Annotated in this window: 56 protein-coding genes and 1 other RNA gene (1 of these 57 running past the window's edge); 36 read left to right on the top strand and 21 right to left on the bottom strand. The window is 57.0% G+C overall.

The genetic code is table 11. The features are described from left to right. A protein-coding gene (gene rng / locus ACTG39_RS01410) for a ribonuclease G (protein WP_439105732.1) crosses the window boundary here: on the top strand, positions 1 to 439 show its final stretch. 1019 nt of this gene lie to the left of the window's left edge; 439 of the gene's 1458 nt are visible here — the last part of the coding sequence; the start codon falls outside the window, past its left edge; the stop codon is at positions 437 to 439. A gap of 27 nt (positions 440 to 466) precedes the next feature. Beyond that, a complete protein-coding gene (locus ACTG39_RS01405; RefSeq protein WP_439105731.1) occupies positions 467 to 4399 on the top strand; it encodes a YhdP family phospholipid transporter in 3933 nt (1310 codons plus the stop codon). Here the strand turns inward: ACTG39_RS01405 and yjgA are convergent. The 13 genes from yjgA to ACTG39_RS01340 form a co-directional block, all read right to left on the bottom strand. Next, a complete protein-coding gene (gene yjgA, locus ACTG39_RS01400; protein ID WP_439105730.1) occupies positions 4350 to 4904 on the bottom strand; it encodes a ribosome biogenesis factor YjgA in 555 nt (184 codons plus the stop codon). The two genes, ACTG39_RS01405 and yjgA, sit on opposite strands and share 50 nt — an antisense overlap. Beyond that, complete coding sequence (gene mgtE / locus ACTG39_RS01395; protein ID WP_439105729.1) at positions 4897 to 6249, bottom strand: magnesium transporter; 1353 nt, start codon at positions 6247 to 6249, stop codon at positions 4897 to 4899. Before mgtE ends, yjgA begins: the two co-directional genes overlap by 8 nt. Next, complete coding sequence (locus ACTG39_RS01390) at positions 6246 to 6515, bottom strand: HPr family phosphocarrier protein (protein WP_439105728.1); 270 nt, start codon at positions 6513 to 6515, stop codon at positions 6246 to 6248. Before ACTG39_RS01390 ends, mgtE begins: the two co-directional genes overlap by 4 nt. An 8-nt stretch (positions 6516 to 6523) precedes the next feature. Continuing rightward, positions 6524 to 7378 carry an RNase adapter RapZ gene (gene rapZ / locus ACTG39_RS01385; protein ID WP_439105727.1) on the bottom strand — a complete coding sequence of 285 codons (855 nt, stop codon included), beginning with the start codon at positions 7376 to 7378 and terminating at the stop codon, positions 6524 to 6526. After that, a complete protein-coding gene (locus ACTG39_RS01380; RefSeq protein WP_439105726.1) occupies positions 7378 to 7869 on the bottom strand; it encodes a PTS sugar transporter subunit IIA in 492 nt (163 codons plus the stop codon). The genes rapZ and ACTG39_RS01380 overlap by 1 nt, the downstream gene beginning before the upstream one ends. 34 nt (positions 7870 to 7903) lie before the next feature. Continuing rightward, positions 7904 to 8191 carry a ribosome hibernation-promoting factor, HPF/YfiA family gene (gene hpf, locus ACTG39_RS01375; RefSeq protein WP_439105725.1) on the bottom strand — a complete coding sequence of 96 codons (288 nt, stop codon included), beginning with the start codon at positions 8189 to 8191 and terminating at the stop codon, positions 7904 to 7906. Between the two features lie 79 nt (positions 8192 to 8270). Then, on the bottom strand, positions 8271 to 9755 hold the full coding sequence (locus ACTG39_RS01370; RefSeq protein ID WP_439105724.1) for an RNA polymerase factor sigma-54: 1485 nt from the start codon (positions 9753 to 9755) through the stop codon (positions 8271 to 8273). Between the two features lie 286 nt (positions 9756 to 10041). Beyond that, positions 10042 to 10767, bottom strand: a complete 726-nt coding sequence (gene lptB, locus ACTG39_RS01365; protein WP_439105723.1) for an LPS export ABC transporter ATP-binding protein — start codon at positions 10765 to 10767, stop codon at positions 10042 to 10044. Then, positions 10745 to 11398 (bottom strand): lipopolysaccharide transport periplasmic protein LptA, encoded by a 654-nt coding sequence (gene lptA, locus ACTG39_RS01360; RefSeq protein ID WP_439105722.1) that lies wholly within the window; start codon positions 11396 to 11398, stop codon positions 10745 to 10747. Before lptA ends, lptB begins: the two co-directional genes overlap by 23 nt. Beyond that, positions 11382 to 11972: an LPS export ABC transporter periplasmic protein LptC gene (lptC, locus tag ACTG39_RS01355; protein ID WP_439105721.1), complete on the bottom strand. Its 591-nt coding sequence runs from the start codon at positions 11970 to 11972 to the stop codon at positions 11382 to 11384. The genes lptA and lptC overlap by 17 nt, the downstream gene beginning before the upstream one ends. After that, the gene (locus ACTG39_RS01350; protein ID WP_439105720.1) at positions 11969 to 12484 is read right to left on the bottom strand and encodes a KdsC family phosphatase; all 516 of its coding nucleotides are present in this window, start codon (positions 12482 to 12484) and stop codon (positions 11969 to 11971) included. The genes lptC and ACTG39_RS01350 overlap by 4 nt, the downstream gene beginning before the upstream one ends. After that, complete coding sequence (locus ACTG39_RS01345) at positions 12481 to 13455, bottom strand: KpsF/GutQ family sugar-phosphate isomerase (RefSeq protein WP_439105719.1); 975 nt, start codon at positions 13453 to 13455, stop codon at positions 12481 to 12483. Before ACTG39_RS01345 ends, ACTG39_RS01350 begins: the two co-directional genes overlap by 4 nt. A gap of 6 nt (positions 13456 to 13461) precedes the next feature. Further along, positions 13462 to 14436, bottom strand: a complete 975-nt coding sequence (locus ACTG39_RS01340) for a calcium/sodium antiporter (RefSeq protein ID WP_439105718.1) — start codon at positions 14434 to 14436, stop codon at positions 13462 to 13464. A 222-nt stretch (positions 14437 to 14658) separates the two neighbouring features. On the opposite strand from ACTG39_RS01340, the gene ACTG39_RS01335 reads away from it, so the two are divergent. The 5 genes from ACTG39_RS01335 (at position 14659) to hisD (ending at position 18973) form a co-directional block, all read left to right on the top strand. Next, positions 14659 to 15360 (top strand): MlaC/ttg2D family ABC transporter substrate-binding protein, encoded by a 702-nt coding sequence (locus ACTG39_RS01335; RefSeq protein WP_439105717.1) that lies wholly within the window; start codon positions 14659 to 14661, stop codon positions 15358 to 15360. A 128-nt stretch (positions 15361 to 15488) separates the two neighbouring features. Next, on the top strand, positions 15489 to 15731 hold the full coding sequence (locus ACTG39_RS01330; RefSeq protein WP_439105716.1) for a BolA family protein: 243 nt from the start codon (positions 15489 to 15491) through the stop codon (positions 15729 to 15731). Positions 15732 to 15745: 14 nt separating this feature from the next. Further along, positions 15746 to 17008: a UDP-N-acetylglucosamine 1-carboxyvinyltransferase gene (gene murA, locus ACTG39_RS01325; protein WP_439105715.1), complete on the top strand. Its 1263-nt coding sequence runs from the start codon at positions 15746 to 15748 to the stop codon at positions 17006 to 17008. A 22-nt stretch (positions 17009 to 17030) separates the two neighbouring features. After that, positions 17031 to 17681 carry an ATP phosphoribosyltransferase gene (gene hisG / locus ACTG39_RS01320; RefSeq protein WP_439105714.1) on the top strand — a complete coding sequence of 217 codons (651 nt, stop codon included), beginning with the start codon at positions 17031 to 17033 and terminating at the stop codon, positions 17679 to 17681. Continuing rightward, positions 17681 to 18973: a histidinol dehydrogenase gene (gene hisD / locus ACTG39_RS01315; protein ID WP_439105819.1), complete on the top strand. Its 1293-nt coding sequence runs from the start codon at positions 17681 to 17683 to the stop codon at positions 18971 to 18973. Before hisG ends, hisD begins: the two co-directional genes overlap by 1 nt. A 64-nt stretch (positions 18974 to 19037) precedes the next feature. On the opposite strand, the gene ACTG39_RS01310 is transcribed toward hisD, so the two are convergent. Beyond that, on the bottom strand, positions 19038 to 20135 hold the full coding sequence (locus ACTG39_RS01310; RefSeq protein ID WP_439105713.1) for a trypsin-like peptidase domain-containing protein: 1098 nt from the start codon (positions 20133 to 20135) through the stop codon (positions 19038 to 19040). 75 nt (positions 20136 to 20210) lie between these two features. On the opposite strand from ACTG39_RS01310, the gene ACTG39_RS01305 reads away from it, so the two are divergent. Then, complete coding sequence (locus tag ACTG39_RS01305; protein WP_439105712.1) at positions 20211 to 20972, top strand: Nif3-like dinuclear metal center hexameric protein; 762 nt, start codon at positions 20211 to 20213, stop codon at positions 20970 to 20972. Between the two features lie 21 nt (positions 20973 to 20993). On the opposite strand, the gene ACTG39_RS01300 is transcribed toward ACTG39_RS01305, so the two are convergent. Beyond that, the gene (locus ACTG39_RS01300) at positions 20994 to 21470 is read right to left on the bottom strand and encodes a YhcB family protein (protein ID WP_439105711.1); all 477 of its coding nucleotides are present in this window, start codon (positions 21468 to 21470) and stop codon (positions 20994 to 20996) included. A 159-nt stretch (positions 21471 to 21629) separates the two neighbouring features. Between ACTG39_RS01300 and zapE the strand changes: the two genes are divergently transcribed. The 7 genes from zapE (at position 21630) to ACTG39_RS01265 (ending at position 27842) form a co-directional block, all read left to right on the top strand. Continuing rightward, entirely contained in the window at positions 21630 to 22727 is a 1098-nt protein-coding gene (gene zapE / locus ACTG39_RS01295) for a cell division protein ZapE (RefSeq protein ID WP_439105710.1), read from the top strand. Positions 22728 to 22868: 141 nt separating this feature from the next. Then, entirely contained in the window at positions 22869 to 23297 is a 429-nt protein-coding gene (gene rplM / locus ACTG39_RS01290) for a 50S ribosomal protein L13 (protein ID WP_407349603.1), read from the top strand. An 8-nt stretch (positions 23298 to 23305) separates the two neighbouring features. Further along, positions 23306 to 23698, top strand: coding sequence for a 30S ribosomal protein S9 (rpsI, locus tag ACTG39_RS01285; protein ID WP_439105709.1), 393 nt, complete (start codon positions 23306 to 23308; stop codon positions 23696 to 23698). A 315-nt stretch (positions 23699 to 24013) separates the two neighbouring features. Beyond that, the gene (gene petA, locus ACTG39_RS01280) at positions 24014 to 24637 is read left to right on the top strand and encodes a ubiquinol-cytochrome c reductase iron-sulfur subunit (protein WP_439105708.1); all 624 of its coding nucleotides are present in this window, start codon (positions 24014 to 24016) and stop codon (positions 24635 to 24637) included. Continuing rightward, positions 24637 to 26667 (top strand): ubiquinol-cytochrome c reductase, encoded by a 2031-nt coding sequence (locus ACTG39_RS01275; RefSeq protein WP_439105707.1) that lies wholly within the window; start codon positions 24637 to 24639, stop codon positions 26665 to 26667. The genes petA and ACTG39_RS01275 overlap by 1 nt, the downstream gene beginning before the upstream one ends. A 156-nt stretch (positions 26668 to 26823) precedes the next feature. Then, positions 26824 to 27429 carry a glutathione S-transferase N-terminal domain-containing protein gene (locus ACTG39_RS01270; protein WP_439105706.1) on the top strand — a complete coding sequence of 202 codons (606 nt, stop codon included), beginning with the start codon at positions 26824 to 26826 and terminating at the stop codon, positions 27427 to 27429. A 17-nt stretch (positions 27430 to 27446) separates the two neighbouring features. Next, complete coding sequence (locus tag ACTG39_RS01265) at positions 27447 to 27842, top strand: ClpXP protease specificity-enhancing factor (RefSeq protein WP_439105705.1); 396 nt, start codon at positions 27447 to 27449, stop codon at positions 27840 to 27842. A 52-nt stretch (positions 27843 to 27894) separates the two neighbouring features. Here ACTG39_RS01265 and ACTG39_RS01260 read toward each other — a convergent pair whose 3' ends face one another. The 4 genes from ACTG39_RS01260 to ACTG39_RS01245 form a co-directional block, all read right to left on the bottom strand. After that, entirely contained in the window at positions 27895 to 28485 is a 591-nt protein-coding gene (locus ACTG39_RS01260; protein WP_439105704.1) for a BON domain-containing protein, read from the bottom strand. 7 nt (positions 28486 to 28492) lie between these two features. Further along, entirely contained in the window at positions 28493 to 29035 is a 543-nt protein-coding gene (locus ACTG39_RS01255; protein WP_439105703.1) for a phosphoheptose isomerase, read from the bottom strand. Between the two features lie 103 nt (positions 29036 to 29138). Next, a complete protein-coding gene (locus ACTG39_RS01250; protein ID WP_439105702.1) occupies positions 29139 to 29495 on the bottom strand; it encodes a YraN family protein in 357 nt (118 codons plus the stop codon). Between the two features lie 69 nt (positions 29496 to 29564). Beyond that, positions 29565 to 31421: a penicillin-binding protein activator gene (locus ACTG39_RS01245; protein ID WP_439105701.1), complete on the bottom strand. Its 1857-nt coding sequence runs from the start codon at positions 31419 to 31421 to the stop codon at positions 29565 to 29567. A gap of 69 nt (positions 31422 to 31490) precedes the next feature. Here ACTG39_RS01245 and rsmI point away from each other — a divergent pair, with 69 nt between their 5' ends. From rsmI to mutT, 21 genes are all read left to right on the top strand, one after another. After that, positions 31491 to 32330, top strand: coding sequence for a 16S rRNA (cytidine(1402)-2'-O)-methyltransferase (gene rsmI / locus ACTG39_RS01240; protein WP_439105700.1), 840 nt, complete (start codon positions 31491 to 31493; stop codon positions 32328 to 32330). 62 nt (positions 32331 to 32392) lie between these two features. Beyond that, positions 32393 to 32751: RNase P RNA component class A (gene rnpB, locus ACTG39_RS01235), an RNA gene on the top strand. A 364-nt stretch (positions 32752 to 33115) separates the two neighbouring features. Beyond that, positions 33116 to 33571, top strand: coding sequence for a division/cell wall cluster transcriptional repressor MraZ (gene mraZ, locus ACTG39_RS01230; protein ID WP_439105699.1), 456 nt, complete (start codon positions 33116 to 33118; stop codon positions 33569 to 33571). Further along, positions 33572 to 34498, top strand: coding sequence for a 16S rRNA (cytosine(1402)-N(4))-methyltransferase RsmH (gene rsmH, locus ACTG39_RS01225; protein ID WP_439105698.1), 927 nt, complete (start codon positions 33572 to 33574; stop codon positions 34496 to 34498). Further along, complete coding sequence (gene ftsL / locus ACTG39_RS01220; protein ID WP_439105697.1) at positions 34495 to 34773, top strand: cell division protein FtsL; 279 nt, start codon at positions 34495 to 34497, stop codon at positions 34771 to 34773. The genes rsmH and ftsL overlap by 4 nt, the downstream gene beginning before the upstream one ends. Beyond that, on the top strand, positions 34770 to 36500 hold the full coding sequence (locus tag ACTG39_RS01215; protein ID WP_439105696.1) for a peptidoglycan D,D-transpeptidase FtsI family protein: 1731 nt from the start codon (positions 34770 to 34772) through the stop codon (positions 36498 to 36500). Before ftsL ends, ACTG39_RS01215 begins: the two co-directional genes overlap by 4 nt. Continuing rightward, entirely contained in the window at positions 36497 to 37972 is a 1476-nt protein-coding gene (locus ACTG39_RS01210; protein ID WP_439105695.1) for a UDP-N-acetylmuramoyl-L-alanyl-D-glutamate--2,6-diaminopimelate ligase, read from the top strand. Before ACTG39_RS01215 ends, ACTG39_RS01210 begins: the two co-directional genes overlap by 4 nt. Beyond that, positions 37969 to 39345 (top strand): UDP-N-acetylmuramoyl-tripeptide--D-alanyl-D-alanine ligase, encoded by a 1377-nt coding sequence (locus ACTG39_RS01205; RefSeq protein WP_439105694.1) that lies wholly within the window; start codon positions 37969 to 37971, stop codon positions 39343 to 39345. The genes ACTG39_RS01210 and ACTG39_RS01205 overlap by 4 nt, the downstream gene beginning before the upstream one ends. Next, entirely contained in the window at positions 39339 to 40421 is a 1083-nt protein-coding gene (gene mraY, locus ACTG39_RS01200; protein ID WP_439105693.1) for a phospho-N-acetylmuramoyl-pentapeptide-transferase, read from the top strand. The genes ACTG39_RS01205 and mraY overlap by 7 nt, the downstream gene beginning before the upstream one ends. A 20-nt stretch (positions 40422 to 40441) precedes the next feature. Then, positions 40442 to 41791 (top strand): UDP-N-acetylmuramoyl-L-alanine--D-glutamate ligase, encoded by a 1350-nt coding sequence (gene murD, locus ACTG39_RS01195; protein WP_439105692.1) that lies wholly within the window; start codon positions 40442 to 40444, stop codon positions 41789 to 41791. Next, on the top strand, positions 41788 to 42942 hold the full coding sequence (gene ftsW / locus ACTG39_RS01190) for a putative lipid II flippase FtsW (protein ID WP_439105691.1): 1155 nt from the start codon (positions 41788 to 41790) through the stop codon (positions 42940 to 42942). The genes murD and ftsW overlap by 4 nt, the downstream gene beginning before the upstream one ends. After that, on the top strand, positions 42939 to 44012 hold the full coding sequence (murG, locus tag ACTG39_RS01185; protein ID WP_439105690.1) for an undecaprenyldiphospho-muramoylpentapeptide beta-N-acetylglucosaminyltransferase: 1074 nt from the start codon (positions 42939 to 42941) through the stop codon (positions 44010 to 44012). The genes ftsW and murG overlap by 4 nt, the downstream gene beginning before the upstream one ends. Before the next feature lie 29 nt (positions 44013 to 44041). Continuing rightward, on the top strand, positions 44042 to 45433 hold the full coding sequence (murC, locus tag ACTG39_RS01180) for a UDP-N-acetylmuramate--L-alanine ligase (RefSeq protein ID WP_439105689.1): 1392 nt from the start codon (positions 44042 to 44044) through the stop codon (positions 45431 to 45433). Further along, entirely contained in the window at positions 45430 to 46377 is a 948-nt protein-coding gene (locus ACTG39_RS01175) for a D-alanine--D-alanine ligase (protein WP_439105688.1), read from the top strand. Before murC ends, ACTG39_RS01175 begins: the two co-directional genes overlap by 4 nt. Then, entirely contained in the window at positions 46377 to 47183 is an 807-nt protein-coding gene (locus tag ACTG39_RS01170; RefSeq protein WP_439105687.1) for a cell division protein FtsQ/DivIB, read from the top strand. The genes ACTG39_RS01175 and ACTG39_RS01170 overlap by 1 nt, the downstream gene beginning before the upstream one ends. A gap of 7 nt (positions 47184 to 47190) precedes the next feature. Further along, on the top strand, positions 47191 to 48423 hold the full coding sequence (ftsA, locus tag ACTG39_RS01165) for a cell division protein FtsA (RefSeq protein ID WP_439105686.1): 1233 nt from the start codon (positions 47191 to 47193) through the stop codon (positions 48421 to 48423). A 60-nt stretch (positions 48424 to 48483) separates the two neighbouring features. Next, entirely contained in the window at positions 48484 to 49665 is a 1182-nt protein-coding gene (gene ftsZ, locus ACTG39_RS01160) for a cell division protein FtsZ (protein ID WP_439105685.1), read from the top strand. 92 nt (positions 49666 to 49757) lie between these two features. After that, positions 49758 to 50678 (top strand): UDP-3-O-acyl-N-acetylglucosamine deacetylase, encoded by a 921-nt coding sequence (gene lpxC, locus ACTG39_RS01155; protein ID WP_439105684.1) that lies wholly within the window; start codon positions 49758 to 49760, stop codon positions 50676 to 50678. 284 nt (positions 50679 to 50962) lie between these two features. Beyond that, on the top strand, positions 50963 to 53686 hold the full coding sequence (gene secA / locus ACTG39_RS01150; RefSeq protein ID WP_439105683.1) for a preprotein translocase subunit SecA: 2724 nt from the start codon (positions 50963 to 50965) through the stop codon (positions 53684 to 53686). A gap of 18 nt (positions 53687 to 53704) precedes the next feature. Then, a complete protein-coding gene (gene argJ, locus ACTG39_RS01145; protein WP_439105682.1) occupies positions 53705 to 54943 on the top strand; it encodes a bifunctional glutamate N-acetyltransferase/amino-acid acetyltransferase ArgJ in 1239 nt (412 codons plus the stop codon). Next, positions 54924 to 55391, top strand: a complete 468-nt coding sequence (gene mutT, locus ACTG39_RS01140; protein ID WP_439105681.1) for an 8-oxo-dGTP diphosphatase MutT — start codon at positions 54924 to 54926, stop codon at positions 55389 to 55391. The genes argJ and mutT overlap by 20 nt, the downstream gene beginning before the upstream one ends. Before the next feature lie 40 nt (positions 55392 to 55431). Here mutT and coaE read toward each other — a convergent pair whose 3' ends face one another. Together coaE and ACTG39_RS01130 are read right to left on the bottom strand one after the other, a co-directional pair. Continuing rightward, positions 55432 to 56040 (bottom strand): dephospho-CoA kinase, encoded by a 609-nt coding sequence (gene coaE / locus ACTG39_RS01135; RefSeq protein ID WP_439105680.1) that lies wholly within the window; start codon positions 56038 to 56040, stop codon positions 55432 to 55434. Then, a partial coding sequence (locus ACTG39_RS01130; protein ID WP_439105679.1) for a prepilin peptidase occupies positions 56037 to 56834 on the bottom strand: 798 nt, incomplete at its 5' end. The genes ACTG39_RS01130 and coaE, both read right to left, overlap by 4 nt.

Here is a 56834-nt window from a genome sequence, read left to right as displayed (position 1 = left end):
GATCGTTGATTTTATTGACATGCAGGACGCAGAGCATCGTCGGCAAGTACATCGGGCTTTGGAAAAAGCCATGGCGAGAGATCTGGCCAGGAACAAGATCACGGGGGTTTCCGAGTTAGGCCTCATCGAGATGACGCGTAAAAGGACTCGCGAGAGCCTGGAACGCACGCTATGCGAAGACTGTCCAAGTTGTGAGGGCAGGGGCGTTCTCAAGTCCGCCGAGACCGTATGCTATGAAATACTGCGGGAAATTATGCGTGACGCGAGAGCCTACGAAACGGGAGGTCTCATAGTGCTGGCTGCTTACACCGTGGTAGAGCGACTGCAGGAAGAAGAGTCCGCGCATGTGGGAGATCTTGAGTCGTTTATTGGACGCAGTATCAGCTTTCGCGCAGAGCCTGATTACACACAGGAGCAATTCGATATTGTATTGCTCTAGCCCCCACATTTTCTGGGTGCGACAGCTATGAGCGATCGCCAAACGACCCAGAGCCCGCACCATGCAGAGGAGAGCCTATCGCTACGAGGCTTCCATGCTCTGGCGCCCTGGGCATGGCGGTTGTTGGTGGTCATTGTCGTGTTGTTGGCGATGTATGTGGCGGCGGGTCGTTTCCTGATGCAACAGATGCCGGTGCTTCGCGATCCCGTGCTTGAGCAGATCAACCGCCAACTCCCCTTTACTGTTTCCGTTGCCAGTTTAAGTGGTAGCTGGGAAGCGTTTAGCCCCGAACTGGCTTTTACGGAGCTGCGAATCACGCAAAGCGATGCGCAGTCGCCGCCTATCGCAATTGGGCGAGGGTCTTTTCGTATTGATGTGCCCGGGAGTCTGCGAGCGGGGAGTCTGCAGTTATCCCGGATGGAGGTGGCGGGTCTCGCGCTGGATGCGCGTTTGAGCGAAGACGGCGTCATCGAAATAGTGGGTTTTTCCGCTGGGGGCGGTGGTGCGCTCAAAGAGTGGCTTGAGGGCTTTCTACCCAATGTTGAACGGGTAGCGCTTTCAGAGAATGCCCTGCGTCTCGATACACCCAATGGGAGTATCGGTTTGGCGGTTGATCTCCTGTTGGAGCGTGATGGCAACGACCGGCGTCTCCATGGCACGGTCGAGGGTGACAGTATCGTATTGGCGGTTAATGCCGAGGGCGTTGGTAATCCCTTGCGGCCACTTTCCTGGACTGGCGATATTTTTGTGGATGCCAAGAGCAGCGATCTTGCTGCATTGAGCAATCTTTGGAGCAGTCTGGATCTGCCGTTTCGCCTGGCGGGGTCGGCCAGCGCACAGTTTTGGTTAACGCGCGCCGGCGGTGACTCCACTGCGACGATGCGATGGGACGGCACTGCTTTACGCCTGGACGAGCTCGATAACGCCTGGTCGCTGCCCCTTGATGCGCTTTCTTTCGAAGCAGCCCTGGAGCAGCGTGCCAGACACTGGAGCCTGCTCACCGAGGATTTTCGTATTGAGCGTGAGGGACAGGCGCTGAACCTGAATCGCGCTCAGTTTGATTGGTGGGGACAAGCCTTGCGCATTCGCGCGAGTGATTTGGGGCTGGCTGCGCTTCCGACACTTTTATCGGCCGCGCCGGGGCTTCCTCAGGGTTTTCGCGACGTGCTGCCTACTTTGGCACCGACGGGAAGATTGAGCGTGTTGGAGCTGCGTTTGGACGACATCTCTGACCCGGCAAACAGCTGGCAGCTCCGCAGCGCGGTGGAGGATTTGAGTGTTAAGAGCTGGCGCAATACGCCGGCCTTGACCGGTGTCACGGGTTATCTCGAACTGTCCCCGGGCTTCGGTCAGCTGAAGCTGGATGCCCAGGACTTTAGTATGCATTTCCCGTCGGTGTATCAGGAGCCGCTGGAGTATGCGGATGCCCTGGGCGATATTTATCTTGATTGGGGCAGCGATTGGCTTCGTATAGACAGCGGCCTGATGCGGCTGGTTGGTGATGAAGGCAGCGCGAGCGGCTTGTTCGCCGTAGACATTCCCTTTAGTGAGCGGGTAACCGGTGTTGAGCTGGAGCTCCTCATTGGGCTTAAGGACTCTCAGGTACAGGAACGGGGCAAATATCTACCGTTTACCTTACCCGGACCGCTTTTGGGCTGGCTGGATCGAAGTATCGTTGCCGGCAAGGTTGAGCGAGCCGGTTTTATCTGGCGTGGCAGCACCCGTCAACGCAACTTACCGCACAAGACGGTGCAGCTGTTTTTGGATACCAGTGACGCGACGCTCACCTACGACCCTGCCTGGCCGACACTCACCGACGTTACCGCAACGATATGGGTGGATGATGGTCGAACCTGGGGCCGCGCGCCTACCGCACGCAGTTCTGGCGCAGAGCTCACCGAGCTGATGATCAGGGTGCTGCCCGAGGCACCAGGTGCTCTGCTGGATGTCGCTGGTCACCTTAGGGGCCCCGCCAGTGCCGCGGCCTTGTTGCTGCGCGACTCGCCGCTGCGCGACATCACCAATGAGGTGTTCGCAGATTGGGAGTTCAGCGGTTCTATAGAGGGAGACTTGGCGCTGACTTTACCCATCGGGAAGGAATCGAAAGTCCCCGATGTGGACGTTTCTCTACTACTGGACAACGCGTCCGCGACGATAGATCAGCTGCGGCTCACAGTGGATCAAGTTGGGGGCCAGTTCCGCTACCGAACGCAGCAAGGCTTCATGGGTAGCGAACTTCAGGGAGAAGCGCTAGGCGGCACCATGATCCTCACAGCGCGCGCAGACAGCGAAAGTGGTATGGACTTATCTCTCGCCGGCGAGCTTGATGCCGGGGCTATTGCACCCTGGTTGTCACAGCCCTTGCTGGGTTTTGCAACGGGAAAGACAGATTTTTCGGGCGAGCTGTTACTGAGCGAGAAGGGCAACCCACGCTTTAATCTCAGCTCTGAATTATTGGGGGTGACCTTCGATGCACCACGCCCCTTTGGCAAGAGCCCGGATCAGCCACTCCCCTTGACCCTTGCTATACCTCTCAAGCCGGACCCCACCATGACTTTGGATGTGGGCGAGCGTCTGAACATGCAGTTAGCCCTTGCGGATAGCACTTTTGCTACGCTCGCTGCGAGTGTCGGGGGCAGTGAAGCGGATTTGCGGGCTTGTGAACAGCGACTCTGCCTGACCGGGACGGTGTCGTCTCTGGACGTTACAGAGTGGAGCGATTTTTATCGACGTTACAGTGACGCCAAAAGCGAGTCGCAGAACGCAGGCAGCGGGGCGCCTGACGCCGATGTTGTGACAGTGGAGGCTCCCTTACCCGAAGGAGCATTCGCGGATTCCGAAGAACTACTGACCTACCAGATTGATTCTTTGGATATCGGTGAGCTCAGTCTTGCCTCGCGCGGTTTTGGGCGAGCGCGGGTTGATCTCTGGGGCGCGGAAAACTTATGGCAGGGAGCCATTGAGTCTAACTCGATTCAGGGCAGCCTCACGCGGCAAGAAGGGGAGTTGTTTTTGCTCCTGGAACGCCTTGACCTATCGCGCTTTGGCGAAGGAGAGCCGGTGACTCTGGAACAGCTGCGGACGACTACACCAAGCATGCGGGTCGACGTTCTGGAGTTGCGAAACGGAGAAAGAGTACTGGGCGGCGTGGGTTTCAATCTGGATACCAGTCAAGCTGATGGGGCGCTATACGCCACGGGTATAGAGGGTGAGCTCTGGGGTTTGCAGCTCGATGTCCCGGAGCCGGGCATGCTCCGGTGGTACGAGGAGGGCGACAGCGAGGTGACAGCGCTGGAGATCGATGCGGCTTATAGCGATCTGGGGGCAGTGATGGCCGCGGCGGGGTTTGCCCCTACGCTTGAGAGCGAAGCGGGAGAAATGTCTTTGCGGCTGCGTTGGCCGGGTCCACCCACAGCATATGACGTTGTGAATGCCGAAGGTTCGGCTCGGTTGTCGGTCCGCAATGGCCGTCTTCTCGAGTCCGGTCCGGGTGCCCTATCAATGATTAGCTTTCTCAACTTCGCCGAAATACTCAGAGGGCTCAGCCTTAGTCACATGTTTGAGACGGGGATCCCCTTTGTGACGGCGAGCACGGAACTGTATTTACAAGGAGGGCTGTTGGAGGTGGCGGATCTGCAAATTGATGGCGCGGCCAGCGCCTTCGCTTTTACCGGTATAAGCGATTTGAATCTTGGAAGTATTAGTGGAGAACTGCTCGTTACTCTGCCGGTTGCCAATAATTTGCCGTGGGTTGCGGCCCTTGCAGCAGGCCCCGCAGTGGCCGCGGGCGTGTTTGTTGTCAGTAAAGTGTTTGAAAAGCAGGTGAACCGTATGTCCTCGGCGGTCTACCAGGTGTCCGGTCCTATGGAAACACCCGAGGTCAAGTTCAGCCGTCTCTTTGACGACAAGCTTACGCCGACGAGTGAAGATCCCGAAGATAGCGAAACAGACGCCGGCTAGCTGCCGGAGGCTTGTCCGCAGAGGCTTCTCTTTGGGCGTCGCGAATCAACTGCCGCAGCTGCTGTCGGTCCGCATCCGGGAACTTGCTGATGAGGACTCCCAGGGCAGCATCACCATCGCGAATCAAGCTGTCCCGGAGCGACTCAATGTCCTGAAAAGCGCGAGTCTCGTCCTTGCGAGATTGGTACAGCGCATCCAGCGCCTTTTGCAGCGGCTCGGGATCTATACGACGCATAAGTTTGCCGATGTACTGCCGGTGTCGACGCAGGGCGCTGTGGTGCTTGATGCGAGTACTTTCTGCAATGGCCGCGAGGAGATCCTCATCGTCAATGGGGATCTTCGCTAGTTCCTTTGGACTGAGCGCGCAGAGTGCTTCGCCGAGCGCCTGCCTGGCAGTCATTTCCCGCTTGCGCGCGGACTTGCTGGGACCTTCTTCAAACTCCAGTTCGGGGTCCAGGTCGAGATCCTCAGTGGGCTTCTTTTTTCCGCGCTGAGGTTTAGGCATAGAACACCGTGGCCAGGCCAAGGAAGGACATGAAGCCCACCACATCCGTCACGGTGGTGAGTACAACCCCTCCCGCGAGTGCTGGGTCGATTTTCATGCGTTGCAGCGTTAGAGGTAACACAGCTCCCGTAACGCCGGCAGTCACAAGGTTAATGATGATGGCCAGGGCAATGGCCAAGCCTAAGGTTGTGTCGTTAAACCAGAGTGACGCAGCCACAGCAACGACGAGCGCCCATAAAACCCCATTGAGCGCCGATGAGGCGAGTTCACGGCTGATGAGCCAACGTGCGTTGCTGCGATTGATTTGCCCTACGGCCAGGGCACGCACAAGCACTGTCAGCGTTTGCGTGCCGGCAATGCCGCCCATGGATGCGACAATGGGCATGAGTACGGCGAGGGCGACCACCTGTTCAATAGTGCCCTGAAAGAGATTGATCACTGAAGCGGCGATAAAGGCGGTCAACAGGTTGATGCCCAGCCACACAGCGCGGCGACGGGCCGTTTTCACAGCGGGCGCAAAGGTGTCGTCGTCCTCGTCCAGTCCGGCCATGGACATCAGCGAGTGATCACCATCCTCGCGGATAACATCTACAACATCGTCAATGGTGATTCGACCCACCACATAGCCTTCGCCATCGACAACCGGTGCGGATACCCAGTCATTGCGCTCAAACAGTCGCGCGACCTCATTGTCCGGCATGTCAGTGTGAATGGGCTTGCGCCTTGTGAGCATCAGTTCGCGCACGGAGCAGCTCGGGTCTGAAACAAGAAGCGTTCGGATAGGGAGCAGACCCACGAAGCGATCGTCGCGACTAACGACAATCAAGGTATCAGTCATCTCGGGTATTTCTTCGTGTCGCCGAAGGAAACGCAGTACCACGTCCAGGGTGACATCCGCTCGGATCGTGATGGTGTCCGTGTTCATGAGGCCACCCGCGGTGTCCTCATCGTGGACCATTACCTGTTCAAGACGCGATCTGTCCTGCTCGTCCATCTCGTCCAGAACTTGCTGGGTGAAAGCTTCAGGTAGCTGCTGAAGAATATCTGCGACGTCATCGTCGTCCAGCTCTTCGGTAATCTGCGCAACCTGGTCTGGACCCATGGTCTGAAGAAAATCGAGCATGAGCTCTTCGCCAAGCTCGTTAAGTACCTCGGCCTCCTGCGACCCCTCCAGAAGCTGCCAGAGCACATGTCGAAAACGGGGTGGGGATGACTCGAGAATATGCGCGACTTCACCGGGCTCCATGACCCGGATAAGGCGGCGTACATCGACCAGAGTGCCGCTCTCAAGAGCTCGGGAAACGCTATCCCTTGAGCGTTCTTGGTCTTCTTGAAGCGTATTCATTCGCCTTCGCCAAAGTAGTCATTGACGAGCTCGTGAATGGCTTCGCTGGCCTCCTTTTCATCGTTCCCCTCGGCCCTGAGCATCAAGGTGCTCCCCTGACCTGCAGCGAGCATCATCACCGACATAATGCTTTTGCCATCAACCCACTGATCGTCTTTGCCGACTTCAATCTTGCTGCCAAAGCGACTCGCACAGCTTACAAACTTGGATGCGGCACGGGCATGCAAACCAAGTTTGTTGATGATGTTGAGTTCGCTTTCGATCACATCGCCACCTACTGAAGCTCTCGGTGGCGGAGCTGAAGCTGGGTGAGCTGGCCTTGAAAATGCGTGTAGAGGCGATAGGCCATGTACACGGAGCGGTGTTGTCCGCCGGTGCACCCCAGTGCAACGGTAAGGTAGCTTCGACTGCTCTTCTGATAGGCGGGCACCCAGCGCTCGATAAAGCCGGCGATATCATCAAAAAGTTGTTGAGTAATCTCATGGTCTTCGAGGTACTCAATGACTTCCTGATCGACACCGGTTTTCAGTCGCAGCTCCGGAGACCAGTGAGGATTTGGCAGCAGGCGTAGGTCAAAGATAAGGTCAGCATCGCCGGGTACGCCGCGCTTAAAGCCAAAGGACTGAAAGAGAATAGCCATGTCTTCAGCTTCTGAGCCTACGAGTCTCTGGCGGATAGCGTCGCGCAACTCGTAGATGGTCATGGTGCGGGTGTCCAGAGTCACCGTCGCCTGAGCCGCTAAAGGCTCCAAAAGTTCACTTTCGTAACGAATCGCTTCGGCCAGAGGCAGGCTCTCACTGGTTAGTGGGTGGCGCCGGCGAGTCTCGCTGAACCGTTTAATCAGCGTGGCTTCATCAGCGTCCAGGTACAGGATTCGGTGTTGTACCTCCGCGGGAAGTGACTGTAGGGTTGCGCTGAAGTCCTGCAGATCACGAAAAGCATTACGCGCGTCGATGCATACGGCTATGCCACGGAAGTGTTCGGGCAGGCCCGGGCCCGTATCACGGACTAATGCGGGGAGCAGGGATGCGGGAAGATTATCAATAGCGTAGTAGCCCTCATCCTCAAGCTGATGAAGGGCGGTGCTCTTGCCGGAACCGGAGCGGCCACTGATGATAATCAGGTCCACTAAGGTGTGCCCGCGGTCCAGTTGGTGGTGACATCGAACAAGGCTTCGTTGCTCCTGCAGTTTCTCAGGGCTTCACAAAACGCCGGTTGCGAAAAGAGTCGAGCAAGATCCGCCAGCAGGTTCAGATGCTCCTGGGTGGCTTCACTGGGGACTACCAGTGCAAACAGCAAATCCACATCCTCATCATCTGGCGCATCGAAGTCTGCACTGCTGGATAGAGTAAGCAGCACGCCGCAGGGAGACTCGCAGTCCTTGAGACGACAATGGGGTATCGCTATGCCGTTCCCCAGAGCGGTACTGCCAAGCTTTTCCCGCGCGAGCATGCCCGACACCAGCTCGTCCGGATGAAATTCGTCTCTATCGCTGCCAAGAACATCGGCAACTAACTCAAAGAGACGTTTTTTTCCGCCCCCGGGTACCTGGCAAAGACAACGCGCGGGCGTCAGCAAAGCGCTGACGCTGTTGGCGGCGTGGGTTGTTTCCTGACTCATGTTTCCTATCGCTTGCATTACCGACTTCAGTGACTCAATGGGCTCGGTGTTTTTCCTTGTGCTTGATCAACTGACGATCAAGCTTGTCCACCAGGGCGTCGATAGCTGCATACATATCCTCGGAGTCAGCCGCGGCAAAAAGGTCTTTTCCGGCGATATGCACGGTGGCTTCTGCCTTCTGTACCATTTTTTCTACGATGAGGGTCACCTCAGACTTGCTAATTTGACTGTAGTGTCGCTGTAAACGCTCGAACTTTGCCTCTACATACTCCCGCAGGGCGTCGGTGACTTCGACGTGGTGTCCGCTGATTACAATTTGCATGCGCTTCTCCTTGTTTTTAGTGTTAGCTACGTCCTTGTCAATCGGTTCTGGTGTCTAAGAGCTTAGATAGCTGGCTTGTTTAAACCAGCCGCTTGCGCTCGTTAGACGGCGGGATGGTGAGGCTATCCCGATACTTCGCAATTGTTCGTCGGGCCACCTGAATACCCTGATCTTCCAAGAGATCCGCCAGTTTGCTGTCGGACAGGGGTTTGCGGGGATTCTCGGCGGCAACAAGTTTCCTGATCAAGGCGCGAATAGCCGTGGATGAGCAGGCGCCTCCGCTGGTGGTGGCTACATGGCTCGAGAAAAAGTACTTCAGCTCGAATATTCCCCGGGGCGTGTGCATATATTTTCGTGTTGTGACACGAGAAATGGTCGATTCATGCATTTCAACGGCCTCCGCAATGTCATGGAGCACCAGCGGTTTCATCGCCTCCTCTCCGTATTCGAGGAAGTTGCGCTGGCGCCTGACTATCTCTGTAGACACCTTCAACATGGTTTCGTTGCGACTCTGGAGACTTTTTAGGAACCACTTGGCTTCCTGGAGGTTGTCCCGCAGGTAACTGTTATCGGCGCTATTGTCCGCGCGTTTGATCATTCCCGCGTAATGGTCATTGATGCGCAGGCGCGGTGATGTATCGGGATTTAGTTCCACCACCCAGCGTCCCTCTTTGCGGCTTACAAAAACGTCGGGCACGATGTATTCGGTATCGTCGTCGCCAAATTGTTTTCCGGGCAGTGGATCAAGGGACTGAACCAGTTTGAGAGCGCCGCGAAGATCATCCTCGGACAGCTTCATGCGGCGCATGATCTGCGCGTAGTCACCGCTGCTGAGTTGATTGATGTGGCGGTTAATCAGAATTCTTGCCTGATCAAGCCAGGGAGTGTCGCGGTCCAACTGCTTGAGCTGAAGTTGCAGGCACTCCTGCAAATCTCTGGCGAACACGCCTACGGGCTCAAACTGCTGGAGGGCGTGCAATACCGCAGTGATCTCCTCGCTCTCTATTTCCAGCTCGGGTGGAAACAGCTCGAGCATTTCTTCAAGACTGCTGTTTAAGCGCCCGTTGGCGTCGGTGGCATCGATGATAGCCAGGGCGACGATGCGGTCACTATCCGACATGCGCGTCAGGTTCAGCTGCCAGCGCAAATGATCCTGCAGGCTTTCACTGCTGCGATTGCGGCTATCAAAGTCAAAGTCTTCGCCGCCACCCCCGTCTGATGGGGGTGGAGCACTGGACGGTAAAATATCTTCCCATTGGGTATCTACCGGGAGGTCTTCAGGCATTGCTGGTTCAAAGTCGCCGTCGGCCGAGGCCTCGTCAACGTTGGCGCTGCGCTCGGGGTTGTCCAGCGGACCTTCCTGATTGCCTGCATCGTCGTCATTGGGCTGATCTGGCGTGCCGCCCTGGTCTTCTTCGACCTCGAGCATGGGGTTTTCTTGCAGCGCCTGCTCAATTTCCTGCTGCAGATCCAGCGTGCTGAGCTGCAAAAGGCGTATAGCCTGTTGCAGCTGCGGCGTCATCGTCAGCTGTTGCCCAAGCTTGAGGTGTAATCCCTGCTTCATCGCGCGGTTATTCCAAGCTGTTGCGCTGCGCACTCGCGATCTTATGCCGCTAAATTCCTGCGCTGTTTTAACGCGCTATCGCCTTTGTCGGGCGGGCGCGTCTCCCCAAGTCGCGGAGCAATACAATGTCGCCCCACACCCTCAGTGTAGGCGGGTGATTGGGGTCACGCAACGCCTTGGCGCGCTTATTGCATTGTGTTAGTCAGAGGGATGATGGGAAAGGGCGCCGCGAGTAGGGGCGTTGGCAGGAGCGTCCCCAAGAGAATGCCCAAGAGCAAGACGTTGCTTACAGGCGGAAGTTTTCTCCAAGATAGGTCTTGCGAACCTTGGCATTGTCCAATACTTCCTCCGGACTGCCCTGGGCGATGATATGACCTTCGCCTACGATATACGCCGTTTCACAGATATCCAGCGTTTCTCGCACGTTGTGATCTGTGATGAGGACGCCGATGCCTCGGGTTTGCAGGTGTCGAATAATATTCTTGATATCACCCACGGATATGGGGTCAACACCGGCAAAGGGCTCGTCGAGCAAAATGAACTTTGGCTCCATGGCCAGAGCGCGAGCAATTTCCACCCGCCGTCGCTCACCGCCCGAAAGGGCCTGTCCCAGGCTTTCTTTCAGATGCCCAACGTTGAACTCCTCGAGGAGTTCATCCCTGCGTTGATGGCGCTGAGTGCGGCTTAGATCTTTGCGGGTTTCAAGAATGGCCAACAGGTTATCTCCGACGGTCATACGTCGAAAAATCGACGCTTCCTGCGGCAGATAGCCGATTCCTCGTCGGGCACGCTCGTGCATGGGCAGCGCGGTGATACTCTGGCTATCGATGAGTATGTCTCCAGCATCGGAGGCGACGATCCCGACGATCATGTAAAAGCAGGTGGTTTTCCCCGCACCGTTGGGACCAAGAAGGCCTACCACCTGTGCACTTTCTACCTCGAGACTAACGTCTCGTACGACGGATCTGCCACGGTAAGCTTTAGCGAGACTACGTGCGGTCAGGGTCGCCATCGACGCCTCTCTGACTGTCTGTTGCCGGCGGGTTGCCGGGCAGGGTGGGGGCGTTGGCTTTGGTGGATGCCTCTTCCTCAGCGTCATCGTTGGTCTCGGCCTCTATGACTGCCGCCGGAATAATGACTTGCACACGGCCGCCCGCGTCTTCCGCGGCGGCGTCAGCGCGGACCCGCTGTTCTGCCATGAAATAGTCGATGGACTCTCCGCTCACAACGGCCCCATCTTGCTCGATCACCGCAGATTCCCGCAGTTGTACCCACTCCCGAGACTTCTGGTAAACAATGCGACCTGCGCTGGCGGTGACAAAACCTTTATCGATCTCGGGTTGCTGTCGCAGAGTCGCCGGTTCGCCCACAGCAATGATCCGATCAGCGGCCTCCAGATCGTGAAAAATCGTGATTTTGTCAGCCTCTATGTGCAGGCTGCCCTGCTGCATGATGACGTCGCCCGTATAAACGGTGAAACCCGCGCGCTCATCGCGCACGGCCTTGGCCGCAGTAATTTCTATGGACTGTAAGCGATCGTCCGGGAGTGCTGAGGCAAAGTGGGTCGCGAAAAGCGCTGCTACGACGCCGCATAGACCAAGCCCCCTAAGGCATGCGTGACCTAATCTAGTTCTGCGGGACATAGACCGTCCTAACATCCCCGCTAAGCGTTGCAATCTGGCGGCTGAGATTGACATAAATTTGATCGGCGACTGTTTCATTGTCAGCCTGCCAGATACGAACGCTGGACGTGCTGCGGGCCGCCTGCTTGGGGATGTTGATAATCATGCTCTCGGTGAAGAATTGCACATTCTCGGTGTCGTATTGCAGTCTCACTTCTTCACTTAGCAGCAGTACATCCGTCTTCTCTCGAAGGAGTCCAGTGCGCGCGCTCGCAAACCAGACGCCGTCGTCCGTGTAGTTGTGACGCTCGGGTTCGTCGAGCTCAACTATGCCCTCGCCGGAGAACCGTCTCAAGGTGTCTGCACTCATACTGCCGCGCATAACACCGCTTTCGTCGAACTCATTCACCGACACGCTTCTTGCATAACTGTCAGCTATGCGGCCGCTTACTGCGGGGGTAGTGCTCTGCACAATGAGTCTCGGTGTGGAGTCCAGCATGGAATACACGAGTAAAAGTGCAGACAACAGTAGAGGGATCGAAAGACGTTTTCTAACTCCGCGGCGACTCTTTTTCCCGGTGTCGTTTTGGCTCACTTGAATGTGGCTTCCAGCGCATCGAGTTGGCCACGGCTGTGGAGCAGAGTTTCGCAGGCTTCACGAACTGCGCCGTCTCCACCATGCCGGCTGGATCGCCAGTCGGCAGCTGCAAGCAGCGGGGAGCTGGCGTCGGCGACGGTCATACCGATACCCGCAGCTCGTACCGCGGCGAGGTCCGGTAAATCATCACCCATGTAAGCGCACTCTTTCAGTGAGAGTTTCCGGAGTTCGCACAGTTCCTGCAATGCACTCAACTTGTCCTCACGCCCCTGGATAATGGTTTCTATTCCCAGCTCTCTTGCTCGGCGATCAACGATGTTTGACCGCCGGCCGGTGATGATAGCTACTTCGACACCCGCGCCTTGTATAAGTTTGATGCCCAGGCCATCTTTGATGTTGAAGGACTTTAATTCCTCGCCATCGTTGCCATAGGTAATCCGCCCGTCAGTCAGGACGCCATCCACATCCAGGGCCAGCAGTTTGATGTCTCTAGCGGTGTCCGGATTCATGCGATGCCCGCCTCCAGCAGGGCGAGGAGATTGACTACACCAACCGTCTGCTCTTGTTCATCAAGCACCACAAGAGCGCTAATGTGGCGCTCCTCCATAATACGCAAAGCCTCTGCGGCAAGGATGCCCGCATGCGCCACCGCGGGGGATCGCGTCATGAGTTCTCCGATCGCCGTGGCCTTGATATCAACCTGCTCATCGAGAGCGCGGCGAAGGTCGCCATCGGTAAACACGCCCAACAAGGCACCATCGGCTGCTGTGACCGTGGTCATTCCCAGCCCCTTTGCACTGATCTCCAGCAGCGCGTCTGCCAGAGGCGTGTCCTCGGTCACGCGGGGGATAGCGTCGCCCTGGCGCATGACATCATCGATTTTCAACAATAGTTTACGACCCAACGCTCCGCCGGGGTGGGAAAAAGCAAAGTCTTCTGCGGTGAAGCCACGGGCCTCAAGCAATGCGATAGCGAGGGCATCGCCCATCACCAAGGTGCTGGTGGTACTGGATGTCGGTGCAAGGTCCAGAGGGCAGGCTTCAACATCGACGCCGGTGTTGATGTGTGCGTTTGACGCCAGAGCCAATGGAGATTCCGGTGCACCGGTCATGCTGATCAGCGGGATACCCAGACGTTTCAGCAGAGGTACGAGCATCAGTACTTCGGGTGTTGTTCCGCTGTTTGACAGCGCAATGACGCAGTCGTCGGCGGTGATCATCCCCATATCGCCATGGCTGGCCTCTCCGGGGTGCACAAAGAAAGCGGGTGTTCCGGTGCTGGCCAGCGTGGCGGCAATTTTGCCACCCACATGGCCTGACTTGCCCATGCCCGTGACAACGGTTCTCCCCGGCACTTTGAGAATCAGCTCGCAGGCGTTTTTAAAGTCATCTCCGATGCGTTCTTCGAGGGATGCAACGGCCTCCGCTTCCATGCGGATGGTGCGCTGCGCTGAGAGCAGGTAGCGTGCTGCTTCAATCATTGCGGCCTACAGAGTCGAGTAAAGCCCGTAATAGTACAGCGCATAACCTAGGCATAACAGCGTGCCGACTCCCCGACCCAGATAGGAGTGCCCCGGTTCTGCCCGACTATGGCGGAGCCCATGGTAAGCCGCTGCCGCCATGAGTACCGTCGCGATACACATAGCTCCGTAATCGCGCAGCAGAAAGTTTTCGGGCAGCTGTTCCGGCGCCAGCAACCCGGGCATCGCCATTACCGCGAGCAAGTTGAACAGATTGGAGCCTACGATGTTGCCAATGGCGATTTCGGCATGCCCGCGGAGGGCGCTCGCAAGGGTGGCCGCCAGCTCGGGGAGGCTGGTGCCTACGGCAACAATAGTCAGCCCAATGACCAACTCGGGGACGCCGAACTGCATGGCTATGGCACTTGCACCCCAAACCAGCAGTTTGGAGCTGCCGATGAGCAGTGCCAGACCCACAGCAAAAGCGCCCCAGGCGCGCGCCGCACTGAGCTGAGGTAGCTGCTCATCTTCCGCCTCTTCTGAAACTTCGGGGTCTCGGGCCTGAGTGCGGATCATCTGCGCCAGAATAAACACCAGGGCCGTGATCATTAAGATGGCATCAGTTCTCTCAAGCTCTACATCAAGCAGCAGGAGCCCTGTGCCCGCAGTAACTACCAGCAGCGTGGGCAGCTCAGAGCGCATACAGCCCGGATGCACCTGAATCGGTGCAACCAAAATGGTGATCCCCAATACCAGACCCACGTTCGCGATGTTTGATCCCACGGCGTTCCCGATAGCGAGTCCTCCGGAACCCGCAAGTGCAGCGGTTACGGAAACCAAAATTTCCGGTGCGGAGGTGCCCAGGGATACGATGGTCAAGCCAATGATCACCGGCGACATGCCGAGATTGCCCGCGATAGATGCAGCGCCGGCGACAAAAAGGTCAGCGCTCCACATGAGCACCGCAAAGGCGATGAGAATAGTCAGGAGGGGGACTAGCACGAGGGATAATCGCTCATCGTACGCATGGCCGTTGGCCCGGCGTATCGGTAGCGAACGGTGGCCGTGAGCGTAGTAAATTGAACCTCAATGGTGTCGATGCTGTCATACGAGTCATAGGGGAAAGCGTGTACACTTTTCGCCCAGATTTAGCTCGGTCCAAGTTGTGGGGGGGCGAGTATAACCGCTCACACGAAACAGGCCAGCAAGCTTAAGGAAGCACACATGATTTTGCGCAGGGAACGGGCACATCCAATCACGACGGCGATGCTGCTGTTGACGGGACTTTATTTAGGCTCCATGGCGCCAGGCGCCGCGGCTCAGGAGGGTGCTGACGCGACTGAAAAGAGCGCTCGCGAAACCTTGCGGGAGACGACCGATAAGGTGCTTGTGGTGATCGAAGAAGCCCGCGACTACGTTGATGAGGATCCCGAGCGTTACTACGGTGAGGTTCATAAGGTGCTTGATCCCATCGTAGACTTTCGCGGCTTTGCTCGAGGGGTTATGGGTGAGTACGCCACCGGCAAGCGTTATCGGGGGCTGGACGAGGCGGGGCGCGAGCAGCTGAAAGACCAGTTAGAACGCTTCACCGAAACCATGCGGGAAGGTTTGGTGAGGACTTACAGCAAAGGCCTGCTGGCTTTTGGTGGGTCGCGAGTGGAGTTGGACGACAGCGCGGATGACGCTACTTCTGATAACCGGGCTACTTTGCGACAGCTCATCTATAGCGATGAGGCTCAGCCCTACGTGGTGGTGTATCAGATGGCGAAAGATAAGTCGGGCACATGGCGCATGCGCAATCTGGTGGTGGAGAACGTTAACCTGGGACAGATTTACCGCAGCCAGTTTGAATCGGCCGCCCGACGCTACGATGGTGATCTCGATAAGGTGATCGAGAATTGGACCGTGGAGTCGGCCGCTGACTAGGGCTGTCTGGAGGCACACTGCGCCTTTGGTGATTCGTCGCGGTTTTTTCGGCGATTTTTCTCGCGCTTTCCCCTACAATCCCCAACCTTTTTATTTTTACCCGCTTTGTCGGGGACAGGAGTTCGGCTGTGGATGCCAAAACCGTCGAGGCCATGGTGCGTGATGCTTTGGAAGGCGCTACTGTCAGCGTCGAGGGCTCCGGCGCCAATTACGACATTACTGTGATAAGCGAAGTGTTTGCTGATCTGCGACCTGTGCGCAGGCAGCAGACTGTTTACGCTACGATCAACGAGACTATCGCATCAGGCGCGATTCACGCCGTTAATATTCGCACTTTCACTCCGGCTGAATGGGAGGCGCAGGGCGCCTAAGCGCCGGATTCAGCATGGATAAGCTTCTCATCAAAGGCGGTGCCTGTCTCGAAGGCGAACTGCGTATCTCCGGTGCCAAGAATGCCGCGTTGCCCATTCTTGCCGCGACGTTGCTCGCCGATGAACTGGTGACGATTGGTAATCTGCCCCACCTGCATGACATCACCACGATGATTGAGTTGCTCGGATGCATGGGTGTAGGCCTCACCATCGATGAGAAAATGAGTATAGAGGTCGACGCGAGCAGTCTGAGTAACTGTTCAGCGCCCTACGAGCTGGTTAAAACTATGCGCGCATCGATCCTGGTATTGGGTCCTATGGTGGCGCGCTTTGGTGAGGCTCGGGTGTCCTTTCCCGGAGGCTGTGCCATTGGTAGTCGACCCGTGGATCTGCATTTGCGCGGACTGGAGGCCATGGGTGCCACTATTCAGGTAGAAGGTGGCTATATCAATGCCTCCGTAGAGGGCCGACTCCGTGGCGCGCACATCGTCATGGAAACGGTTACCGTCGGCGGCACCGAGAACCTCATGATGGCTGCGACCCTCGCTGACGGGCAGACGGTACTTGAGAACGCTGCACGGGAGCCTGAGGTCGTTGACCTCGCCAAGTGTCTGATTGCCATGGGTGCCAGGATTACCGGGCATGGCACGGACCGTATGGTTATCGACGGGGTTGAGCGGCTCCACGGCTGTCATTTTGACGTCATGCCTGATCGTATCGAGGCGGGCACTTATCTGGTGGCTGCAGCCGCCACCGGCGGCAAGTTGCACCTTCGCGAAGCGCGCGCTGAGCATCTTGAAGTCGTCTTGCAGAAACTGGAGGAAGCCGGCGCCGATATCAGCTGCGGCGAAGATTGGATTACTCTGGATATGCACGGGCGACGACCCAAAGCGGTGAATATTCGCACCGCGCCGTATCCCGGGTTTCCGACGGACATGCAAGCCCAGTTTACAGCGATGAACGCCATCGCAGAGGGTACGGCGACGGTCACCGAGACCGTGTTTGAGAATCGCCTGATTCAGACCCATGAAATGAATCGCATGGGGGCCAAGATTACTATTGAGGGCAATACCGCCATTATTGTCGGGCAATCGGTGATCGCCGGTGCCCCGGTGATGGCGACGGATTTACGCGCTTCGGCAAGCCTCGTGATTGCGGGCCTGGTCGCGACGGGCGAAACCCTCATCGACCGCATTTACCATATCGACCGTGGATACGAATGTATCGAAGAAAAGCTCCAGGCTCTGGGTGCCGATATTCGGCGGCTTGTGGACTAGTAGCACTATTTAGGCGAACTGCATGAACACCGGCAAGCTAACCCTGGCGTTGACCAAGGGACGTATTCTCAAGGAAACCCTCCCGCTTTTGGCTAAGGCCGGCGTTGAGCCCCTCGAGGATATGAGTAAGAGTCGCAAATTGGTGTTTCCCACAACCCGTGAAGACGTGCAGCTAGTGGTGATGCGTGGTGTAGATGTTCCGGTGTATGTGCGTCACGGTGCCGCCGATCTTGGGGTGGTGGGCAAGGACACGCTTCTCGAACAGGGGAGTGAGGGCGTTTACGAGCCACTGGATCTGGGTATAGCTCCCTGCCGACTCATGACGGCCGCCCCCGTGGGCTTTGACTGGCCCGAGCGACGGCTGCGCGTCGCGACCAAGTTTGTCAACGTTGCGAGAGACTACTTTGCCCGGCGTCGTGTTCAGGTTGAGCTTATTAAGCTGTATGGCGCGATGGAGCTGGCCCCGGCTATGCAGCTTGCGGACATGATTGTCGATATTGTCGATACAGGGAACACGCTGCGCGCCAACGGTATGGAGCCTTTGGATGAGATAGCACAGGTCACGTCTCGGCTGATTGTGAACAAAGCTTCGCTGAGGTCCCGACACGGCGCTATCAACCACTTGATTGATGCGATAGATCGCGCAGTCGCCGATGGGGAGCCCGCAGCGTGATGCGCCGTCTTGATAGTAGCTCGCCTGATTTTGCGTCTGCCCTGGCGGCACTCGAGGTGCCGACGGAGAGCGGAGACAGCAATGTCACATCGACCGTAGCCGACATTATTGCGGAGGTGGTACGCCGCGGTGATGCGGCGCTGCTCGATTTCACGGGTCGCTTCGATCAGTTGCAAGTCAGTGCATTAGCGGATATCGAGATACCGCAGGATGACCTGCATCGCGCATTGAACGATCTTCCAAAGGAGCAGCGTTCAGCGCTCACTGAAGCGGCGAACCGCATAGAGACTTTCCATCGCAAGCAGTTGGTCGATGACTGGAGTTATGAAGATGGCTTGGGTAATCGTCTCGGCCAACGTGTGACGCCGTTGCAGCGTGTGGGTGTCTACGTTCCCGGGGGTAAGGCCAGTTATCCCTCATCTGTATTGATGAATGCCATTCCTGCGCGGGTGGTAGGCGTCTCCGAGATAATCATGGTCGCGCCGACACCGGGTGGTGAGCGCAATCCTCTGGTGCTTGCTGCGGCAGCGCTGGCCGGTGTGGACCGCGTGTTTTGTGTTGGTGGCGCCCAGGCTGTGGCTGCTCTGGCCTACGGGTCCACGGGTATACCGCGGGTCGATAAGATCGTTGGGCCCGGGAATAGATTCGTCGCCGAAGCCAAGCGTCAGGTGTTTGGGCGCGTGGGCATCGATATGATTGCCGGGCCTTCGGAAATACTGATTATCGCCGACGGAAGTGCCGATCCCGAGTGGATGGCCATGGATTTGTTCTCCCAGGCGGAGCACGACGAAAGTGCCCAGGCAATTATGCTGTGTCCGGATGCGGCGTACATTGAAGCGGTGGATGCGGCTGTGGATCGATTGCTGCCTCAGATGGAACGCTCTGCGATTATTCAGGCCTCGTTGGATCGTCGTGGTGCTCTGATAAAGACCCGTGACATTGCCGACGCTGCTGGGGTCAGTAATAGTCTCGCCCCCGAACACCTCGAACTCGCTGTTGAGGATCCCGATGGGCTGCTGCCGCTGATTGATGCCGCAGGCGCTATCTTCATGGGCAACTATAGTTGTGAAGCCTTGGGGGATTACTGTGCCGGACCCAACCACGTATTACCGACCTCGGGCTCTGCGCGATTCTTTTCACCCTTGGGCGTGTACGATTTCCAAAAGCGCAGTTCCATCATCCACTGCAGTCCTGAAGGCGCTGCGCCCCTGGGTCGAATAGCTCGCGTATTGGCGGAGGGTGAGTCGCTCACCGCTCATGCCAGGAGCGCTGCGATGAGGGTTCCGCAGTAATTCTCTGTTGTGTCGTGTTGTGTCGCGTCGTGTCGGTGAACCGCCAGCCGCGCTCAGGTCTTTCTTACTCAACCCCCGGATCGGGCTGTGTACCGATGATGGCGGTGAGCTCCTCGGTGGCGCTGTCCCGTGACACGCTCATCATCAACTTGTCGCCGGGCCGCAGGAGGGAGACTTCGTACATCGCCAAGCGTACATCTTCGATGGCGACATCATTGAAGTGAGTAATGATATCCCCGGCTTGAAGCCCGGCGCGCGCCGCCGGACCGTCCGGTGCGACGCCGCGCACCAGTAAACGCTGGTCGCCCAGTACGTCGCCGGGTATTTGCTCCACTTGCACGCCCAGCCAACCTCGAATAACTCGCCCGAAGCGGATGAGGTCGTCCATGACGAACTCCGCAAAGCTGGAGGGGATGGCCAGCGAGATACCGATGCCCACCGAGCCTCCGCTGTTGCCTTCACTGGACGCATAAATCCAGCTGTTGATTCCCACCAGAGCGCCGTTCACGTCGACGAGTGCGCCCCCGGAGTTACCTGCATGGATCACGGCGTCGGTTTGAATAAACCCCTCGTAGGTGCCGGGGCTCAGTCCGAAACGCCCCAGTCCCGACACAATTCCCTGAGTCACGGAGTGACCAAAGCCCAGGGGGTTGCCGATTGCGAGCACCACGTCGCCCACGGACAGAAGGTCTGAGTCGGCGATGGTCACCGCACTAAGGCCATCCAGCTCCACTTTTAATGCGGCCAGGTCAGTGGTCCGGTCCCGACCAACGACCTGAGCGGCGGCGGAGCGCCCATCGCTGAGAAGAACCTGAATAGCATCGGCGCCATCGATAACGTGGTTGTTGGTCAAAATGTAGCCGTCTTCGCGCATGATTACGCCGGATCCCAGGGACCGTTCAACCCTTTGTCTGGGTGCTCCCCGGGGAATCGGCATCAGCGGATTATTGAGCATTCGGCTATTCGCCGCTGCGACCCGCTTCTGCGTGTAAATGTTAACAACCGATGGTGTGGCGCTGGCTACGGCTTGCCTAAAGCTATCGCGCACCACCGCATCGCGACTCGGATTCGCCGCGGGCAGTATCCACTGCTGCAGAATGAGCAGTGCACACAATAGTCCGGCGATTGCCGGCCATGTAAAAAATTTCAGGAAAGCGCGCATGCGCCCTCTCTAGCCAGAAAGAAATGCGATTGTATATGATGCCCCCGCCTCATACCTACGATAGCGGGACACAGCATGTCTGTATTACTTCAAGAGTTGCTTAGGCATTGTGACAGGACGCTCAGCACTGCTCGTTTTAAAGACTACTGTCCCAACGGCCTTCAGGTTGAGGGTCGCCCCAGAGTTGCGCGTTTGGCTGCGGCTGTCACAGCAAATCAGTCAGTACTCGATGCCGCGGTGGAGTGGGGTGCCGATGCTCTGATTGTTCACCACGGATATTTTTGGCGTGGGGAAGATCAACAGATTGTGGGTATGAAGCGCCGGCGTCTCGCGACGTTGTTGTCCGCGGAGATGAGTTTGCTGGCCTATCACTTACCGCTCGATGCCCACCCCGTGCTTGGGAATAACGCTCAGTGGGGGCAGCGAATGGGTTTTGAAGGCTCCGAGCCCCTGGATGCGGATGATCCGGCCGCGGTGGGGAATGTAGGCCGTCTGTCCTCCGCGATGCCTCTGCAGGATGTTGCCAGCCGTATTGAGTCTTTAACCGGTCGGGAGCCCATGATCATTGGTGATTTAAGTGAGTCGGTCGAACGCGTGGCCTGGTGTACCGGTGCGGCGCAGGGATACATCGAGAAAGCAGCAGCGGCGGGTGCGCAGTTGTATATCTCCGGTGAGATTTCGGAGCCCACGGTACACGCTGCGCGCGAATTGGGTATCGCTTACATAGCAGCGGGACATCATGCGACGGAGCGCTACGGCGTCCAGGCCCTTGCAGGGAGTCTGGCTGAGACCTTTGAACTCCAGTGGACCTTCATCGACTGTGATAACCCGGTCTGAGGCGACCGGGCGCGAGCGGAGCTAGCTGCGAGTGCTGGTATCTTCCGGGGGCTTTTCTTCGCCTTCAAGACCAAAGCGTTCATCTAGCACGCCGGGGTCGTCAGGTGACGTTTTTGCCGCGTAGTCGCGAGGCGGCTCAACCACTACGCTGTCGCTCTCTATCGTGTCGTGCTCGGGCTCCTCAGGCGCGTCAAGGGCCTGAAAGCCCGCCGCACCCTCATCAGAGCAAAGCTGCGAGGCGCTCCCCGCGATGTGCTCATAAACGTCCCGATAATTGGCTGTGAGCGCGTTCAGCTTGCTGGCGGTGTCGGCGAAGTGGGCGTTCACCTGCTGCTCGTAGCGCTCTCTTGCTGTTTCCGCCTGCTCCAGCTTTTCTCCCAGCTCTCGCGCTGTTTCACTACCGGGCGCTGAGCGCCGGCCTGCAAAATAACCGATGAGTAAGCCGATCACTGCACCAGCGATTGCGAAGACCAAAGATTCATCCATACCGGTGTTCACAAACAAGTCCTCACAATGTTGAAGTAGAGGAGTCCAGTATAGCGTTGCTCTGTGACAGCTTGGTAGCGAGATTGCCAAAAGCTGAGCTGCGCGAGTAAGGTAGCGCGCGTTAACTATTAGACGAGAGGGTCGCGAGCATGTTTTGCCCGCGACAACACTGTGCTGACACCCTGGCAGCGATACCAAGAAGACCTAAAAAAAGAAGACTTTAGCCACGACGCGGCCCAGGAGGCTGCGGTTCGTCGCTTGCAGGATCTTTATGATCGCGTGGCAGCTCGCCATGCGAGGGGCCAAAGCATCACCGGGCGCCTCGGTCGACGATTTCGTAGAGCTACGGAACCGGAAACGGGCCTGTACTTCTGGGGTGGGGTGGGTCGGGGAAAGACTTATCTGATGGATGCGTTTTACGAGAGTTTGCCCTTTGAAAAAAAACTCCGCGTACATTTTCATCGTTTCATGCAGCGAGTGCATCGTGAGCTTGCGTCCCTCGAAGGCGAAAAAAACCCCATTGACCTGTTAGGCGATAAACTCGCCGCCGAAGCCGAAATCATCTGTTTTGATGAGTTTTTTGTCAGTGATATTGCAGATGCCATGATTTTGGCTAACTTCCTTGAGGCGATTTTCCAAAGAGGGATTGCCCTGGTGGCAACCTCGAATATTGCGCCCGACGGCCTGTATGAAAATGGTCTGCAGCGGGCCAGATTTCTGCCCGCTATCGCGCTTTTAAAGCAATACACGGAAGTACTGACGGTCGACGCGGGCATCGATTACCGCCTTAGAACGCTTGAGCAGGCGCGGCTCTATCACCACCCCCTCGGCCCGGAGGCCGACGCGAGCCTCAGCGACAGTTTTCAGCGTTTGGCACCCGATGCAGTGCAGCATTGGCAGCGTATCGAGATTAATGGACGATATTTGACCTGCCGCTGTCTGGCGGATGATGTGGCGTGGTTTGAGTTTCCAGAGCTTTGCGATGGCCCGCGCTCGCAAAATGACTACATTGAGTTGGCTCGGGAGTTCCACGCAGTGATCCTTTCCGGGGTGCCGAAAATGTCTGCCGCACAGGATGACCAGTGTCGGCGCTTTATTAATCTGGTGGATGAGTTCTACGACAGGAGTGTAAAACTCGTGATCGCCGCCGAAGTTCCGGCATCAGAACTGTACACAGGCACGCGTCTGACCTTTGAATTTGCCCGAACGGAGTCCCGTCTTTTCGAAATGCAGTCTCATGACTATCTCGCTCTGGAACACAGACCCTAAGCCTGCCCCCGGCTGCGGTGTATTACGGTGGATGACAGCTCCGGGAAAAGCATGAAAATCTTATTGAAATTGCGGCTTGCCATACCCTCAGCGTTTAAGTAGTATTCGCGCTCTTTTTTTGGCCCTTTTGAGGCGAATCCGATGAAAACTTATAGCGCTAAAGTTGGCGAGGTCAGCCACGATTGGTATGTCGTTGACGCCACCGACAAAACATTGGGCCGCCTGGCCAGTGAAATCGCCCACCGCCTGCGCGGAAAGCACAAGGCTGAGTACACGCCGCACATCGATACCGGCGATTACATCGTCGTTATCAACGCGGAGAAGGTGCACGTTACGGGCGCCAAGCGTACTGACAAAATGTACCACCGGCACACGGGTTACCCCGGTGGCCTGAAGTCCATGTCTTTCGAAAAGCTGATCGACAAAGCACCTGAGCGTGTGATCCAGGGCGCGGTCAAGGGCATGTTGCCCCGCAACCCGCTGGGTCGTGCGATGTTCAGCAAACTCAAGGTATACGCCGGCGAAGCACACCCGCACGCCGCGCAGCAGCCACAGCCGCTGCAGGTTTAGGAGAAATAATGAGCGCAACCCAGTATTACGGAACCGGGCGTCGTAAGACCTCCACAGCGCGAGTCTTTCTGCGCAATGGCGGCGGCGACATCACTGTTAATCAGCGTCCTTTGGATCAGTACTTCGGTCGCGAAGTTGCTCGTATGATCGTACGACAGCCTCTCGAGCTTGTTGATCTGGTTGGAAAGTTCGATATCAAGGTGACTGTCGAGGGCGGCGGAAGCTTTGGTCAGGCGGGAGCGATCCGTCACGGCATTACCCGTGCGCTGATGGAGTATGACGAAGCCCTTCGCGGCACACTTCGCGGAGCGGGCTTTGTGACTCGTGATGCCCGTGAGGTTGAGCGTAAGAAGGTGGGTCTTCGCAAGGCGCGTAAGCGACCACAGTTCTCCAAGCGTTAATTTGGCTTGCGGCAAAACCCTTTTCGCGAGGGTCATGTCGTAATTCAAGAGGAGCCCGATCGGAATAACCGGCCGGGCTTTTTTTTGTGCGGTGGATTTGTCCAAGTTTTGAGACAAATCAAAGGTTTGTGGCGTAAAAAGGGCGCGCTTTCCTTGTTTGAAGCGCCCAAAGTCTTTACCATTCGTGCGCCTGTATTCTAGCTGCCCTCGTCCACTACACGATGGACCTCCGGTAGCATCAGTTTTACGGTAAAGCATTGTGTTGCTGCCACCCGTTCAGTGTGTTGGCATCGAAGTAACAGGAGACCAATCGATATGTCCAGTGTCACAACGGCCAGCGAAAGCGCTGAGTCTGAGGTCGACAACAACCGCCGCCGTTTTTTGACGGTAGCCACCAGTGCTATGGGCGCTGCGGGCGCGGTGGGAATCGCCGTTCCTTTTCTTGGTTCCTGGAACCCCTCTGCAAAAGCTAAGGCAGCAGGAGCACCGGTTAAAGCCGATATCGGCAAACTGGAGCCAGGTCAAATGGTTGTCTTAGAGTGGCGAGGAAAGCCTGTCTACGTGGTACATCGCACCCCAGAGATGATTTCGAACCTTGACAAGGTGGATGGCGATCTAAAAGACCCCGATTCGGCGATATCCACTCAGCCCGCTTACATCGCTAGCAAGGAGCGAAGCATTCGTCCCGAATTGCTGGTCGTTGAAGGACTGTGCACGCACCTGGGCTGTGCTCCTAAGTACCGGCCTGAAGTCGGCGCGGCAGATTTGGGCGGTGACGACTGGGTTGGTGGATTTTTCTGCCCTTGCCATGGGTCCAAGTTTGACTTGGCGGGACGGGTTTATTCCGGCGTGCCTGCGTCGTCCAATCTCGTGGTACCCCCCTACTCATTTGAATCACAGAGCGTCCTAGTTATTGGCGTTGATGCGGAGGCAGTCTGATGGCCAACATGCTGATCGGCTTGCGCGACTGGGTTGACGAGCGTCTGCCCATTACGCGTGCGTGGAACACGCATATGGGTGAGTACTACGCGCCCAAAAACTTCAACTTTTGGTACTACTTTGGTGTTTTCTCACTGCTAGTACTGGTCAACCAGCTGCTTACAGGCGTTTGGTTGACGATGAACTACACGCCCAGTGCGGAAGAAGCCTTTGCGTCTGTAGAATACATCATGCGCGATGTGGATTACGGATGGGTTCTCCGCTACATGCATTCAACCGGGGCGTCGGCGTTCTTTATCGTCGTTTACCTGCACATGTTCCGAGCGATGATCTACGGCTCCTACAAAAAGCCCCGAGAGCTCCTCTGGGTCTTCGGTATGCTAATTTTCGTGCTGCTCATGGCTGAGGCCTTTGTGGGCTACGTATTGCCCTGGGGCCAGATGTCCTATTGGGGCGCCCAGGTGATCATTTCCCTGTTCGGCGCTATTCCCGTGGTCGGTGAGGACATCGTGACCTGGATTCGCGGGGATTACCTGATCTCGGGTATTACCTTGAACCGATTCTTTGCGCTGCACGTTGTAGCCTTGCCCATCGTGTTACTGGCGCTTGTGGTGCTGCATATTCTCGCGCTGCACGAGGTGGGATCGAACAATCCCGACGGCGTAGAGATCAAGAAGAATAAGGGGCCCGACGGCATTCCACTGGATGGCATTCGCTTTCACCCCTACTACAGCGTGCACGACGTGCAGGCAATCGCAGTGTTTCTCTTTGTTTTCTGCGCGATCATGTTCTTTATGCCAGAGATGGGTGGCTTCTTTCTTGAGTACGCCAACTTCGAAGAGGCCAACTCGCTGAAGACTCCGGATCATATTGCCCCCGTGTGGTACTTCACGCCGTTTTACTCGGTGCTTCGGGCGGTTCCTGATAAGTTCTGGGGCTTTATAGCCTTTGCCGCCAGCGTGGCCATTCCCTTTATGCTGCCCTGGCTCGATCGCTCGCCGATTAAGTCATGGCGCTATCGCGGCAATCTGAACAAAGTGATGTTGGTGTTGTTTGTTGCGTCCTTCCTGATCCTGGGTGTTCTGGGCGTTAAATCTCCAACGCCGGCGAGAACGTTCCTGGCACAGATTTGCTCGATCTTCTATTTCGGCTTTTTCCTGTTTATGCCGATCTGGTCGAGTATGGACAAGGCTAAGCCTGTGCCTGAGCGTGTAACCATGGATGGCGGTATTGGTATCTTTGGGTCCCTGGCAGGTTTGATATTGATCCTTGCACTCACCATCATTCCACTGAAGGTTGTGGGTGCTGAGTCGGCGTTTGATTGCGGCACCATGCCTTGCGATCAAGTCGAAATGGACATTGAGAACAAAAGCTCGCTGCAAAACGGCGCGAAAGTTTTCATGAACTACTGCATGGGTTGCCACTCCCTGAAATATGCCCGCTACAACCGCGTCGCAGCAGATCTCGGCATTCCGGAAGATTTGATGGTGGGCAACATCATTGCTGACCCCGATGTGAAAGTGGGGGCTCTGATGGATAACGCGATGGATATCGATCGGGCGAAGGTCTGGTTTGGTGCAGCGCCGCCGGACCTTACTCTTGTTGCCCGGGCGAGAAATCCAAACTGGCTCTACACCTACCTTCGCGCCTTTTACGAAGACCCAACGCGACCCTACGGCGTCAACAATAGAGTGTTCCCCAATGTCGGAATGCCTCACGCGCTCCTTGATATGCAAGGTTTGATGGCCTGCGCTCCGGCAGCATCACACATGTCAGTGGAGCCTATTTCGGGTACCGAAATGGCGGACCACAGCGACCCTTGCGGGACGCTAGAAGTCGTTGAAGAGGGCTCGATGTCCGCGGACGAGTTTGACGAGGCGACCTACGATCTGGTCAACTTTCTGGCCTACGTTGCCGAGCCCATGAAGGCAGATCGTCAGCGTATAGGCATTTACTCACTACTGTTTATTGCAGTATTTTTTGTGTTTGCGACGCTGCTTAATCGCGAGTACTGGAAAGACATACACTGATCGCGGCTTAACACCAGCCATTACCGCAGACGACGGTGGTAAGTAGGACGAAAATCCTGCGCCGCCGTTTGTTTGTTTTGGCCACTGTTGTGGCGGCCTCCCTAAAAAGCATGTTTGTAGCCATGTTTTAAGCAAAGTATAGGCGTATTGACTCCCATGATTTTTTATTCAGATCCAACTTCACATTTCAGCCATCGCGTTCGTATCGTGCTGGCAGAAAAGGGCGTCACCGCCGATATCATCGACGTGGACCCGGCACATCCGCCGCGGGAAATGTCCGAGCACAATCCTTACAACTCGCTTCCCACGCTGGTTGATCGAGAGCTATCACTCTACGAGACGCGAGTGATGATGGAGTATTTGGACGAGCGTTTTCCGCATCCACCATTGTTGCCGGTTTACCCTGTCGCTCGCGCCGAGAGTCGTCTGTTTATGCATCGCATCGAGCACGACTGGTGCACGCTGATTGATTCTATTCAGAACTCTCGAAGCGATAATGTTGTCAAGCGCTCAGTCAAAGAGCTGCGCGAAGGTATTCTCGCCATCGCGCCGATCTTTGCGGAGAAGCCGTTCTTCATGAACGATGAGTTTACGCTGGTTGATTGCTGTATTGCTCCCATCCTGTGGCGTCTGCCAACTTTGGGTATTGATATCCGTCCCAGTAAGCAGTCAAAGCCGCTATTCGCCTATATGGACGAGCTGTTCAAGCGGGAGTCGTTTCAGCAAAGCCTGACTGAGCAAGAGCGCGAGATGCGCCTCTAGACCCAGAGGTATTTGTCGTGAACTCTAGTCGACCTTATCTGCTGAGAGCGCTTTATGAGTGGATAGTCGACAACGATTGCACACCCCATGTGATAGTCGATGCGACGGCGCCTGGGGTGGACGTGCCGCAAGAGTACGTCAAGGATGGGCAGATCGTTCTGAATCTTTCGCCGTCAGCGGTGATTGAGCTACAGCTGGCGGATGACTGTGTGAGTTTTAACGGCCGCTTTGGCGGTAAGCCCACTGATGTTTTTATGCCCATGGCGGCTATTTTGGGTATCTACGCGAGAGAAAATGGTCAGGGAATGGCTTTCGAAGCGGAGGACGGAGACGATGATCCTGCGCCTGAAGGCGGCAACGAACCCACACCGTTTCGACGTGCCGGGAAGCCCAGCCTTACCGTTGTAAAATAGCGGACGGTAGTGGTCGGGAGCGACAGTAGCGACGCTTTTGCGGTAAAAGCTGTTAGTCGATGTATTCGAACAGTCGCACCACCCGTTGAACACCGGACGTATCCGCCGCTTCTGCAGCGATTCGGTCGCCTTCTTCGCGGGTGACCAGCCCCATCAGGTATACGACGCCATTCTCTGCGACGACCTTCACCCTGAGTCCCGGCGTGTCACCGCCGGTCAACAAGAAGGTCTTTACCTTGTTAGCTATCCATGTGTCCGATGCTCGGGTCATCGCTGAGCTGGCTGCAGCGACTTCGAGCTCATTGTAGATCCGCCGCACGTCGCGAATCTTTCGCACTACCTCATTGGTTTTCTGACGAAGCTCTTCAACGGGGACCTGGCCCGCAACCAGGACATAGCCGTTATAGCTTTGGATCACCAGATGTCCCTGGTCAAAACGATCATCCGCCGCATGGAGGTTCACCACGGCCTTGGTTTCGATAGATTCATCGGCAATACGTTGAGAGAAAGTGCGCTCACCCGGATCATCCTCTATGGCGTTGGATTCGAAGGTCGCCAAGAGTGAACCGCAACCCTCCAGTAGGGGCACGCTGATGAGCAGCAGTATCGCTAGCTTGGTCGCTGAAAATACGCGGCGCGACATGATCAGATTACTCTCCTAACAAAACTTGTTTGGTTTGGTCCCGAAGGCAATGGCTGGCCATTAGGATCAGCTCTCGGCGCAAATCCGGGTGTTCGACATTCAATGCGATGCAGGTGCCGCCTGAAATCTCCAGTTTCTCGGACAACACGATCGCGATGAGGTTTCGTTTTTCGGCGAACTCTACGTACTTTCGGGCGAGCGTCGCACCGGCGCCGCTGTCTATACACAGGAGAACATCGCCATCCCGGGAAAGGGTGCGCAGGTTACGCCAAAGTGTCGGATCGCCTTCGTGGCTGTCGCTCCGAAGAGCCAGGGCTGGAAGCGCAGGGCCTGGCTCGATAGGTGTTCTAAGTACCGTGGCCACTAATTCGGCGAGCACAGCGTCCTCTTCGCAAGCGCTGATCAAGATCTTTCGATCCTCGAGCACCGCTTGGGAAAGCAGAGAGGCTGCAGCGGCCAGGCCTGGAGCCATACTGTCTACAGCGTTGGCGATGGCATCGATTCTCTGGTGGAAGCTCGCCGCTATGCGTTGATAACTATATTCGGTCATGAGCCTGAAGGTGCTCGTCGTCGCTGGGTGCCAAGAGAAATCAAAAGCTGCCGGCTCGGCAGCAGCCAAAGCGCCAGCGCGCGCGTCGTCACCTTTGCTAGCTTCAGGTGATGAAGGCTGCCTGAATCCAGCGAGCCTCGAATCCCCGTGTGCTGTGATCCGGTTCCCAAGTGATAACGTCGAAGCGGCATGGCAAATGGCACCATTGTGGGTGTCGGTTTAGAAAGTAAGCGGCGCACCGCGTGATTCTACACTGCTTTGCCCGGTTCACCGAGGCAGCCGCGCCACCGTGGCTGCGATGACGTCTTGCGCGAACCTCGACAAACAGGAGTCGATGTTCATCATAGGCGATTAAGTCGATCTCTCCGGCCTTGCAGCGGTACTGTCTCGCGACGATGGCCAAACCGTAGTCTTCCAGGAGCGCCGCGCTGCGTTCTTCAAAATCATTTCCATCTAACAAGCGTCGTTCACTCCCTAATGCAGCCGTGAGAGCCCCGGCTATGCGGGGCGTGCGATCGGGGAGTCTATGTTAGCGAGGGCGTATTTCGCCTCGGTCAAATTCAGCCAGTTTTAATCGGCGATCCAGGCTGCCATCCGACGCGGCGTGCAGCTCAGCGGTGAGGCCGAAGTAAAGCGGCGTAGCGGCGCTACGCATGCGCCACCACCGTCGAGCCACGGCATAAGCGTCTGCACCGAGGGCGTGAAGAGACGGGGCGCCGGTTGCTGTATCGGCGCCGGGTATCTCGCCTTCGCTGATACGCCAGGGCATGGCAAGCAGCCTTAAGCCACCGAGGTCGCGGTTAAGGCTGCTGTTTTCGCTGCCGCTATCGGCGGTAGAGAGCGCATACACAGGAAGTCCGCCTGCGTAGTGATAGTTAATGAGTGGCTTTAGTGCTCGAGCTTCATCACTGCTTTTGCTTAGCAGGAAAACCGTATCCAGATCTTCACGCCGTCGACCGCTTGTTTCAACTTTCTCGTTGAAGAGGGCCCGCACGGTGTTGCTCCGTTGCGCGCTGTCTCCCAGGCCCAATGCATCGCGAATAGTAACGGAGTGGGTATCGGGCTTACCGTAGATCGCAGCGGTGGGAATGTGGCCTCCTAATTGACGCCAGTGTTGGACGAGAGCCGACTCCATGCGTTCACCCCAGTCGCCCTCGGGTCGAATCAAAAGCGCGCGGCGAGCGCCTCCCGCAAAGGCATCCTCCGCCAGCTGGCGAGCTTCGTCCTCCGGGGCCAGGGAGAGCAGGAGTGACCCCGGATTACCGCTACTTTGGAACTCTGGGCGATTCAGTGTCAGCACCGGTACGTCCAGCTCCGGCTGCGCGAGTAACTCTCCTACCTGACGCTTGCCTAAAGGTCCCACTACAACGCTGGCGCCTTGCTCCCGGGCTTCTGCATAGGCGGCTCCGATGTTGTCAAAACGTCGGCTATCGAGAACGTCAATACTGACGTTCGTTTGCTCGTCGGCAAAAAAAGCGGCGATGAAGCCTCGGCTAACCGCGGCGCCCGCTTTCTCCAGGGGGCCTGACAGGGGTAGCACGAGCGTCAGTTTAGTCGTGCGCGCGTCCTGCAGCGCAGCTTCCCGTAGCGCTGTGGCATGCGTGAGCGCATCGTGGTTAGGGTACTGAGCTTCCCAGGCAGAGAACGCGGCCGCGCTGGCCAGTGGGCCATCGACTTGGTTCGCCGCAGCAAGGTCAATCCAGCCCTGGGCATTAGGGTTTGACGAATTGGGGACGTCGTCGGCATTGCTGAGATGCTGGGCCGCGCTCCACAGGCTGTCTATGAGCTCCGGGTCATCGGCAATGGGGGTATCGGCCAGTGACAGTAGCCGCAAACTCAAATCCAGTTGTCTGCTGCTATCGCCTCGCTGCTGGGAGACTTCCAGTTCATGGAGGAGGAGTTCCCGGCGAAGGTCAGTTGGCAGAGGCTTTACGTTCAATTCACCTAGTGCAGCTTCGTAGCTCTCCGAATCTCCTTTCAATAGAGCGATACGCGCTTTGTAGTAGTCAATCCAAAGCACTGTTGCAGCACTCGTCTCAGGTCGTGCTTCTTCAGGCCTTGGCTCGCCGGGCGTATCCTCAGAGTGGCTTTCTTCTAGGTCGATGTGAGGCAGAGCCAGGGTCGCATTGAGCCAGTCACCATTGTTTAGTGCAGCACGCGTCGCAGCGAAGAGTTCGCTGTCGAGGCTCTCGGCCTGTACATCCAGATCGTGCTGCGTGTCATTTCTGATTTCTGCGGGGGTTTCTGAGCCCTCGGTCACCGCGGGAGTGCCCGGGAATCCGGCGCGGTTTGGGAGATCTATGGGCGTTGAGCTACAGGCCGTAAGCAGTCCGGCGCAGAGAGCCCAAAGCAAACGGGTGGGCCGGCAGTGGGGCAAGCTCAACATGCTATCCTCGATTTTTGAAACGCGAATGTTTAACTGAAAGTCTTCGCATTATAAGGGAGCTTGTTGTACTTGGAACCGGCGCTGTACATTGTGGCCACTCCTATTGGCAACCTCGGGGATATCTCGCGGCGCGCGCTAGAGGTGCTCTCGGGCGTCTCATGCATTGCTGCAGAAGATACGCGGCGCACCGGCCAGCTACTGAACGGGGAAGGTATTAAAACGCGCATGGTTGCTTACCATGAGCACAGTGCTCCACAGGTGGCGGAGCAGTTGGCTTCGCGGATCGCCGATGGTGAATCTGTGGCTCTGGTTTCTGATGCCGGTACACCCACTATTTCGGATCCTGGCTACCGACTGGTTCGTGTTATCCAGGACGCTGGCTTGAGGGTCGTTCCCATCGCAGGCCCCTGCGCGGCCATTGTTGCTCTTTCTGCGGCTGGCCTGCCCAGCGATCGTTTCGCCTTTGAGGGTTTTTTGCCGAATCGCGGAGAGGCTCGGCGCAGGCGGCTGGAGCAGCTGGTAGCCACCGATGCGACGCTAATTTTTTATGAGGCCCCCCACCGTATTCTCGCTACCCTGGAGGATATGCAGTCGGTGATGGGCGCTGACCGCGAGGGGGCGCTGGCGAGAGAGTTGAGCAAGAGCTTTGAAACTATCCGCAGAGCGTCCCTATCGCAACTGTGTGACTGGGTTCGGGAGGATGCCAACCAGAGTCGCGGAGAAATAGTGTTGCTGCTGTCACCAGCCCGGGCTGAGCAGGATACGACCATCGATCCGGCATTGGGCGAGCTACTGGTTGGCATGGCCGAGCACATGCCAGCCCGTCAGGCCTCAAAGCTCCTGGCCGCTTACTCGGGGGTGCGAAGTCGCCAGCTGTACGACTTTTTGTTGGAGCGTCGCGGCGAGTAGTCGCTCTGTAAGCAATGTTCCCGGCGCTTGCGCGACTGTCGTAGTGTCGTTAACCTGCGCGCGGAGTTGGCCAGACGATCGCGGTATCTCGTATCTTTGATGCGGGTTACGGAGGAAAGTCCGGGCTCCATAGGGCAGGGTGCCAGGTAACGCCTGGGGGGTGTGAGCCCACGGAAAGTGCAACAGAAAGGATACCGCCGGGCTTTAGGGCTCGGTAAGGGTGAAAAGGTGCGGTAAGAGCGCACCGCGCGGCTGGTAACAGGCGTGGCGATGGTAAACCCCACCTGGAGCAAGACCAAATAGGAATCCGTTTGCTGCGGCCCGCAGTGGATTCGGGTAGGTCGCTAGAGGCGAGCGGTGACGCTGGTCCCAGATGAATGATCGTTCTCGACAGAACCCGGCTTATCGGCCAACTCCTTCAATTCAACAAACATCATGGGGGCTCTACAGCTGGACTGTAGTGCTCTCGTGATTGTTTCTGCGTTGTTTAGACGAAATTCACCTAAAACCGCTCTGCAAAATAAGAAAACGACATTTAACTTAAAGTAAAAGCTTAGGTTAGTGTCTTAGATCACTGTTTTTGTGATTTTTTACCGGGCGCTAGCGTGTAATAAAACACCTCGAAATCCCCGTCGTTTAACGCCCAAACCCCTGAAATAGCAGGCTTTTTTGCTGTTTCCAGCTTGACTTAGGCTTTCCTGCGCACCTATAGTGTCGGGAAGTGGAGAGAAGTGGGTAATTCTGGTGAATTGTGGAATTCACCAGAATAAAGGGGTTCATAAATAGTGTTCCGTGGTGTGCAACACATCAATATGGATGCAAAGGGTCGCCTCGCGATACCTGCGCGTCAGCGTGAGCCCCTGCTTGAGCAGTGCGGCGGCGACATTGTTGTGACTATTGATACCCAGACCTCCTGTTTGTGCATTTACCCGCTCCCTGCCTGGGAGCGTATTGAGCGGGACCTCCAGAAGTTACCTTCTCTAAATCCCGCCGTAAAACGATTTCAGCGCCTGATGATGGGCTATGCAACGGATATTCAACTGGATAGCAATGGGCGTATGTTGTTGCCGCCCTCGCTCCGTGAATATGCGCAGCTGGATAAAAAGCTCGTGCTCGTTGGTCAGGGCAACAAAATGGAAGTCTGGAGCGAAGAGCTCTGGATTGTGGAGCGTGACAAGGCGCTGGAAGACGTCGGGGTGGATGAACCATGGCCCGACGAGCTGATGAATCTGCCCCTCTAGATGGCAGCCCCCCATGAAACGGTATTGTTGCACGAAGCGGTGGACTCGCTGGTAAGCAGCCCCGCCGGCCTTTATGTCGACGGTACCTTCGGGCGCGGGGGGCATAGTCGCGAAATCCTTAATCGACTCGATGAAAGCGGCCGGCTCTTTGCCTGCGATAAAGATGAAGAGGCAGAGCGAGACGCCCGCAAGCTCGAAGCTGAGGATTCTCGCTTCAGTTTTGCTCGAGGGTCTTTTGCCGACTTACCGGTGCACCTGAGCGAGCGAGGTCTGGGAGCCGTCGATGGGATTCTGTTGGACCTTGGAGTATCAAGTCCTCAATTAGATCAGGCAGAGCGCGGTTTTAGCTTTCAGCAAGACGGTCCTCTGGATATGCGCATGGATCGGGGTCGTGGTGAGTCGGCCGCTGATTGGATTGCGGTCGCATCAGAGCAAGAGATTATCGATGTACTCCGTCAATATGGAGAGGAGCGGTTTGCCAAGCGTATAGCTGGAGCCATCGTTAAAGCGCGCAGCGAAACGCCGCTGACCCGCACCGCGCAGTTGGCAGCCATAGTGCGTGAGGCACATCCGCGCTGGGAAAAACACAAGCATCCTGCGACGCGCTCTTTTCAGGCTATCCGCATTCGCGTGAATCGGGAACTCGATGATCTTGCGGATTTACTGTCTCTGGCGCTGTCGGTACTCGCCGTGGGTGGGCGCCTGGTGGTCATCAGTTTTCATTCCCTTGAGGATCGCCTGGTGAAGCGCCATCTTCGGGATATGAGTCGCGGGCCTCAGCTGCCGCGAAATCTGCCGGTCAGAGATGCGGAGTCCGGTGCGCAGATGCGGCTTTTGGGTAAGGCTGTTCGTGCCAGTGAGGCTGAGGTGGACGAAAATCCTCGCTCTCGCAGCGCCATCATGCGCTGTGCGGAGAAGCTCGCATGATGGGGGCGGCAATGAAGCCTCTGTGGGTGGTTGCGGTGTTGCTTCTCGTGTTGGGGAGCGCGTTTTCGATTATTGGTAGCACGCACGCCAGCCGTAGCTTTTACGCCCAGCTTCAGGATCTGGAGGCCCGGCGCTGGTATCTGGAGGAAGAGTACAGTCGTCTACTCCTCGAGCAGAGTACCCTGGCATCGCACTACAGAATCGAGAGCGAAGCGGGAGCGACGTTGGGTCTGCTTGCCCCAAGCCACGATCAGACCCGCTTGGTGGCGAAATGAGTAAGGCTGCCAAAATCAAAGTGCAGCAGTGGCGCGCCTACGTCGTGATTGCGCTGTTGGTGATCATGTTTCTCGCATTGGTAGGACGCGTCTTGTCCCTGCAGGTGTTGGATACGGGTCGGGGCGTAGAGTTCTTAAAGCGCCAGGGTGATATGCGCATGCTGCGCACGGCCGAACTCCCGGCCTATCGTGGACTGATCACGGATCGTAGGGGTGAGCCTCTCGCGGTCAGTACCCCCGTCATATCTTTGTGGGCTAACCCTAAAGTACTCAAAAACAGTGAGCGTCTCGCAGAGCTCGCCTCGGCGCTTGATATGAGCGGCGCGGACCTTGAGGATCGCCTGGCGCGCTACGCAGGACGGCAGTTTATGTATCTCCGTCGTCATATGATTCCCGATGCCGCGCGGGAAATCCTTGCACTCAATATCAGCGGCGTGCGCGCCGAGCGGGAATATCGTCGTTTCTACCCTGCGGGAGAGGTTGCTGCGCAGCTGGTGGGTATGACCAATGTCGATGGCGCCGGCGTGGCGGGTCTTGAGTTGGCTTATGACGAATGGCTCAAGGGGCACCCGGGGAAGAAGCGTTACATCAAGGACCTGCATGGCGATGCGGTACGTGATATCGGTGTCATAGAGCCAGTCCGCTCCGGGCGAAACTTAAAGCTATCTATTGATCTACGCTTGCAGTACTTACTGCATCGCGAGCTCAGTCGTGCTGTAAAGGTGACGGGTGCCGAGGCCGGCGTGATCGTTACTATCGATAGTCGTACTGGGGAAGTGCTGGCCAGCGCGAGTTACCCGGATTTCAATCCGAATAACCGCAGCACCGTTACCATGAGTCAGACACGCAATCGTGCGCTCACGGATGTCTTTGAGCCGGGCTCGACAATGAAACCGCTGACTTTGGTGGCAGCACTGGAGTCCGGCAGTTACGACACCACGACGCTGATTGATACAAGCCCCGGCCGTATCCGAGTGGGCCGAAAGGTTCTTCCTGATCCGCGCAACTATGGCGAGATAACCCTGTCTCGGGTCGTGGAAAAGTCCAGTCAGGTAGGTATTACCAAGATCGCTTTGGACATTGGGCATGAGCCGATCTGGGACGTGTTTCAGCGTTTTGGTCTGGGTCAGTCGACGGCGACGGGCTTCCCGGGAGAAAGTTCCGGACTACTCCCGCAGCGGCCACGCTGGCGCCCCATCGAGCAGGTCACTCTGGCGTTTGGCTATGGCCTGACGGCAACACCGCTGCAGATTGCCCGAGCCTACGCGGTCTTTGCCAATGGAGGGATGCTGCCGGAGCTTTCGCTGTTACATCGCGAGGCAGTCGATGTGCGCAGTGAGCGCGTTGTTGACGCCAGGATTGCGGCTGACGTTCGCGCTGTCTTGCATGAAGTGACGGGCTCGGAAGGTACTGCCCGCAAGGCGCGGGTCCCGGGTTATGAGGTGGGCGGTAAAACCGGCACGGTACATAAAGTAGGCGCCAGCGGTTATCTCGATGATCAGTATGTCGCGCTGTTTGTGGGCATGGCGCCCATCGAAGATCCTCGCTTTGTATCCGTGGTCGTTTTAGATCGTCCCAAGGGCGATAACTACGGCGGCGGTTCTGCTGCCGCGCCGGTGTTTGCTCGTGTAGCGGCGGAGACTCTGCGTCTACTCGGGGTCCCACCAACACTGGACCCACCCACGGAAATGCTCGCTGGCACGGTAGCCGCAGGAGGGGATGCATGACGCCAGCTATTGCTGAGCCTCGTCGCGAACTGCCTGTGTTGCTTGAGGGTATGGCTGCAGATGTCCCTGAGATTTCTGTCGGTGAGTTGCGTTTGGATAGCCGTCAGCTGGAGCGGGGTGATCTTTTCATTGCCCTGCGTGGTGTTGCGCAGGATGGTCGCGAGTACCTTGAACAGGCGGCGGCCTCGGGTGCGGTTGCCGCGCTGGTAGAAGATGCGCTCTTGGAGAGTGCGACACCGCTGCCCGCCATCGTTGTTCCTCGCCTCCGGTACAGGCTTTGTGAGATTGCCGGGCGTTACTACCGGGATCCCAGTCGCACGATGCATGTGACTGCGGTAACCGGGACAAATGGCAAGACCACGGTCAGTCAGCTTTTTGCGCAGCTGCTGCGCAGTGCAGGTTACGAGTGTGGCGTTATCGGGACGTTGGGGTCTTCGCTGGACGGAGACGTACATGAGGCGCTGCACACAACTCCGGATTCCATTTCTCTGCAGCAGATTCTCGCCGGCTGGGCAGGGCAGGCTGTGCCTTTTGTGAGTATGGAAGTGTCTTCTCACGCCCTTGATCAGGGTCGTTTGAATACGCTGGACGTTGACTCTGCGATCTTCACAAACCTAAGCAGAGATCATCTCGACTATCACGGAGACATGCAGTCTTATGGCGAGTCGAAGGCAAAACTGTTTGCTTTTGATTCCCTGCGCAGCGCAATTCTGAATGGGGATGATCCTTACACCGATACCCTTGTCCAGCAGATTTCATCGGATGTGTCGGTGCTGCGCTATGGCATGGTGGACGCTGCAGCTGATGTGCGTCTTAGGAATCTACGGCTCAGCAGTGATGGGCTTCAGATGCGCTTGGAAAGCCCTTGGGGGAACGCCTCTCTGCGTTGCCCGCTTTTGGGCAGGTTCAATGCCATGAACCTGCTGGCCGCATTGACCGCAGCTCTGCAGGCCGGAGTACCCTTTAATGCGGTAATCACAGCAGTAGAGAGCTTGCAGTCCATAGCGGGACGCATGGAGCCGCTGCGTAGTGCCGGCGGACCGTTAGTGGTCGTAGATTACGCACACACTCCCGATGCTTTGGCGCAGGTGCTTACTGCACTTCGAGAGCAGTGTCCCGGAAGTCTTATTGCAGTCTTCGGTTGTGGGGGAGACCGGGACAAGGGAAAGCGGCCTTTGATGGCGGAGGCGGTGTCTGCCGCTGCCGATCGCGCCGTGATTACCAGTGATAATCCACGTGGCGAAGATCCTCTGGCCATTATTGCTGACATTGAAGCAGCGATGACCGGCGACTACACCCTGTGTGAGGACCGTGCTGAGGCTATTCGCAGCGCCATAGATTCTGCGGGGCCAGACGACTGCGTACTGATCGCCGGTAAGGGCCATGAGGATTACCAGATTGTTGGAGATGAGCGTTTTAGCTTCAGTGATACCGCAGTGGCTCAAGAAGTGTTGGCGAGGTGGGCCGCATGATGTCCGCGCTGACACTCTCTGTCATCGCCGAGCGTCTGGGCGTGGCCTACGCGGGGTCAGCGCTTCAGCTTACCGGTGTTGCCATAGACTCCCGTCAGGTCGGTCCGGGTGATCTCTTTGTCGCTCTGCCAGGAGAGCGCGTTGATGGACATGACTTTATCGACGCTGCGGTTGCTCAGGGTGCAACGGCTGCACTGGTGGAGCGCCCTGTAGAGGCGAGCATTCCCTGCCTGTTGGTATCGAGCTGTCTTGAGGCACTCTCAGAGATCGGCCGTGCGAGTCGTGACTTTTCGACAAGCGTGGTTATCGCCATTACCGGCAGTTGTGGAAAGACCACAGTCAAAAATTTGTGCCGCAGTATTTTTAGCCAGGCGGGAACGACAGTCGCCACGGCGGGGAATTACAACAACGAAATCGGCGTGCCTTTGACGCTTGCCCGACTCGATGATGCTACGCGGTACGCGATCGTGGAAATGGGTGCGACGCGGCGTGGTGATATCGCCCATCTTTGCGCCCTGGCGCGCCCATCAATCACTACGGTGCTTAACGCAATGGAGGCCCATCTCGAGGGCTTTGGCACCGTAGCCGATGTGGCGGACATTAAAGCCGAGATTTACGACGGTCTCGGCACTAGCGGGACCGCGATCCTGAATCTTGATCAGCCCTGGACGTCTCTGTGGCGCCAGCGCATCGCGGATTCCGGTGCCGCCACCATCAGCTACTCCCTTGCTGGTGTTGCTGATATCACAGCGTCCGACCTGCACGATCGTGGTCTTGAGGGCAGTACATTCAGTTTAGAGATCAAGGACGAAAGCCGATCAGTAAATCTGGCTTTGCCCGGCCGTCACAGTGTGGCGAATGCGCTGGCCGCAGCGGCGCTGGCGACGGCGTCGGGTCTGAGTCCGGATCAAATAGTGGCGGGACTTGAGAGTGCGGCGGCCGAACCGGGCCGTTTGGATGCTCAGCGGCTTAGTGATGGCACGGTGCTTATCGATGACAGTTACAACGCCAATCCCGGGTCCGTGCGTGCGGCCATCGATCTGTTAGCCAGCACCGAAGGCAATAGCCTCCTTATACTGGGCGAAATGCTGGAGCTGGGCGACGAGAGTGCGCAGCGGCATGCGGAAATGGGTGCATTGGCGAAGGAGCGAGGAGTAGTTCGCTTTGTTGGCATTGGTGAGGCACTCAAGCCGGCTACCGAAGCCTTTGGTTCTTCAGCGCTGTGGTATCCGTCGCGGGACGCGCTGACGCCCGATCTTCGCGAGCTGCTCGAGAAGAGCGATACGCTGCTGGTGAAGGGATCTCGGGGCGCGGCCATGGAGTCGGTGCTGTCTGAGCTTCGTCAGCTTGCCAGGGAGCATAGCCCATGCTGATGATTCTGGCTGACTACCTGGCGCAGTTCGAATCCGGCTTTCGGGTGTTTCAGTATCTCACTTTGCGCGGCATTTTGGCTGCCGGCACAGCACTGCTGATTTCTCTCTTGGTGGGACCGGTGATGATTCGCCGTCTCAATTACCATCAGGTAGGGCAGGCTGTGCGTGACGACGGCCCGCAATCGCATCTGGAAAAGTCAGGCACACCCACCATGGGTGGCGCATTGATTCTTATCGCCATCGCGGTAAGCACACTGCTCTGGGCCGACCTCTCCAATGCCTACGTCTGGGTGGCGTTGCTAGTGACTGCGGCCTTTGGCGCCGTGGGATGGGTAGACGACTACCGAAAGGTCGTGGAGCGGAATCCTCGGGGATTACCCGCGCGGTGGAAGTACCTTTGGCAGTCCGTAGCGGGCTTATCCGCAGCACTGTTCTTGTACCTGACCTCCGATAGCCCTGTGACGACGCAACTGTACCTGCCGTTCTTTAAAGACGTTGCCATCGGCATGGGCGTGTTTTTCGTGGTGCTGGCCTACTTCGTCATCGTCGGTGCGAGCAATGCAGTCAACCTTACGGACGGGCTTGATGGTCTGGCTATTCTGCCTACGGTCCTTGTGGGTACCGCCCTGGGTCTCATTGCCTACCTCACGGGGAACGTCAATTTCGCAGACTATCTGCAGATACCCTATATAGCGGGCAGCGGAGAGCTGTCGGTGTTTTGCGGCAGCATTGCGGGTGCGGGATTAGGCTTTCTATGGTTCAACACCTATCCCGCACAGGTCTTTATGGGCGATGTGGGAGCGCTCGCTCTGGGAGCCGCCTTGGGTACCGTGGCGGTGATTACTCGCCATGAAATCGTGTTTTTCATCATGGGCGGTATTTTCGTGTTGGAGACGGTCTCCGTCATCCTGCAGGTAGCGTCCTTTAAGTTGACGGGTCGTCGCTTGTTCAGAATGGCGCCGATCCATCATCACTACGAATTGAAAGGCTGGCCGGAGCCTCGCGTGATTGTCCGATTCTGGATTATCACGGTGATGCTGGTGTTGTTTGGCCTCGCTACCTTGAAGCTGCGGTGATGGGAGGACTGGCCAGAGATATGTCATCCCTCATTAGCAGTACGCGACGCAAAGTTGTGGTGGGCCTTGGTGTGACCGGTTTGTCGGTTGCCCGGCATCTGGCGCGCAGGGGCGAAGAATTCACCGTCGTGGATACGCGAGATCACCCTCCCGGACTTGAGGAATTGCGTGACGAGATGCCCGACGTTCCGGTCATGCTGGGCGATGGCGCTCAGGATGTGCTGGATACCGCTGCAGAATTGATCGTCAGCCCGGGTATTTCACCAGAAGAACCCTGGCTTCAGCGTGCGGTGAGCGCTGGAGCACATCTTTGCGGGGATATCGATCTGTTTGTGGCCGCAGCGAAAGCGCCGGTTATTGGTATTACGGGTTCTAACGCGAAATCTACTGTGACCGAAATGCTAGGCGCCATGGTTGAGGCGGCCGGCCACCAGGTGGGCATTGGTGGCAATCTGGGTATTCCAGCGCTGGATTTGCTGAATGATGAAAACGAGTTCTATGTATTGGAACTGTCGAGCTTCCAGCTGGAGCGTGCCGGGGCTCTTAACCTCGAGGTAGCCACCGTACTGAATGTGACGCCGGATCACCTCGATCGCCACGGCAGCATGCCGCGTTATCACCAGGCCAAACATCGCATTTTCAATGGTTGTCGCAAGGTGGTTTTTAACAGCGATGACCCTCTCACAATTCCTCCTTTAGCTGCGGGGCGGCAGCACATTGGATGGCGCCTGGGAGAACCTGATCTTCAGGGCTTTGGTCTTCGGATGATTGACGGTGAGGAGACCATCGTTGAGGGCTTCGAGCCGCTGATGAAAGCAGCAGAGGTTGCTTTACCCGGAAGGCATAACCTGGCTAACGCGCTAGCGGCACTCGCTCTGGGCGCGGCGATAGACTTACCTCGACTAGCGATGCTTACGGTGCTCAAGCGCTTTGCTGGTCTCGAGCATCGCTGTGAATTGGTGACAGAGAAAGACGGCGTGCGCTGGATCAACGATTCAAAGGCCACCAATGTAGGCGCTGCGCTCGCTGCAATCAAAGGCTTGGGTGCGTCTCACCGTTTGATTCTCATTGCGGGTGGGCGGGATAAAGACGCCGATTTTCGCGCTTTAAAGCCAGCAGTTGCTGCCTTCTGCGACAAGGTGCTGCTCATCGGCGAAGCATCGCAGGCGATAGCTACTGCGCTGGGGGATGCCTCCGAGATCATTGCACTGGATAACCTGGAGTCTGCAGTAGCCGTTGCAAGCGAGTCTGCGAAACCGGGCGACCTGGTCTTGCTGTCCCCCGCCTGCGCGAGCTTTGATCAATTCGATAGTTATGTTCATCGGGGCGAGCAGTTCAAAAAATGTGTACGCGCGGAGGTCTCGCTATGAGTACCGCGCGAACGGCACCAAGCATAGAGGCGGGCCGACTCCCGGACTTGATGCTACTGGCGATTGCGGTAGCTCTCCTCCTCATCGGCCTCATTGCTATTAGCTCAGCTTCTGTAGGTTACGCCGAGGCAACCTACGGAAATATGTGGCATCACAGCATGCGCCACCTGGTGTATCTGGCCCTTGCGCTGATCAGCGGCTTTATTTGCTATCAAGTGCCGATTGAATTCTGGTACCGCAGTGGTTGGCTATTGCTGTTGCTTTCGAGCCTGCTCCTGATTCTCGTGTTGATACCCGGCGTGGGCCGTAACGTGAATGGCAGTCAGCGATGGCTGGCGCTGGGGCCGCTCACGCTTCAGCCCTCGGAGCTCGCCAAAGCGGCAATGATTGTTTATCTCTCTGGCTATCTGCTTCGCCAGGGTAAGGCACTGCAGGAAAGCTGGCAGGGCATCGTGCGGCCTCTCATGATTTTGGGCTTGGTCGCGGTGCTGTTGCTGGCGGAGCCGGATTTTGGCGCCGTGGTCATTATGTTTGCTACGGCCTTTGGGATGCTGTTTCTTGCCGGGATGCGCTTAATGCACCTGGGCTTGATCATCGTCACTACAGGCGTTTTGGGTGCACTGCTGATACAGGCGGCGCCCTATCGTCTCCAGCGCCTCATTGCTTACACCGACCCCTGGGCGGATCCCTTTGGCTCTGGCTTTCAGCTTATTCAGTCGCTCATCGCCTTCGGTCGCGGCGAGTGGTTTGGCGTGGGGCTTGGCAATAGCGTTCAAAAACTCTTCTACCTCCCCGAAGCGCATACGGACTTTGTGTTCTCTATCTGGGCAGAGGAGACCGGCTTTGTCGGAGCGTTTGTTCTAATCGGTCTGTTTTTGGCGCTGGTGCTGCGTATTTTTCATCTCGGTCGCCAATCGCAAAAAGACGGTGAGTTGTTTGCAGCCTATCTCTGCTATGGGGTGTCGCTGATGTTCTCCGGGCAAGCCTTTGTGAACATGGGCGTCAGCGCAGGTCTGCTCCCGACCAAAGGACTGACGCTGCCGTTGATTAGCTACGGTGGCACCAGCCTCATTACGGCCTGCGTTCTTTTGAGCATGGTGCTGCGGGTTGCCCATGAGCGACAAAAGCCGGCAAGAGGGCGCAAGCGATGACGGCGCCCATGGCTATGATGCTTGCCGGAGGCACGGGCGGGCACGTTTATCCCGCACTCGCCGTTGCCCTGGATCTTCGTGAGCGTGGATTTAGCTTGGCCTGGATAGGTACGCGTCGTGGACTCGAAGCGCGCGTGGTTCCCGACGCTGACATCACGCTTTACCAGCTGCCCATGCGTGGATTGAGAGGGAAAGGATTCCTTCAGCAGTTGCTCGCTGTAGTGCTGCTCGGGGTATCTCTCCTACAGTCCCTTTGGCTGATGCTGCGTTTGCGTCCTGCACTGGTCGTGGGAATGGGCGGCTATGCCTCGTTTCCCGCCGCCTGCGCTGCATGGCTAACTCGGCGTCCGCTGTTGCTGCAGGAGCAAAACGCCGTGCCCGGTAGCGCCAATCGCGCGCTGGCGCGTTTGGCCGCGGAAATTGTCACCGGTTTCCCAGATGTGCTGGAGCAGTATCCGACGGCACGCTACTTGGGTAACCCCGTGCGCAAGGATTTGTTAACGGTCGCGCAGGAGTTTCCCTGGAAACGTGAAGCTGACAGTCCTTTACGGGTTCTGGTGCTTGGAGGCAGTCTCGGTGCGCGCCCGTTGAACGAGGCAATACCGGGCGTTGCGGCACTGCTGGGTTCGCAGTGTGAGTGGCGTCATCAGTGTGGTCCCGCCCATGCGGATAGCACCCGCGAGGACTTCGCTGCAGTGACGAACACACAGTGGCGGGTAGAGCCCTATCTGGAAGACATGCCAGAAGCCTACGCCTGGGCGCAGCTTGTGATTTGCCGGGCTGGTGCCTTGACGGTCGCTGAGCTCGCAGTGACGGGACGACCATCTATTCTCATTCCGCTTCCCTATGCCATCGATGATCACCAGACCGCGAACGCACGTTTTCTGGCTGATGCTGGCGCGGCGCAGCTGCTGCCCCAAAAAGACTTACCGGGACAGCTGGAAGCTGTATTGCGCGCTTTGCTGGCTGATGCCAATGCTCTGGCGAATATGTCCAGCGCTGCCCTTGGCTGCGCGCGACCGGATGCGACGCAGGCCATTGCCGATCGAGCGGAGGCCTTGAGTCTATGACTGCGCCGGTAATGCCAGGAGCCTCTGAAATGCGCCGTGTGCGCCGCATCCATATGGTGGGTGTCGGTGGCAGCGGTATGAGCGGTATTGCCGAGGTGCTGGTCAATCTGGGCTTCTCTGTCAGCGGATCTGACCTCATGGATGGAGGTGTCACACGGCGTCTCGCCGACATGGGTGTAAAGGTCACCATCGGCCACCAGGCCGATGCGGTAAGTGATGCTGATGTCGTTGTTATTTCCAGTGCCGTGAAAGCGGATAATGACGAGTTGATTGCTGCTAGAGATCGACGCATACCCGTTGTCCCCCGCGCCGAAATGCTTGCGGAGCTCATGCGTCATCGCTACGGCATCGCCGTGGCGGGCACCCACGGCAAAACAACGACCACCAGTCTCATTGCCGCGGTGTTCGCCGAGGCTGCTCTCGATCCGACCTTTGTCATTGGCGGGCGTGTAAACAGCACGGGTACTCACGCGCAGTTAGGCGCTGGCCGATTCCTCATCGCCGAGGCTGATGAAAGCGATGCTTCGTTTTTGCACCTGCAACCCATGGTGACGGTCGTCACGAACATCGAAGCGGATCACATGGAAACCTACGGGGGCGACTTCGCGCAGCTGCGACGCACTTTCATTGAGTTTCTGCACAACCTTCCGTTTTACGGTCTCGCTGTACTGTGTGTTGATGACCCGGTGCTCGCTGATCTGGTGGACGATCTCGGGCGTCCGCTTCTGGGCTATGGCTTTAGCGAGCTGGCCGATTATCGGATTACTAATCTTGAGCCCACGGGATTGTCTACACGATTTACGGTGGAGCGCCCCGATGCGCATCCTGCTCTTCCTATCGCCCTGAATATGCCGGGTGTTCACAACGTGCTCAATGCCACCGCGGCAGTGGCAGTGGCTACGGATCAGGGGATTGACGACGACGTTATTCAGAAAACTCTCGCGAATTTTGGTGGTGTGGGTCGGCGCTTCAGTGTCTTCGACAAGATTACCCTCGGGGAGCACGAAGTTACCCTCGTGGACGATTACGGGCATCACCCCACCGAGGTCGCCGCAACTCTGGCGTCGGCGCGTCAGGCCTGGCCAGAGCGACGGGTTGTGATGGTTTATCAGCCCCATCGCTTCACACGTACCCGGGATCTTTACGACGACTTTGTGAGCGTGCTGTCCGATACCGATTTTCTGGTTTTGCTGGAGGTTTACCCGGCGGGCGAGGAAGCAATCGCCGGTGCTGACAGTCGCTCTCTGGCGCGTTCTATTCGCCAGCGTGGGCAGTTGGATCCACTGTATGCCGCGAATGCCCTCGAAGTTCCAGCGCTCCTCGCTGATGTGCTTGAGCCTGGCGACGTGCTTGTAACGCAGGGCGCCGGCGACATCGCGCGATTAGCAAGCCAGCTACGTGAAGCGGAGGTGGTTTCGTGAGCGCTGTGACTCAGCTTAGAGAGCTGAAGATTGCCGTGCTTTTTGGAGGCAATTCCGGCGAGCGCGAGGTCTCTTTGGCAAGTGCGACTACGGTGCTGACAACTCTGCGCGACGGAGGTTACACGCCTTTGGCCTTGGATACGGGCGAGGCGTCCTGGTGGGAAGCGCTCACTGAGGTGGATATTGCGTTCAATATTCAGCACGGCGTCGGGGGCGAGGACGGCGTGACGCAGGGATTACTTCAATCTCTGGGAGTAGTGGGAACTGGCAGCAATGTTCTGGGTTCGGCTTTGGCCATGGATAAGCTGCGCAGCAAGCAGCTTTGGCGTGCTTTGGGCCTACCTACAGCTGATTTCGCTCTCGTTGATGCAGACACAGACGTTGCAGGCTTGTTGGCGAGCTGGGGTACCGCGTTTATCAAACCCTGCGCCGAAGGATCGAGCCTGGGTATGGCTCGGGTTAACACCCCGGAGAGTTTCTCCGCGGCGTACGAGGCGGCGGCTGCGTATGGCACGGGGGTTTTGGCAGAGCAATTTATCGATGGCCCCGAGTACACGGTGGCTATTCTTGGCGATCGTGCGCTGCCGCCCATCCGCATTGAGGCGACGCGGGAGTTTTATGATTACGAGGCCAAATACAAGGGCAATAGCACGCGCTACATCGTCCCCTGCGGCCTTAACAGTGCAGAAGAAGAGCATGTTTGCGCACTTGCGAATGCCGCCTTCAAGGCTCTGGGTTGCTCTGTCTGGGGGCGCGTCGATCTCATGCGCGCAGGCACGGGTGAATTCCAGCTACTTGAGGTGAACACGGTCCCCGGTATGACCGATCACAGTCTGGTGCCCATGGCGGCCACCGCTGCGGGTATGTCGCTGCTGGAGCTTCTTGAGGAGATTTTGTTGATGTCCTGGCAAGCAGGCGGCGGAATCACAGGGGAGGCTGGCTGATGGCTGCAGCACGTCGCAATTCTCGTCGTCGTTCTACCCCGACCCTGGGTGAGCGTTTCAAGTTGATCCTTCAGAGCATTCAGCGAGGCCTTGGGGCCGCGGTTGCCGCAGGCGCCATGCTCGCCCTCGCGGGCGTGGTCTACCTTGGCGTGTCAGCACTGCGCAGTCTCCCGGTAGAGCGCATTGTCGTTACCGGGAAGTTGGAGAACCTGCGGCAGGAGGCTTTACGCGAAGCATTATCCGACGACTTGGAGCAGGGGCTCTTGTTTCTCAGCCTTGGCGATTTGCAGGCAAGGCTTGAAGATTTGCCCTGGGTCTATACGGCCCAGTTACGTCGCCGTTTTCCAGACACCCTGGAGGTTAGCGTGGTCGAGCAGTTGCCCATCGCGCGCTGGGGTGATGAGGCTTTCTTGAACCATGAAGCCCGAGTTATCGAAGTCGCAGATGGGGAGCGTTGGCAGGAGCTGCCTCAGATCCGTGGCCCCGTGGGCAGCGAGGCCCGTTTGATGAACCACTATCAACGCCTCCTTGAGCGCTTACGTCCCCTTGCGCTTACGCCGATTGCACTGAGCGAAGACGATTACGGTCAACTGCGTGTAGGCCTGGATAACGGTCTTGATCTGCAGCTGGGCGATCGTGACTTTTCTATACGGCTGCAGCGTTTTTTAAAGCTTTGGAAGAGTGATCTTCAGGCGACTGACCGAGTCGTACAGCGCGTCGACATGCGCTACGACGGTGGAGCAGCCGTTGCATTTGAACAGACTCCGCAGTTAGCGGGGCTGACCGAAAACACTCAGGGCGGGTAGACAGCGAATGGCAGCGGCAAAAGACAGACGAATGATTGTCGGACTGGATATCGGAACCTCCAAAGTGGTTGCGATCGTGGGCGAAGTGACCGCCGATGGCAGCATCGAAGTTGTTGGTATTGGCTCCCACCCTTCCAAAGGCATGAAGAAAGGCGTGGTGGTGAACATTGAGTCCACGGTGCAGTCCATTCAGCGCGCCGTTGATGAGGCGGAGCTCATGGCCGGGTGTCAGATTCACTCGGTGTATGTGGGTATTGCTGGCTCCCATATACGCAGTCTCAACTCCCACGGGATTGTTGCCATTAAAGAGCAGGAAGTCGTGGGTCAGGATCTGGAGCGTGTCATTGATGCCGCTCGTGCAGTGGCTATTCCTGCGGATCAGAAAGTGTTGCACGTGCTGCCCCAGGAGTACGTGATCGACAACCAGGAGGGTATTAAAGAGCCTCAGGGTATGTCCGGCGTGCGTCTCGAGGCGAAGGTGCATTTGGTTACCTGCGCAGTCAACGCCGCACAAAACATTGAGAAGTGCATTCGTAAATGTGGGCTCGAAGTCGAAGACATCATTCTGGAGCAATTGGCTTCATCGTATTCCGTGCTGACGGATGACGAGCGCGAGCTGGGCGTGTGTCTCGTGGATATCGGTGGTGGTACCACGGATATAGCGATTTTTACCGAGGGCTCTATTCGCCACACGGGCGTGATTCCCATTGCCGGCGATCAGGTCACCAATGACATCGCAATGGCATTGCGGACACCGTCGCAGTACGCCGAAGAGATAAAGATTCGCTATGCCTGCGCGCTCACGCAGCTTGCCGGCGCTGACCAGACTATCAAGGTGCCCAGTGTGGGCGATCGTCCGCCCAGGGATTTATCCAGGCAGTCCCTGGCCGAAGTCGTGGAGCCCCGTTATGACGAGCTCTTTACGCTCATCCAAGCGGAGCTGCGACGTTCCGGGTTTGAGGATTTGATACCGTCGGGAATTGTTCTCACCGGAGGTACTTCCAAGATGGAAGGGGCCGCAGAGCTTGCCGAGGAAATTTTTCACATGCCGGTGCGGGTGGGTTATCCGCAAAGCATCGACGGTCTGGCAGACATTGTTCGCAATCCAATTTACTCCACGGCAGTGGGCTTGCTGCTCTATGGCACTCGCCATGCCGGAGAAGTCCACAGCGGCCGAATTCGCATTTCAGAAGACGCATGGTGGACGCGTCTCACACAGTGGTTTCGCGACAGTTTTTAAGCAGTTTTTTTGGGGAAGAAAGGTCACCGCTAGGTGACGTTAACAAAGGGGAAGGAAGCTATGTTTGAGCTCGTAGACAACGTACCGCAGAGCGCTGTCATCAAAGTGATTGGTGTGGGAGGCGGTGGCGGCAATGCCGTTAAGCACATGATCAGTAACAGTGTAGAAGGCGTGGATTTTATTTGCGCCAATACTGATGCCCAGGCTTTATCGGATGTGGACTCACCGACCGTGCTACAGCTCGGCGGCGAGATCACCAAGGGTCTGGGTGCGGGAGCGAACCCGGAAATTGGGCGCGCTGCTGCCATGGAAGACAGGGAGCGTATCGCTGAGTCCATGCGCGGCGCAGATATGGTCTTTATCACCGCTGGGATGGGCGGTGGAACAGGTACCGGGGGAGCGCCAGTGGTGGCTGAGATTGCCCGGGAAATGGGCATTCTTACCGTTGCTGTGGTCACGCGGCCCTTCACTTTTGAAGGTCGTAAACGCCTCTCGCTGGCTGAGGCAGGTCTTGGGGAACTTCAGCAGCATGTTGACTCTCTAATCACCATTCCGAACGAGAAACTGCTGGAGGTTTTGGGAAAAAATACCAGTCTCTTGGATGCCTTCAAAGAGGCCAATGATGTATTGTTGGGCGCGGTTCAGGGTATTGCTGACCTTATTATTCGCCCCGGCATGATCAATGTCGACTTTGCGGATGTTAGGACGGTGATGTCCGAAATGGGTATGGCCATGATGGGCACAGGTAGCTCTCGCGGCGAGAACCGGGCGCGTGAGGCAGCCGAACGCGCTATCAATAGCCCGCTGCTGGACGACATAGATCTGGAAGGTGCACGCGGGATTCTGGTCAATATTACTGCCGGGCTTGATTTGTCGCTCGGTGAGTTCTCCGAAGTGGGCGATACCATTGAGGAGTTCGCCTCTGAGGAGGCCACCGTTGTAGTCGGGACAGTGATTGATCCCGAGCTAAACGACGAATTGAGGGTTACGGTAGTCGCTACGGGACTTGGCAATACGGCCTCCCGTGCAACGTTGCAGGTAGTGGAAACACCACGAGCCGCGCGAGCTGAAGAGCCGCAAAGCGAGGTTGATCCCCTGTCCGCGCCCGACTATCGGGATTACGAAAAGCCGCCGGCTCGTCGCGCAGTAGCGCGAGGAGGCTCGGCAGCCGCAGCGACCGCTGAAAAGCTTGGCGATGACTATTTTGACATCCCGGCGTTTTTGCGGCGACAGGCCGACTGATCGAAACGACTGTCATCCTGTCTACTGTGTGACAGGCGCTTTTGCGCCTGGCGGCACCCCTGAGCTTAGTGGGGCATTGACAAGGAGGTTGTATGATTCGGCAGCGGACGTTGCGCAACGCCATAAAGGCGACAGGCGTTGGTTTGCATACGGGTGAAAAGGTATACCTGACTTTGGCGCCCGCGCCAGTGGACAGCGGTATCATTTTTCGCCGTGTCGATCTCGACCCCATCGTCGAGATTCATGCAAAGGCCTCAAATGTGGGTGATACCACGCTGTCGACAACGCTGGTACACGACGGACACCGCGTGTCCACGGTTGAGCACCTGCTGTCGGCAATGGCCGGTCTCGGTATTGATAACGCTTATGTCGATGTCAGTGCCAGTGAAGTGCCGATCATGGATGGTAGCGCAGGGCCTTTTGTTTTCCTGATCCAATCTGCGGGGATCGAGGAACAGCCTGCGGCTAAGAAATTCATCCGTATTAAGCGTCCGGTAACGGTAAATGACGGAGACAAGTTAGCCAGCTTTCTTCCCTTTGATGGCTTCAAGGTCTCCTTCACTATCGATTTTGACCACCCGGTGTTTAGGGATCGCACGGCGCATGCCGAGATCGATTTTTCTTCTACCTCTTTCGTGCGCGAGATTAGTCGTGCGCGAACCTTTGGCTTCATGCACGAGATCGAGTATCTGCGCTCCAAGGGCCTCGCTCGAGGTGGTAGCGTAGACAACGCTATTGTTGTCGATGAGTACCGGATCCTGAATCAGGATGGGCTGCGCTACGAGGACGAGTTCGTCAAGCACAAAGTCCTGGATGCGATTGGTGATGTGTACTTGCTCGGTTATAGCCTGATTGGCGAGTTTCGGGCCCACAAGTCAGGTCATGCACTTAATAATGCGTCGCTGCGAGCCTTGATCGCCCAGGCCGATGCCTGGGAAATGGTCACCTTTGATGATCCCGAGACGGCGCCCATCTCCTACGTAACTGCGCCGTCCGCGGCTCCCGCCATATAGATCGCTCCTCGAGCGGCCAATGGATAAAAGAGAGTGTCTGTGAGACACTCTCGCGCCGGTTTTTTTGCTTGAATACCTCTAGATACGACTTGATTTGTGGGCAGTCAGGCCCCATGAATAACCGGTATTTTTTTTATTTCCCCCGGCGCGTCGCTGAGTAAGAGTATGAACGCTGCCAAGGCATCCGCAGGTATCGGCAGCAGCCGTCCCGGGAGACTTGCCGGGATCCACACACTGATGGACTGCTTGGGCTTACAGCTCACAGCAGCGCAATGAATAATTGAATGATTAATTCTGCTCTAAAAAAGGTTTTTGGCACGCGTAATGATCGCGAGCTCAAGCGCATGCGCAAAGTGGTGCGCCAGATCAACGCTCTCGAAGAGGCGATGCAAGCTCTGGATGATGAAGCTTTAGCCGCGAAAACCGGCGAGTTTCGTGAGAGATTGTCTTCCGGTGAGACGCTGGACAAGATTCTTCCGGAGGCGTTTGCGGTGGCTCGAGAAGCGGGCAAGCGTGTTATGGGTATGCGTCACTTTGACGTCCAGCTTGTGGGTGGTATGACTCTCCACGAGGGACGCATTGCCGAGCAGCGAACCGGCGAAGGTAAAACCCTTGTTGCTACTCTTGCTGCCTATCTGAATGCACTGGCCGGCAGTGCGGTACACCTTATTACGGTGAACGATTACCTGGCTGGACGAGACGCCGCATGGATGGCGCCGCTGTACAACTTTTTGGGTCTTAGCGTTGGCGTGGTTCGCTCCGGGCAAACACCGGAAGAGAAGCGTACGGCCTATCAGTCCAACGTTATCTACGGCACGAATAACGAGTTCGGCTTTGACTACCTTCGCGACAATATGGCGTTTTCCCTCGAAGACAAGATGCAGGGAGAGCTCAGCTTTGCCATCGTCGATGAGGTTGATTCGATTCTCATTGATGAGGCGCGGACGCCGCTGATTATTTCTGGCGCCGCGCAGGATAGCTCAGAACTGTATAAGCGAATCAACAAGTTGGTGCCTTCATTGCAGCGCGAAGATGAAGGGCAGGACGGACATTACACCGTTGATGAAAAGCTCCGCCAGGTTGAGCTTACGGAGGCCGGACACGAGTTTGTAGAAGAAATGCTGGTGCGAGAAGGCATGCTTGAAGAGGGCGATAGCCTCTACGCATCGACCAACCTGTCACTCCTTCACCATGTGCATACGGGTCTGCGGGCGCACGTCATGTTTCAGCGCGATGTGGAGTACATCGTACAGGGCGGGCAGGTGGTGCTTATTGACGAGCATACCGGCCGAACGATGCCCGGACGCCGTCTTTCCGAGGGTCTACATCAGGCTATCGAAGCGAAAGAGGGCGTGGACATTCAAAGCGAGAGCCAGACTCTCGCGTCGACAACTTTTCAGAACTACTTCCGCCTTTACAACAAGCTCTCCGGGATGACGGGCACAGCCGATACTGAGGCCTTTGAATTCCGGCAGATCTATGGCCTTGAGGTGGTTGTGATTCCCACCAATAAGGACATGGTTCGTAAGGACATGAACGATCTCGTGTATCTCACGAGCGAAGAAAAATTTGATGCGATCGTTGAAGACGTTAAGCACTGCATGGAGATTGGCGCGCCGGCCCTGGTAGGTACAGCGTCCGTCGAAACGTCGGAAGAGCTGTCTGCCCGCTTTAAGAAGTCCGGCGTAGTGCACAAAGTTCTCAACGCCAAGTACCACGAACAGGAAGCTGAGATCATTGCCCAGGCGGGACGTCCCGGCGTGGTCACAATCGCTACCAACATGGCGGGCCGCGGCACAGATATCGTGTTGGGTGGAAACCTTGAGGCCGAGCTGCGCCAGGCTGGCGACATCAGCGACGAGCAGCGTGCGGCGATTCAGGCTGACTGGGAGGAACGCCACACCGCCGTGCTGGAGGCTGGCGGTCTTCACATTCTGGGTACAGAGCGTCATGAATCCCGTCGCATCGACAATCAGCTGCGAGGGCGGGCAGGGCGACAGGGTGATCCCGGGGTGTCGCGTTTCTATCTCTCGCTGGAAGATAATCTAATGCGCATCTTCGCCTCGGATCGCGTGAAGAACTTCATGCAGGCGCTGGGAATGGAGAAAGGCGAGGCCATCGAGCACCGTATGGTGACTAACGCCATCGAGAAAGCACAGCGTAAGGTAGAGGGCCGCAATTTCGACATCCGTAAACAACTGTTGGAATACGATGATGTCGCGAATGATCAGCGGCAAATCATCTATCAGCAGCGCAATGATCTGCTCACTGAGTCGGATATTTCAGAGACCATTACTGCGATCCGTCACGATGTGGTTAATCAGGCCATTGACAGTTTTATCCCTCCCATGAGTGTTGAAGAGCAGTGGGATGTTCCCGGTCTTGAGCGTCAACTCGAAGCGGAGTTTGCGATTACCTTAGCTGTTCAGCAGTGGCTGGATGAAGACGATAAGTTGCATGAGGAAGCTATTCGCGAGCGTGTACTGAGTGAGATTCAGCAGGCTTATGACGCAAAGGGCGAAAGCGTAGGTCCTGACATGCTGCGCATCGAAAAGCAGATTATGCTGCAGGTGCTGGACACGCTCTGGAAAGAGCATCTGGCAACCATGGATCACCTACGACAGGGTATTCATCTTCGTGCCTATGCGCAGAAGAACCCCAAGCAGGAGTACAAGCGCGAGTCCTTTGAGCTTTTTCAGGAGCTGCTATCCAGCCTCAAGTATGAGGTAGTCAAGTTTCTCAGCCACGTTCAGATTCAGAAGAAGAACGAGGCCGAGCTGATAGAGCAACAGCGTCGCCATGAAGCCGAGCAGGCTAAGCTGGCGTTTCAGCACGCCCAGGCATCGGGGATGGCGCCGGACGCTGGCGGCGGTGAAGCATCAAGTCCCGAGCCTGCGGACCCGCCTCCCGCACAGCCCATCACCCGCAGTGAGCCCAAGGTGGGGCGTAATGATCCCTGCCCTTGTGGTAGTGGCAAAAAGTACAAGCAATGTCATGGTGCGCTCTAGGCACTGCAGCTTCCTGCGATGAAAGTCACCTCCTCTGAGGCGTCGGATGCTGCATCGAGTCCGCTCGCTGTTCCCGGCGTCAGTGTCGGGACGGTGGAGGCCGGTATCCGTTACCCGGGTCGCCGTGACCTGGTTGCGCTGAGTTTCCATGAGGGCACCACGGCGGCCGCTGTTTTCACGCGCAATGCCTTTTGCGCAGCGCCAGTGATCGTTGCTCGGGAGCATCTAAAGCGATGTGATTTCAAACCCCGGCTCCTCCTTATCAATACCGGGAATGCCAACGCAGGCACAGGCGAGCCAGGTATGGACGTGGCACGGCGAAGTTGTGAGGAGGCGGCTGCGCTGCTGGGCCTGAGTGCCAGTGAGGTGCTGCCGTTTTCAACGGGCGTTATCGGTGAAGACCTGCCGGTGGATCGCTTAGTCGCCGCCCTGCCTGAACTGATTGACGCGCGGTCTCCTGATCAGTGGGAAGCTGCGGCTCATGGCATCATGACCACCGATACGCGCCCTAAGGCGGGTTCCCGCAGATTTTCTGCGCAAGGCAAAGACTACGTCCTAACAGGTATTGCCAAAGGCGCCGGCATGTTGCGCCCTGATATGGCGACGATGCTGGCGTTTTTGGCCACTGACGCGCCGATCGCAGCTGATGTTTTGGACAGCTTGCTCCGGCGCGCCGTAGAGGCGTCTTTTCATCGTATTACCGTCGACGGTGACACCTCCACTAATGATGCGGTGGTACTTGCAGCTACTGGTGCAAGTGGCGATTCGCTTTGTGAAAACGCGGATTCTGAGCTAGCGCACATGTTCGCTCAGGCGCTGGAGTCGCTGTGTCTGGAGCTTGCTCAAGGTTTAGTGCGCGATGGTGAGGGGGCCAGTAAGTTTGTCGAGATCTCTGTCAGTGGTGGCGCTGATGAAGCCGAGTGCCTTGATGTTGCGTTTACCATCGCGCACTCTCCGCTGGTCAAAACCGCGCTCTTTGCGGGAGATCCCAACTGGGGTCGCGTGTTGGCTGCCATCGGGCGGGCGGGGCTCGCTGAGCTTGACGTGACTGGCGTACGGATTCTTATCAACGAGTCGATCATTGCAGAGAACGGCGCGCGGGCCGCGGGGTACGTCGAATCCAAAGTAGCCGAGCTAATGAGGAGAGACGAGCTGCGCTTGGGTATTGAGCTGGGTCGTGGCGATGCGCGAGCCGCTGTCTGGACATCGGATTTCTCCTACGACTACGTGCGCATAAATGCCGAGTACCGAAGTTAGCTTCGCGGTATCACCTATGCCTCTTACGCCCGACGGTAACACAGACCCAACATCACCCGTAGTTCACGTAGCCGTTGCGGTGATCTTTGGCGAAGACGGGCAAATACTCCTTACCCAGCGCCACGCGGATAGTCACCAAGGCGGGCTGTGGGAGTTTCCCGGGGGCAAACTGGAGTCGGGAGAAAGCCTTGCCCAGGCACTGAGCCGAGAGCTTCGTGAGGAGTTGGGTATAGAGGTTATGCGTCACCACGCTTTGCTGAGAGTCGAGCATGACTACGGGGATAAGCGGGTGTTACTGGATGTGCACAGCGTGACAGCATTCGAAGGTCAGCCGACACCCTGTGAGAGTCAGCCCATGCGCTGGGTGAGCGTTGCTGAGCTAAAAGACTATGCATTTCCCGTGGCGAATCAGGCTATCGTGAGTGCTCTCTCTGAGGGTCGGCGTTAGCCTGGCTTTTTCTAGCTGCAGAATTTGCGCGCTATGCTACTTAGCGTGCGGCAGCGAGGGACAAGAGCTTTTCATGCAGCAATGCCACTTGTGAATCCAGCGCGTCCAGTGGTCCACTATTATCAATCACTGTATCCGCGGCCGCCAAACGGTCCTTTCGGCACATTTGTGCGGCCATTATGGAGCGTACGAGTTCCTCGCTATTGCTGTCTCGCGTCGTGGTGCGATCTATCTGTACCTCTTCGGGAACATCGACCACTACAACGTGCTGCACAAAGTCCCTCTGCGAGCCTTCGAGGAGCAACGGCGAACTTAAGACCGCGTAGGGGGAACTCGCTGTGGCGAGCTGCCGGGCGATACTTTCTCCGATCAGCGGATGGGTAAGCGCCTCCAGCCAAAGACGTTCATCGGGGTCTGCGAATACGACGCGCCTCAGCGCTGCCCGATCCAATGTTCCGTCGTCTTGCAGTATGTCACTGCCGTAATGCTCGACTATCTTCTTGAGCGCGGGGCTACCCACCGCAACGACTTCTCTGGCGACGACATCCGCATCGACAACATTGATGCCGAGAGTTATTAGTCGTTCGGTTACTGCGCTTTTGCCGCTCCCAATGCCGCCGGTTATGCCGACGCGAAGGGGAGCAGTCATGGATTCCCTACAAAGAGCAATGCTGACAAGGCGCTGCCCCAGAGGAGGCTTATCCATCCGGCCGCAGCCAAATAGGGGCCGAAGGGGAGAGGGTGTGAACGGTCTTTGCCTTGCACCATGATAATGAGGATACCGAGCACCGCGCCCACGGCAGATGAAAGCAAGATGATGATTGGGAGGCTTTGCCAGCCCAGCCAGGCGCCCAGCGCCGCCAGCAGCTTAAAGTCGCCGTAGCCCATGCCTTCTTTACCGGTGGCGAGCTTGAAGAGCCAATAGATGGACCAAAGCAGTAAGTAACCGGCAGCGGCACCAAGAATGGCGTCGACGGGTGATACGGGTCCCATAAATACGTTAAACAGCAGGCCGCCCCAGAGTAGCGGCAGCGTTATGTCATCGGGCAATAACTGTGTATCGATATCGATGACAGCCAGGGTTATGAGCGTCCACGTGAGTAGGAGATAGGGGAGAAGAATGGGTGTTACGCCGACGTGAAAAGCGACCGTTAGGGAAGCGACTGCGCTCGCCGACTCTACCAGTGGGTAACGCCAGCTAATGGCTGTTGAGCAGTTAGAGCAGCGCCCACGGAGTGCCAAAAAACTGACAACGGGGATGTTTTCCCAGGGTTTAATTGCGTGTTGGCAGTGAGGGCAATGAGAGCCCGGGAAGGCCAGGGAAAACTTCTCGCGGGGCGCGTCATCGTCGAGTTCCAGTAACGCACGACAGTCGCTGCGCCATTCCCGTTGCATCATTTCAGGCAGGCGAAGGATAACAACGTTCAGGAAACTGCCCACGAC

Source organism: Congregibacter sp., assembly GCF_965662665.1.
Classification (GTDB): domain Bacteria; phylum Pseudomonadota; class Gammaproteobacteria; order Pseudomonadales; family Halieaceae; genus Congregibacter.
The sequence above is the reverse complement of the archived record's forward strand: the minus strand, read 5'-3'. Positions and strand labels throughout refer to the sequence as shown.

What these genes read in the sequence shown, in the direction of transcription:
- ACTG39_RS01405 (WP_439105731.1), top strand. Translation starts at nt 467, where the DNA reads ATGAGCGATCGCCAAACGACCCAGAGCCCGCACCATGCAGAGGAGAGC.
- yjgA (WP_439105730.1), bottom strand. Translation starts at nt 4,904, where the DNA reads ATGCCTAAACCTCAGCGCGGAAAAAAGAAGCCCACTGAGGATCTCGAC.
- mgtE (WP_439105729.1), bottom strand. Translation starts at nt 6,249, where the DNA reads ATGAATACGCTTCAAGAAGACCAAGAACGCTCAAGGGATAGCGTTTCC.
- ACTG39_RS01380 (WP_439105726.1), bottom strand. Translation starts at nt 7,869, where the DNA reads ATGAGTCAGGAAACAACCCACGCCGCCAACAGCGTCAGCGCTTTGCTG.
- hpf (WP_439105725.1), bottom strand. Translation starts at nt 8,191, where the DNA reads ATGCAAATTGTAATCAGCGGACACCACGTCGAAGTCACCGACGCCCTG.
- ACTG39_RS01370 (WP_439105724.1), bottom strand. Translation starts at nt 9,755, where the DNA reads ATGAAGCAGGGATTACACCTCAAGCTTGGGCAACAGCTGACGATGACG.
- lptB (WP_439105723.1), bottom strand. Translation starts at nt 10,767, where the DNA reads ATGGCGACCCTGACCGCACGTAGTCTCGCTAAAGCTTACCGTGGCAGA.
- lptA (WP_439105722.1), bottom strand. Translation starts at nt 11,398, where the DNA reads ATGTCCCGCAGAACTAGATTAGGTCACGCATGCCTTAGGGGGCTTGGT.
- ACTG39_RS01350 (WP_439105720.1), bottom strand. Translation starts at nt 12,484, where the DNA reads ATGAATCCGGACACCGCTAGAGACATCAAACTGCTGGCCCTGGATGTG.
- ACTG39_RS01345 (WP_439105719.1), bottom strand. Translation starts at nt 13,455, where the DNA reads ATGATTGAAGCAGCACGCTACCTGCTCTCAGCGCAGCGCACCATCCGC.
- ACTG39_RS01335 (WP_439105717.1), top strand. Translation starts at nt 14,659, where the DNA reads ATGATTTTGCGCAGGGAACGGGCACATCCAATCACGACGGCGATGCTG.
- murA (WP_439105715.1), top strand. Translation starts at nt 15,746, where the DNA reads ATGGATAAGCTTCTCATCAAAGGCGGTGCCTGTCTCGAAGGCGAACTG.
- hisG (WP_439105714.1), top strand. Translation starts at nt 17,031, where the DNA reads ATGAACACCGGCAAGCTAACCCTGGCGTTGACCAAGGGACGTATTCTC.
- hisD (WP_439105819.1), top strand. Translation starts at nt 17,681, where the DNA reads ATGCGCCGTCTTGATAGTAGCTCGCCTGATTTTGCGTCTGCCCTGGCG.
- ACTG39_RS01310 (WP_439105713.1), bottom strand. Translation starts at nt 20,135, where the DNA reads ATGCGCGCTTTCCTGAAATTTTTTACATGGCCGGCAATCGCCGGACTA.
- ACTG39_RS01305 (WP_439105712.1), top strand. Translation starts at nt 20,211, where the DNA reads ATGTCTGTATTACTTCAAGAGTTGCTTAGGCATTGTGACAGGACGCTC.
- rplM (WP_407349603.1), top strand. Translation starts at nt 22,869, where the DNA reads ATGAAAACTTATAGCGCTAAAGTTGGCGAGGTCAGCCACGATTGGTAT.
- rpsI (WP_439105709.1), top strand. Translation starts at nt 23,306, where the DNA reads ATGAGCGCAACCCAGTATTACGGAACCGGGCGTCGTAAGACCTCCACA.
- petA (WP_439105708.1), top strand. Translation starts at nt 24,014, where the DNA reads ATGTCCAGTGTCACAACGGCCAGCGAAAGCGCTGAGTCTGAGGTCGAC.
- ACTG39_RS01275 (WP_439105707.1), top strand. Translation starts at nt 24,637, where the DNA reads ATGGCCAACATGCTGATCGGCTTGCGCGACTGGGTTGACGAGCGTCTG.
- ACTG39_RS01270 (WP_439105706.1), top strand. Translation starts at nt 26,824, where the DNA reads ATGATTTTTTATTCAGATCCAACTTCACATTTCAGCCATCGCGTTCGT.
- ACTG39_RS01260 (WP_439105704.1), bottom strand. Translation starts at nt 28,485, where the DNA reads ATGTCGCGCCGCGTATTTTCAGCGACCAAGCTAGCGATACTGCTGCTC.
- ACTG39_RS01255 (WP_439105703.1), bottom strand. Translation starts at nt 29,035, where the DNA reads ATGACCGAATATAGTTATCAACGCATAGCGGCGAGCTTCCACCAGAGA.
- ACTG39_RS01245 (WP_439105701.1), bottom strand. Translation starts at nt 31,421, where the DNA reads ATGTTGAGCTTGCCCCACTGCCGGCCCACCCGTTTGCTTTGGGCTCTC.
- rsmH (WP_439105698.1), top strand. Translation starts at nt 33,572, where the DNA reads ATGGCAGCCCCCCATGAAACGGTATTGTTGCACGAAGCGGTGGACTCG.
- ftsL (WP_439105697.1), top strand. Translation starts at nt 34,495, where the DNA reads ATGATGGGGGCGGCAATGAAGCCTCTGTGGGTGGTTGCGGTGTTGCTT.
- ACTG39_RS01215 (WP_439105696.1), top strand. Translation starts at nt 34,770, where the DNA reads ATGAGTAAGGCTGCCAAAATCAAAGTGCAGCAGTGGCGCGCCTACGTC.
- ACTG39_RS01210 (WP_439105695.1), top strand. Translation starts at nt 36,497, where the DNA reads ATGACGCCAGCTATTGCTGAGCCTCGTCGCGAACTGCCTGTGTTGCTT.
- ACTG39_RS01205 (WP_439105694.1), top strand. Translation starts at nt 37,969, where the DNA reads ATGATGTCCGCGCTGACACTCTCTGTCATCGCCGAGCGTCTGGGCGTG.
- mraY (WP_439105693.1), top strand. Translation starts at nt 39,339, where the DNA reads ATGCTGATGATTCTGGCTGACTACCTGGCGCAGTTCGAATCCGGCTTT.
- murD (WP_439105692.1), top strand. Translation starts at nt 40,442, where the DNA reads ATGTCATCCCTCATTAGCAGTACGCGACGCAAAGTTGTGGTGGGCCTT.
- ftsW (WP_439105691.1), top strand. Translation starts at nt 41,788, where the DNA reads ATGAGTACCGCGCGAACGGCACCAAGCATAGAGGCGGGCCGACTCCCG.
- murG (WP_439105690.1), top strand. Translation starts at nt 42,939, where the DNA reads ATGACGGCGCCCATGGCTATGATGCTTGCCGGAGGCACGGGCGGGCAC.
- murC (WP_439105689.1), top strand. Translation starts at nt 44,042, where the DNA reads ATGCGCCGTGTGCGCCGCATCCATATGGTGGGTGTCGGTGGCAGCGGT.
- ACTG39_RS01170 (WP_439105687.1), top strand. Translation starts at nt 46,377, where the DNA reads ATGGCTGCAGCACGTCGCAATTCTCGTCGTCGTTCTACCCCGACCCTG.
- ftsA (WP_439105686.1), top strand. Translation starts at nt 47,191, where the DNA reads ATGGCAGCGGCAAAAGACAGACGAATGATTGTCGGACTGGATATCGGA.
- ftsZ (WP_439105685.1), top strand. Translation starts at nt 48,484, where the DNA reads ATGTTTGAGCTCGTAGACAACGTACCGCAGAGCGCTGTCATCAAAGTG.
- lpxC (WP_439105684.1), top strand. Translation starts at nt 49,758, where the DNA reads ATGATTCGGCAGCGGACGTTGCGCAACGCCATAAAGGCGACAGGCGTT.
- secA (WP_439105683.1), top strand. Translation starts at nt 50,963, where the DNA reads ATGATTAATTCTGCTCTAAAAAAGGTTTTTGGCACGCGTAATGATCGC.
- argJ (WP_439105682.1), top strand. Translation starts at nt 53,705, where the DNA reads ATGAAAGTCACCTCCTCTGAGGCGTCGGATGCTGCATCGAGTCCGCTC.
- mutT (WP_439105681.1), top strand. Translation starts at nt 54,924, where the DNA reads ATGCCGAGTACCGAAGTTAGCTTCGCGGTATCACCTATGCCTCTTACG.
- coaE (WP_439105680.1), bottom strand. Translation starts at nt 56,040, where the DNA reads ATGACTGCTCCCCTTCGCGTCGGCATAACCGGCGGCATTGGGAGCGGC.